This window comes from Saccharopolyspora tripterygii, from assembly GCF_054778355.1.
This window is the reverse complement of record NZ_BAAGZP010000027.1, coordinates 170,762-227,111: the sequence shown is the minus strand read 5'-3', so window position 1 is coordinate 227,111 and position 56,350 is coordinate 170,762. Positions and strand designations below refer to the sequence as shown.

Sequence of the window (56,350 nt, the reverse complement as noted above, 5' to 3'; positions counted from 1 at the left end):
GCGGAGGAATACGTGACGGAAGACTGGGCTGCGGTCGCGCGCGCGATCAATCAGCGCACGAGCGAGCTGGGCATGCGTCAGCGGGAGCTGTCGCGGCGCTCGCACGTGTCGCAGGCGACGGTGCGCGAGTTGCAGCGCAACACGGTGCACCGACGCCGCAGCGCGCGAACTTTGGAAGCGCTGTCGCTCGCGCTCGGCTGGCACCCGGAACATCTGTTGGCAGTGCTGGAAGGGCGTGAGCCGCCCCTGGCCGGCGAGCCGGTGTTCAAAGAGGACGACGTGCCCTCCAGGCTCTCGGCCATCGAGCGTCAGCTCGGCCAGATCACCCGCCAACTCGACGAGATGAACGCCCGACTGCGCGCTGGAACCGGCAGTGACGGCGAGCGGGCGGGGTAGCCGGCTCTGGTCCTCGACGGCCCGCTGCAGTGGCGGGCTGGTGGTTGCGTTCGTGCTGCGCATGCCACCAAGAAACGGCATCCGCAGAAGTTTTTGCAGATGGCGCGGGTTAACCGCGAATCCATTAACTGCAATTAACTTCGCAGGTCAGAACCGTTATTCAAGGTGGGGGCGGTGATGGAGGAGAAGCGACTTCAGGCGGTCCGCAAACAGCTCGGCTACTCGGCTGAGGCTGTCGTTCGCATGCTTCTCAATCGCGCCGATGCCCTCGGCGTACCGGTGATGACGGCGGCGAGCCTGAAGACGAAGCTCTCCCGCTGGGAGAACGGGCACGAAGCCGTCAGCGAGACCTATCAGCGACTGTTCCGCGACATCTACGGCCGCACCAACGAAGAACTCGGCTTTCCGCCAGAGATCGAGGACTGCGACGCTGCGGAGCTGCGGTCGAGGCTGGCGATGGCGAAAACCGTGGATGCTGACACGGTCGAGGTCTTCCTGCGGCAGATCAACGATGCGAGGCACGTCGACCGCCGCTTCGGCGGAATCACACTGCTCGACCAGCTCCGCAGCACCATCAAGCAGGTCGAAGGCCTGCTCAGCTACAACACCATTGGCAGGCAACGGGAAAGGCTCGCCGGTGCGCTCACCGAGGCGTCCACATTGGCGGGCTGGGAAGCACTGGACCGGAACGCCCTCGGCCAGGCGTGGGAGCACTACGAACGCGCAAAATCAGCGGCCCGCGAGGCGATGGCTCCGGCTCTCCTGGCACACGCCGCGGCGGAGCAGGCGTTCGTCCTGATCGACGTCGGCGAGACCGCCTCGGCGGTCGAGCAGCTCGCGTACGCCCGTGAGATCGCGGAGGCGTCGGCACCACCGCTGCTGCGAGCGTGGCTGTCCGCGGCTCACGGAGAGGGACTGGCCGCAGTTGGCGACCGCGACGGTGCATTACGGGCGTTCGACGTGGCAGATGCGTTGTTGCCATCCGAGTCGGTCGATGCCGCGCTGCCGTTCCTTTTCCTGGGTGGCTCGCACCTCGACCGCTGGCGCGGCAACGCTCTGAGTAAGCTCGGTGAACCCGAGGCGATCGACCAGCTCGTTGAAGCGCTTCCTCGAGTGCCAGCGCAGTTCGTGCGGGCGCGAACAGGCCTGCTTGTCGACCTGGCGCTAGCGTTTGCAGCGGCTGGAGACCGCGACGCCGCGCTTGACCACTCCAGGCAAGCGCGGCGTCTTGCTTCTCAGATCAAGTCAGATCGACACCTACGCCGTCTCAGCGGGCTGATCTTGCCCGGTTCCACCGAGGGTGTTGCGTGAAGCGAGGAAGTACAGCAGCGCCACCAGGGTTCCCGACCCGAGCAGCTCCTGCCGCTGCGCCAGCTCGGTAACCCGAGATAGCGGAACCCACTCGACCTGGCCGACTTCCTCCGTGTCGGTCGGATCGCCGATGTGCTTCGCCCCACGCCACAAGTAGACGTCCACCGGGGCGGTGACCTGTCCAGGCAGAGGCTCGAAGGTCACCAGGTGCTGAGCCTCGCCGACTGGCTCCCAACCGCTCTCCTCAGCGGCTTCGCGAGCGGCGGTTCCAGCTGAGTCGTCACCGTCGTCGACCAAGCCACCAAGCAGCTCGTAACCCCACTGGTGGGTTGGGAACCGGTAGCGCCACAGCATCAGCGCTCGGTCCTGCTCGTCCACGATCAGAGCAATCGCGATCCGAGCCAGGTGAACGACGTGGTACTCCCACCGCTCACCGTTCGGCGCCTCCACGTCAGCCAGCCCCAACCGCACCCACCGGTTGTCATAGACCAGCCGCTCCCCGTACGTCTTCCAAGCTCCGCGCTCATCACTCACGTCAGCAGCGTACGGGGGAGGCGGTTGAGAAGCATTAGGCGCTGATCTGCGACTTTGCATAGGCGCAAGGCAGCCTTGGCGCCCCAGCAAGTTGGGTTAGAGCTGTTTTGCGTCGCACGTCGTTTCTGCGGCAGGTGGGGTAATGGCGTTGCCCTAAGTGTCGGTATGACATTCTGCTGGAAACTGCCAGCTTGCGCGGGCTGGTTATGAGGTAGTTTTGGCTACGCCAAACGCGTGATCTTCGGGTCGAACATCCACTTGTACTGCTTAAATGCATCTACCTTATATGGTATGTCCGGCGAGAGACTGCATGAAATCGGTCGAGAAGGGGCCGCGCGCGCCAAAGAGTGGCTCGAGGCGACCACAAGAGTCGACGCCCACTGGGTGAATCCTGACCGTTGGGCAATTCCAAAGCTTACTTTTAGCTGGAGTAATGGCCACGGCAGTTTTTCTTATGATCTGGGTGGAGTCCTTCGTGGAGGTGAGTTTCACCAGCAAGAGTTTCTTGCCGAGGTAAAGTACTACTCCACTGCAGGGGATCAGTCTGAATTGTATTCGGAGTACCTCGCAAAGTGCTATCGGGCGTACATGACGCGCCCAGATCGATGCGACAACTTTATGTGGATTACGTGGCATCCATTCCTAACTTCTCGCTGGAAGAACCTGTGTTCAGAAAGCGAGGTAGTTGATGCCGTTATAAGGCATCGCCACAGAGCCTTAGGGGTTGATAGCGAGGACGATGCCAAAGAGGTCATTCGTTGGGGGGACTGCAAAGAAGTCTCGTCCCGACTTTGGCTGATTGTTCTTTGTGATCGTCAGGAGAGCCTGGTTATTTCGCGCGAGCATCGCGCCCTCGTCCGTTCGCACGATATCAAGGGGGAGAAGTGAGCACTCCTCTTCGTGGAAGTTTCTATGCGGCCATTACTTCCGCTCTCGAGTTGGACTCCCCGCGTGAAGCTGTGACGCGCGTAAAGCAAGTTGTTATTCAAGAACTTGAAAAACTTGATCGCGGTGCGCAGATCCGAAACACGGAATACTTCAATCACACCTACGTACCAGATCTGGTCTTGCAGTGGCCTCGCGATAACAACCGTGAGCGCCATGTGTATCTGCGTTTTGCTGAGAGTGCTGAATATCTAGCTGACGGACTGAAGAACATCGACGTGGAAAATCCGCTGATCTTTGGTCTTGATCCCGCACGCGGTAGCGAAGGTTCTCTTAGGAGGCTGGAAAATGCGGCCTTCGAGAGGCAAGCATTGGTTACAGACTCCCAAGCTCTTGAATCGTTTATCAGCGGGCGCGAAGAGGACCCTGTTGTCGGTCTTGCTTCAAATGCGGTTACCCAAGGTGGGCGAGGCCTTTTAGATCTTGACCGATCAACTGCTGTTAGTGATGCCATTTCGCACGGGTTCAAAGGAGCGAAGCTGCTTTCTCAGCAGGAGACGCGGACTGCGACGGATATCATTCCACAATTTCTGGATAGCCGACAGTCGTCGCGTCTTATCCGATTCTTGCATGCCGTTTGGCTGGGGAGTGGAGGTACGACAAAGGAGTTTCCTGGCGCGTCCGACCTCTCGGGTGAACTCAGCGATGAGGCGCTTGAATTTCTTCTAAAGTTTGAGAGTATAGAAGATTTGGAATTCTGGCGCCGCGTCGGCAGGAAAGTCACTGTCGGGCAGTTGGCCAGACTTCGCATTGACGAAGGCGAAGACAATTTGGGCCGAATAATTCAGGCAAATATGGATGTTCTCTGGGCAAGGGCATGCATGGTTATAGCTGACGAGCAGCCAGCATTGGATGAGCCTGACGTGCCCTTCGCATGGCGAACCGAAAACAATCTGCTTGCGCTTAGGGGGAGGGACTTCACTGCTTATATCGCCGAACAGGCTGAAAGTATCAAGAAGCATAGATCGGAAAGGAGTGAAGGGGTTCCCGTCGCCACGCTTATCCAACGTGCGCAAGAAGTAGTGCTGAGTTCGCTCCGTCTAGTTGATCGGAAAGACAGTCTATCTTTTGACTCGAAGAACGTGATCCGCGACAGGCGATTGCCGGAACTTGCTAATAGGTTTTCCCCGCGTGCTCGAGTGGAGCACGCGCAAGCGCCATTGTCGTCGCGTGCGAGTCTGAATATCGACTTTTTAGAGAGCACTGCCATTGGCGCGACTAAGAGCAAGCCCTCTCTTGGAGAGATACTGACGGCCGCAGTCCAAACATTGCAAGATCTTACATCTGAAGATAGAGGCACTTTGAAATCAATGCTCACGCCCCCGGAGGAATTTGGTGGTGAGCAATTGAAGTTCTTTGATTAAAGGGCGCCTAAGGTGAACAATGGGCATTCCGTTGTAAGTGCGTGTCGGTGCGGAATGTCGCGACTGCGTGTAGGAGTCCGAGGAATTTATCCTTGCAATGTGAAATTGTGGCACCGGCAGTGCCCTATGGCCGGTTCCTCCTCGGCATGCGGCTCCCCAAGATCTCGGCTGCTTTGCGGTCAGATGCTGCGACCCATGCCGCATAGACGCGGAGTGTGGTGGCGCCGCCTCCGCCGTGGCCGAGGCGGCCCGAGACCGTGGGGAGGTCGATGCCTGCGGTGAGGAGTTCGGTGGCGGAGTAGTGGCGTAGAGCGTGGAGGTGGGTTTTGATGTCCAGCCGGTCGGCCATGTCTTTGTAGCGCTGGGTTATGGCGTTGGGGGAATAGGGCTGGGTGTGGTCGGGGTGTTGGGTGCCGGCGAACACGTAGAGGTCGTCGGTGAACTTGGCGCCTAGGTCCCGGACTCGGTCGGCGACGCGGTCGCGGTGTTCGCGGAGCAAGGTGACGGTTTCCGAGTCGAGGGCGATGCGGCGGTTCTGATGGGTCTTGGTGTCCTTCTCCTTGCCGCGGACCCAGTTGCGGCGGAGGTCGATGACTTCCTCGTCGAGGTCGACTCGGGAGAAGCGCAGGCCGACCAGTTCTCCGCGGCGCATGCCGGTGGTCATGACGAGCCAGATGAGCGTGCCCCAGTCTTCGTCCATCCGGAACGCTTCCTCGGACAGTCGCGCTGCCTCGGCGGGAGTGGGCGGGTCAGGCTCCGGGCGTTTCTGGCGCGGTTTCCGTGCGACGCGGGCTGGGTTGGAGCTGATCCAGTCCCAGCGTTCGGCGGCGTCGAGGGTGCCGCTGATGATCGCGTGGATCTGGCGGACCGTTGACGCGGCCATCGGTTTGCACGCGTGTGGGCGGCATTCCTCGGCGACGCAGTCGTGCTCGCCGGGCTTCTTGTGCTTCTCGATGTAGGGCTTGCCGTCGCAGCGAGCGCGGCAGCGTCGGAGTTCGGTGTAGAAGCCCTCGAGCATCCTCGCGGAAAGCTTGTTCACCGCAGTCTCGCCGAGGGCCGGCTTGATCGAGCGGTCGATGTAGCCGCTGTAGGTGTGCCGTGTGCTGTCCTCGATCTCGCCGGTGCGCATCCACTCGTCCAGCGCGAAGGACAGGCTCACCGTTGACGGGGTGGAGCGCTGGCTGTCGACCTGTGCCAGCAGCTTGGTGAGTGCCTTCTCGGCGCGCTTGTAAGCGGCCTTGTCCGTGCCGTTGATCGTCTCGCGGAGGTAAGTGCGGCGCCCGGTCACGGGATCGTTGCCGGCGAAGACGACTACCCGGAGCGTCTTGCCGCGCTCCTCGATGCGGCCGCGCTGACGTTCATCGGGGTGCGAACGACTCATGACCTTGAGTGTACTCGCACCCAAGGCCGCACCCAGGATCATTTCCATGATCCACATATTCGCTTGTTTTGCCTGGTGAAGGCTGGTGCCCCCGGTGCGATTCGAACGCACACTGGACGGATTTTGAGTCCGCTGCCTCTGCCGTTGGGCTACGGGGGCTGGTCTTGTCGTCAGCATACGGGACGGCCGATCAGGGGCTTCCGGGGAGGGTCTTCGGCGGGTCGTGGCTGGTCAGGGGGTTGCCTTTGGTTGATCGGGATCTGTTGGCTCTGGGGTCTGGTGATCGCGATCACGGGGGTTTAGGTTCGCGGGGTCGTGCAGTGTGTGGCTGGTCGAACGCGCGGAGGCCGTGTTGGTCGATGAGAGAACTCAGGTGGAGCCGACGCCGTCGGGGCTGCGGCAGAGCCTGAAGAACCGGCATCTGCAGATGATCGCGCTCGGCGGGATCATCGGGGCGAGCCTGTTCATCGGCAGCGGTGCGGTGATCTCGACCGTCGGGCCGGCAGCCGTGGTGTCCTACGCGATCGGCGGCCTGATCGTCGTCCTGGTCATGCGGATGCTCGGCGAGATGGCCACCGCGGCACCCACTTTGGGCTCCTTCATGGAGTACGCGCGGACGTCGCTGGGGGAGTGGGCGGGATTCACCCTCGGCTGGCTGTACTGGTACTACTGGGTCGGCGTGGTGGCCTTCGAGGCCGTCGCCGGGGCGGAGCTGATCAACCCGCTGCTCCCGATGGTGCCGCAGTGGGTGATCTCGCTGGTGCTCATGATGGTGCTGACGGGCACCAACCTCGTGTCGGTGCGCTCGTTCGGCGAGACCGAGTTCTGGCTGGCCTCCATCAAGGTCATCACGATCGTGATCTTCCTGGTGTGCGGGGCCTTGTTCGTGTTCGGGCTGTGGCCCGGGGCCGAGATGTCGGTGAGCAACATCGGCAAGGACGGCTTCTTCGCGCACGGCGGCTTCTCCGTCCTGCACGGCGTGGTGATCGTGATCTTCTCCTACTTCGGAACCGAGATCGTCACCATCGTCTCCGCGGAGTCCGACGAGCCGGAGCGCTCGGTGGCCAAGGCGACCAAGGCCGTGGTGTGGCGGGTGCTGATGTTCTACGTGGGATCCGTGGCGCTGCTGGTGATGATCACGCCGTGGGACCAGATCCCGACCGAGGGGAGTCCGTACGCGGCGGCGTTCACCCGGTTCGGGCTCCCGGCCGCCGAGGTGGTCGTGGACGTCGTGGTGTTCACCGCGGTGATCTCCGTGCTCAACTCCGGCCTCTACACGGCTTCCCGGATGCTGTTCGCCCTGCAGCGGCGTTCGTTCGCCCCCTCGTGGGTGCGCGACCTCAACGGTCGCGGCGTGCCGTGGAAGGCGATCCTGCTGTCCACACTGGTCGGTTACGTCGCCGTCGCGGCGAGCTACGTCGCTCCGGACACGATCTTCTACTTCATCATCAACAGCGCCGGGGCGGTGGCGCTGTTCATCTACGGCATGATCGCGCTCTCGCAACTGCGGATGCGCCGCCGCCTGGAGCTCGAAGCGCCGGAGTCGCTGAAGCTGAAGATGTGGCTGTTCCCGTACCTCACGTGGATCACGCTCGCGCTGATCGCCACCGTGATCATCACCATGGCCTTCGTCCCGGACATCCGGTCGCAGCTCGTGCTGAGCCTCATCAGCGTCGCCGCGATCCTGCTGATCTACCTCGTGTTCGTGCGCCGCAAGGCCTCGAAGGCGTGAGTGCGGGGATGTCGCAATGGTCACGCCGCCTCGTAACCTCGGCGTCAAGTCACTACCGGTAAGCTGCGGTTTCCGATGCAAACCGCATCGGCGGACCCGAGTTCTACTGGAGGATCCCGGTGACGACGCCGGCTGCCGAGGACACACGCGAGGCCAAGCCCGTCGAACGTCGCGTACTCGTGGCCGAGGACGAGGCGTTGATCAGGCTTGACCTGGTGGAGATGCTCCGAGAAGAGGGCTACCAGGTCGTCGGCGAGGCTGGTGACGGACAGGAAGCCGTTCGGCTCGCCGAGGAACTCCGACCCGATCTGGTGATCCTGGACATCAAGATGCCGAAGATGGACGGCATCGAGGCCGCTTCCAACATCGCTGGGGACCGGATCGCGCCGGTGGTCATCCTGACCGCCTTCAGCCAGCGCGATCTGGTGGAGCGGGCGCGCGACGCCGGGGCCATGGCCTACCTGGTCAAGCCCTTCGCCAAGCGCGACCTGGTGCCGGCCATCGAGCTGGCGGTGTCCCGGTTCACCGAGGTGCAGGCGCTGGAGTCCGAGGTCAACGATCTCAACGAGCGGCTTGAGGCGCGCAAGACCATCGAGAAGGCCAAGGGCCTGCTCATGAGCAAGCACAACCTCTCCGAACCCGAGTCCTTCCGCTGGCTGCAGCGAACCGCGATGGATCGCCGCACCACGATGAAGGCGGTCGCCCAGGCGGTTCTGGAGAACCTGTCCTGACCGACGTGGACGAAGGCGGGGTGCTCACGGGCACCCCGCTTTTTCACGCCTTGTCGCGGATCGAACAGGTGAGGCGGGCCGAGCAGGTGCGGCGCCCCTGCTCGTCGGTGATCTCCACGTCGTAGGTCGCGGTCGTGCGCCCCTGGTGCAGCCGCGAGCTCACCGCGGTGACCAGGCCCTCGGTGGCCGGGCGGTGGTGGGTGCAGATCAGCTCCAGGCCCAGCGCGATGCGGTCGGGGCCTGCACCCAGCGCGGCCGCGATCGAGCCGACCTGCTCGGCGAGCACCGCATTGGCGCCCCCGTGCAGCAGGCCGTAGGGCTGGCGGTTGCCCGCCACCGGCATGGTCGCGACCACTCGATCGGGCGTGTATTCGACGATCTCGATGCCCATCCGGGAGCTGAGCTGTTGCTCGCCGGAGTTCACCGTCTTGATCAACTCCGCGAACTCGCTGGTCACGGCCTCGTCATGGGTGGAATCGGGCACCGTCGGTCCTCCCCGTCGCCTGCGGTACTGGCTGTCAGAGCTTCAGCCTAAACTCGCGGCCGTGACGCATTCCGAGGACCGACGCCTGCTGTTGATCGATGGCCACTCGATGGCCTACCGCGCTTTCTACGCCCTGCCGAAGGAGAACTTCCAGACGGCGACGGGGCAGCACACCAACGCGGTGTACGGGTTCACCTCGATGCTGATCAACCTGCTGCGCGATGAGCAGCCCACCCACCTCGCGGTCGCCTTCGACGTGTCCCGCAAGACCTTCCGCAGCGAGACCTTCACCGAGTACAAGGCCAACCGCAGCGCCAGCCCCGACGAGTTCAAGGGCCAGGTCAGCCTCATCCAGGACATCCTGGGTGCGCTGAACATCCCGGTGCTGAGCAAGGACAACTACGAGGCCGACGACGTCATCGCCACGCTGACCACCCAGGCCACCGGCGGCGGCTTCAAGGTCGCCATCTGCACCGGCGACCGCGACGCGCTGCAGCTGGTCACCGACGCCGTCACCGTGCTGTACCCGACCAAGGGCGTCTCCGAGCTGACCCGGTTCACGCCCGAGGCCGTGGAGGCCAAGTACGGGCTCACGCCCGAGCAGTACCCCGACTTCGCGGCGTTGCGCGGCGACCCGTCGGACAACCTGCCCAAGATCCCGGGGGTGGGGGAGAAGACCGTCACCAAGTGGATCCAGCAGTACGGCTCGCTCGCCGGTCTCGTGGACCGGGTCGACGAGGTCAAGGGCAAGGCGGGCGACAACCTGCGCGAGCACCTGTCCTCGGTGCTGCTCAACCGGCAGCTCACCGAGCTGGTCCGCGACGTCGAGCTGGAGGCCGGGCCGGACGAGCTGGAGGTCCGCGCCTGGGACCGCGACGCGGTGCACCGGCTGTTCGACGACCTGGAGTTCCGGGTGCTGCGCGACCGCCTGTTCGCCACGCTCTCCAGCGCCGAACCCGAGGTCGAAGAGGGCTTCGAGATCACCGGCGGCGTCGTCCAGCCCGGCGAGCTGGCGTCCTGGCTCGGCGAGCACGCGCGCGGCGGCAACCGCGTCGGTCTGTCGTTCACCGGCACCTGGGCGCGCGGTCACGGCGACCTGACCGGTCTCGCGCTGGCCACCGCCGACGGGGCGGGCGCGTTCGTCGATGTCACCTCCCTGACCGGTGAGGACGAGCAGGCGCTGGCCTCCTGGCTGGCCGACGCGGCGCTGCCCAAGGCCGCCCACGACGTGAAGGGCCCGCTGCACGCCGTCCGCGACCGCGGCTGGACCCTCGCCGGGCTCACCAGCGACACCGCGCTGGCCGCCTACCTGGTGCGCCCCGGTCAGCGCTCGTTCGAGCTGCCCGACCTGGTCGTGCGCTACCTGCAGCGCGAGCTGCGCGCCGACAGCGGTGCCGACGACGGCCAGCTGTCGCTGCTGGAGGACGAGGCGGAGAGCAAGGAGAAGGCCGCCGCGGGCGAGCTGCTGCGGGCTCGTGCCGTCGCCGAGCTCGCGGACGCGCTGGACACCGAGCTGGCCGGCATCGACAGCACGACGCTGCTCACCGACCTCGAACTGCCGCTGCTGCTGGTGCTCGCCGAGCTCGAAGGCGCGGGCATCGCGGTGGACGCCGAGCAGCTCGCCGAGCTGGGCGAGCGCTTCGCGGCGCGGGTCAAGCAGGCCGCGCAGGAGGCCTACGCCGTCATCGGCAAGGAAATCAACCTCGGTTCGCCGAAGCAGCTGCAGGTGGTGCTGTTCGACGAGCTGAACATGCCGAAGACCAAGCGCACCAAGACCGGTTACACCACCGACGCCGAGGCGCTGCAGACGCTGTTCGAGAAGACCGAGCACCCGTTCCTGCAGCACATGCTGGAACACCGCGACGCCACCCGGCTCAAGACCACAGTGGAGGGTCTGGCGAAGTCCATCGCGGACGACGGCCGGATCCACACCACCTTCAACCAGACGATCGCCGCCACCGGCCGGTTGTCGTCGACCGAACCGAACCTGCAGAACATCCCGATCCGCACCGAAGAGGGCCGCCGCATCCGCGAGGTGTTCGTCGTCGGCGGTGAGTACACCGAGCTGATGACCGCCGACTACAGCCAGATCGAGATGCGCATCATGGCGCACCTGTCCGGCGACGAGGGGCTCATCGAGGCGTTCAACACCGGTGAGGACCTGCACAACTACGTGGCCTCGCAGGCCTTCGACGTGCCGATCGGCGAGGTCGACCAGGAGCTGCGCCGGCGGGTCAAGGCGATGTCCTACGGCTTGGCCTACGGGCTGTCGGCCTACGGGCTGGCGCAGCAGCTGCGCATCTCCGCCGAGGACGCCAAGGCGCAGATGGACGCCTACTTCGCCCGCTTCGGCCGGGTGCGCGACTACCTGCGCGAGGTCGTCGACCAGGCCCGCAAGGACGGCTACACCTCGACGATCATGGGTCGCCGCCGCTACCTGCCGGACCTGCTCAGCGACAACCGCCAGCGCCGCGAGATGGCCGAGCGCATGGCGCTCAACGCCCCGATCCAGGGCAGCGCGGCCGACATCATCAAGGTCGCCATGCTCGGCGTGCACTCCGCGATCTCCTCAGAAGGGCTGCGCTCGCGGACCCTGCTGCAGGTGCACGACGAACTGATCATCGAGGTCGCCGACGGCGAGCGGGACGTGGTGGAGAAGCTGGTCCGCGAGCAGATGGGCTCGGCGTACCCGCTGGACGTGCCGCTGGAGGTCTCGGTGGGCTTCGGCCGGTCGTGGGATTCCGCCGCGCACTGATCGAAGGTGATTTCGACTCGATCACGGAACGTTCATTTCGGGGTTGCCCGGCGGTCGGGGTGTTGTGCAATGGCGGACATCACCGCCGGTGGGCCCCGAGAGCGGGTGCCGAACACCGGTGCGGATAACCTGCGCTACACGCTCCGGCCGGGATCGGCTGCTGCGGCGTTGTGGCCGGCGGGGCGTCACCAGGGCGCGGTGCACCCCGAACGCGAACCGCGCCGACCCCGAGGAGGAGCATGATCAGCATCGACCGAGTCGACCACCTGGTCCTCACCGTCGCCGATGTGGACACGGCGGTCGAGTTCTACCGGAACGTCCTCGGCATGGAGCCGGTGGAGTTCCCCGGTGGGCGGCGAGCCGTGCGCTTCGGTCAGCAGACCATCAAGCTGCACGCGGCGTCCGAGCTGGTCGAACCGACCGCCACGCACCCGGTCCCGGGCTCGGCGAACCTGTGCTTCATCACCAGCCAGGCTCTGGCCGACGTGCAGGAGCACCTGCGAGGTAACGAGATCCGCATCGAGGAGGGCCCGGTCGGCCGCACCGGCTCCCAGGGCCCGATCACCTCGATGTACCTGCGCGATCCCGACGGCAACCTCATCGAGATCGCCCGCTACGACGACGAGTGACCGTCTCTACGCCGAACGCGAGAACGCCCCGGAGCTTCGCGGCTCCGGGGCGTTCGTCGTTCTGCTACAGGGACAGTTCCGGCTTGAGCCGGCTCGGCGTCCAGACCCGCTGGCGCCAGGCCGCGATCGTGGTGAGCAGCAGAGCCGCGACGAGGTAGCAGACCAGGACGGCCACCGCCTGCACGACCGAGCCTTCCGCGCCGCCGTAGATGAGGTGGCGCAAGCCGGTCACCACGTAGCCCAGCGGGAGCACCTGGTGCAGCGGGTGCAGCGGTTCGGGGATGGTCTGCCACGGGAACGTGCCGCCCGCCGTGACCAGCTGCAGGACCAGGATCACCAGCGCGATGAACTTGCCCTTCGGGCCGAAGGCCGCGTTCAGCGAGTGCACCACCGCGGTGAAGGCGAACGAGGTCAGGATCAGGAATCCGAGCGTCGACCAGGGGTGCGCCGGGTGCACGCCGATGGCGAACACGACCACGACGTGCAGCAGGACCGCCTGCACCAGCCCCACCAGCGCGGCGGGCAGCCAGCCGCCCAGCGCGACCCGCCACGGGGCGACACCGGCGGCGAGCGCGCGGTTGGACATCGGCCGCATCAGCAGGAACAGCACGAACCCGCCGACCCACAGGGCCAGCCCCATGAAGTAGGGCGCCAGCCCGGCGCCGTAGGTGTCGGCCTTGACCTGCGCCTGGGTGTCGACGGCGACCGGGTCGCCGATGGTGTCGGCGGTGGCCTGCCGGGTCTTGTCGTCCGGGTTGGGGATGTCGCCCGCGCCCTTGCCGAGCTCGCCGGCCAGCGTGTTCGAGCCGTCGGCGAGCTGGCCGGAGCCGTCGTGCAGCTGCTTGGCGCCGCCGACGAGCTGGTCGGCGCCGTCGGCGAGCCTGCTGGTGCCCGACAGCGCCTGCTGCTGGCCGTCGCGCAGCTGCACCGCGCCGTCGTCGACCTGCCCGGCGCCGCTGGTGAGCTGCTGGATTCCGCTGCTCAGCTGCGGGGTGGCGTTGGCCAGCGCGCGGTTGCCGTCGGCGACCTGGCGGGCGCCGTCGGAGAGCATGTTGATCTGCCCGACCTGCGTCTGCAGCTTGTCGTTGGCGTCGGTGGCCGGGCTGCCCAGCTGGTCCAGCCCGTCGACGATCCGCTGCACGGTGGCCTCGTCGACGCCGGCTTGGCGCAGCTGCGCGGCGGTTTTCGCCTTGGTCTGCTCAAGGTTGTCGACGACGCTCTGGGCGGCGTTGCCGACGACGTCGGCCTTCTGCGCGAGCTGCTCGTTGCCCTGGGCGACCTTCTCGGCGCCGTCGGCCAGTTTCGCGGTCTGCTCGGGCAGCTGGGCGGTGGAGGACTGCAGTGCCTGCAGGCCGGTGTGCAGCTGCCCGGTTCCGTCGGCGAGCCGGTCGGCTCCGGAGGCCAGCTGCTGCTGCCCGGACAGCAGCTGGTGCGCGCCGTCGGACAGCTGAGCGCCGCCCTGCTCGGCCTGGCCGAGCCCGTCGCGCAGCCGTCCGGCACCGTCGGCGAGCCGGCCCGCGCCGTTGGCGGCTTCGACGGTCTTGTCGTGGACCGTGGAGAAGCCCAGCAGGAACTGCTCGGCGGCGGTCGACCCGGCGTTGGCCGCCACGCCCTTGCGGACCTCGCCTGCCAGCTTGTCGGCGATGGTGCCCACGAGGTAGTTGTTCGCGTCGTTGGTGACCAGCTGCAGCTTGGCCTGCCGCGGTTCGAAGTCGGCGGGGGAGACCAGAGCACCGGAGAAGTCACGGGGGACCACGAGGGCGAAGGTGTAGTCGCCGTTGGCCACGCCCTCCTGGGCGTGCTTGAGGTCGGTGCGCGTCCAGGAGAAGGTGCCGGAGTCCAGCAGCTCGTCGTAGACGTCCTCGCCGGCTCGGAGCGGCTGGCCGTCGTCCTTCTGGGCGCCGGTGTCGTCGATGACGACCGCCGCGGGAACCGAGTCCAGCTTCCCGTAGGGGTCCCAGTTGGCGTAGATGTACATCGCGCCGTAGAGCAGCGGTACCAGGGTGACCGCGAGCAGCGCGAGCTTGGGCAGCTTGCCCGAGGTGAGTCGTCGCAATTCCGTTGCGGCGAGCCGGAAAGTAGTCATCACGGACCTTCAGGTATCAACCGGCCGAAGTGGACGTCTGGTTCTCGTCCGCGCCGATGCGGACGGCGGGCGCGCCGAGCTCGTCGGCGGAATGAGTGGAGCAGAGGACGACGACGGCCATGCCGGCCTCGGCGCGGGCGGTGGCCGCGGCGTACCAGTGCCGCGGGTCGTGGCCGTGCCGGTCGGGGCAGTCCAGCACCAGCGCGCGGGTGGTGCGGGACTCGCAGGCGAGGTCGATCAGCAGCGCGGTGCGCTGGTGCGCGGTGAGGTGCTCGAAGCGCACGTCGCCGGGCAGTTCGCGTTCGGCCAGCCAGTCGCGGACCCTGCGGCGGGTCGATCGGCGCTGGGCGAGCGAAAGCCCTTCGGCGACGACGCTTTTGACCTGAAGCGCGTCGTCGGGTTCGGTGATCTGCGGCGCGTCGACGACCGCGACGGCGCGCCGCAGCGCGTCGGTGCTCGCCGAGCCGTCCAGCCGGACGCTCCCGCTGCTGGGCTTGAGCCGTCCGGACAGGGCGAGCGCGAGCGCGGTCTTGCCCGTTCCGGCTTCGCCGGTGACCAGCAGTGTTTGCCCGTCGGTGACGCGCAGCGAAGTCGGGGCCAGCAGCGGCCCGTGCGCGCCGATGACTTCGACGCCGGTGGCGACGATTTCCACGCCTTCTCCTCGATCTTCGGAACCTGCCGCGCGAACCCTGGTCGGGGTCAGCGCAGCGCGGTGGCGGGGCGCATCTCCCACATCGTCCACAGTGGCCGGTACCCCTGCCGGGGCCAGAACACCGAGGAGAGCGGGTTGGGAGGGTTGTAGTACAGGAAGCTGCCTGCGGCTCCCCGGCGCACGAACTCGTTGTGCGCCACCGCCATCAGCTGTTGGCCGACGCCGGTCCCGCGCGCCTTCTCGTGCACGGACACGCAGTTGACGTACGCCCACGATCCGGGGCGCAGCCGGTAAGCCCGCGGGGGCTTGCCGGTGTCGATCCAGCCGCATTCCGCGACCGCGACGGGAGTGCCGTCCTGCTCCGCGAGCCACACCGGATCGTCGGAGTGCAGGCGCACTCGAGCGGCGGTCCGCTTCAGCTGCGCGGCATCGGAGCGGTACGTGGCGGTTCCGACGAGGGCGGCGTATTCGAGCTCGGCGAGCGTGAGCTCGACGACGGCGTCCAGGTCGGCCGGTCCGGCGCGACGCACTATTACGGTACCAGATAGTTCCGTATCTGCGACCGGGGTGGGTGATCGCACCGCGAGCACCGACAGCGGCAGGAACCCGTGATCCAGCAACGCCCTCGTGGCCTGCACGTCCCGGCTCGGCCAGACCACCATCGCCGACGAGTTCGGCCCGGGGTCCTCCCGCGCGCCCAGCCACGCGCGCCACGCGTCCAGCAGCGAGTCCATCCCGGTGCGCGGGTGCTCGCCGACGATCGGGAACAGCTCGAACGCCTCGCTCGCCTGCCACAGCCCGCGCGCCGAACCCTCCGCGTTCGTCGTGCGGGTCACCAGCCCGGCCACTGCGTGCCCGTCGGGGGTGCGCGCCGCGACCGGTTCCGCGTCCGAAGGCACGAACTGGTCCTGCGGCAGCTGCGGGTCGAGGGCGGCGAACCGCGCGAATTGGGCCATCATCAAATCCTGCGCGGTCCCCACCCCGGGCTCCTCACCTCTGCGGCCCGCGCATCGGCAGCGCAGGCGTGAACCTTGGTCGAACGACGTCCGTCACCCGATCACCCGGCTCCGCGGCCGCGCCGCTGGAGGGGTCCAGCCGTGCAGCCATCAATCGAGCGTGCAGACGAAGATCGCCGTACCGGGGAACAGCCTGCCGCGGAGCGGGCTCCACTGCCCCCAGATCTGAGTGTGCCCGCTCGGCCACTCCGGTTCGATCAGATCGGTCAACCGCATCCCGGCGCCCGCGAGCTCCCGCACGAAGTCGCCCAGCGTGCGGTGGTGCTCGACGTAGGTCGCGCGATCGTCGCCGTCGATCTCCAGGTAGGGGGTGCGGTCGAAGTAGGAGTTCGTGGCGGTCAGTCCGGTCGGTCCGGGATCGTCCGGGAACACCCACCGCATCGGATGCGTGACGGCGAACACCCAACTCCCGCCGGGTCGCACGACCCGGGCCACCTCGCGGAACGCCGCGCCCACGTCGGCCACGAACGGGATGCCGCCGAACGCGGAGCAGGCCAGGTCGAAGCTGCCGGTGGCGAAGGGCAGCTGATCGGCGCTCGCCTGGACCAGCGGAACCGGCGTGCCGCTGCGCCGGGAGGCGTCCCTCGCGTGCTGCAGCATCCCGCCCGAGATGTCCAGGCCGACCGCCTCGGCACCCTGCCGGACCAGCCAGCGCGCGCACGACGCCGCACCGCAGCCGACCTCCAGGACCTTCTTCCCGCGCACGTCGCCGAGCAGGCCGGCGTTCTCCTCGCGCAGGCCCTCAGGGCACCACACGAAGTCGTCATCGCCCAGGAAACCGCCGTGCTCGGCCTGGTAGTCGTCGGCGTCGGCGTCCCACCACAGCCGGTTCGCCGAACGCGACTCGGAGGCGTCCACGCCGCGCTTGCGCACACCGACCGTCCCCAGCAGCTGCTCCGCCGAGCTATGGTGGGAGCTGGCGTTTTCCGGCTCGTCGGGACTTGTCATGGATTCCCCCGGGACTGGTCGTCGTGGTTCGGACGTTAAGGGATTGTGTCTCGCGTCCGAAGCCCGTCTGCCGTCCAGGGGTACCGCGGTTTGCCCGGCGATCGAGAAAGCGCGTACGATACCGCCCGCGCCGTGGGTCTTTTTCTCATCGGCTTCCGCGCCCCGGTTCGCACCGGGTGGCGAAGGTCGATCGGCAAAGCGGAATCCGCAGGTCCGGCTACTGGTCGGGCTTGACGGAACCGGCCACGACGCGGAACAAACGTAGAACCAACGACCAGCCTATCCGTACCGGAGCAACCCACCTGATGTCCACCGACACCACCACCGTCCCGACTGCAGCCGCCACCAAGCCGCAGGTCGCAGTGAACGACGTCGGGACGGAGGAGGACTTCCTCGCCGCCGTCGACCAGACCATCAAGTACTTCAACGATGGGGACATTGTTGAGGGCACCATCGTCAAGGTCGACCGTGACGAGGTGCTGCTTGACATCGGCTACAAGACCGAGGGCGTCATCCCGTCCCGGGAACTGTCGATCAAGCACGACGTCGACCCCGCCGAGGTCGTCACCGTTGGTGACTTCGTCGAGGCCCTCGTTCTCCAGAAGGAGGACAAGGAAGGCCGACTGATCCTCTCCAAGAAGCGCGCCCAGTACGAGCGTGCCTGGGGCACCATCGAGGAGCTCAAGGAGAAGGACGAGCCCGTCAAGGGCACGGTCATCGAGGTCGTCAAGGGCGGCCTCATCCTCGACATCGGCCTGCGCGGCTTCCTGCCGGCCTCCCTCGTCGAGATGCGCCGCGTCCGCGACCTCCAGCCCTACGTCGGCCGCGAGCTCGAAGCCAAGATCATCGAGCTGGACAAGAACCGCAACAACGTGGTCCTGTCCCGTCGCGCCTGGCTGGAGCAGACCCAGTCCGAGGTCCGCAGCGAGTTCCTCAACCAGCTGCAGAAGGGCCAGGTCCGCAAGGGCGTCGTGTCCTCCATCGTCAACTTCGGTGCGTTCGTCGACCTCGGTGGAGTCGACGGTCTGGTGCACGTCTCCGAGCTGTCCTGGAAGCACATCGACCACCCGTCCGAGGTCGTCGAGGTCGGCCAGGAGGTCACGGTCGAGGTCCTGGACGTCGACATGGACCGCGAGCGCGTCTCCCTGTCGCTGAAGGCGACCCAGGAAGACCCGTGGCGTCAGTTCGCCCGCACCCACGCGATCGGCCAGATCGTGCCGGGCAAGGTCACCAAGCTGGTGCCGTTCGGTGCGTTCGTCCGCGTCGACGAGGGCATCGAGGGCCTGGTCCACATCTCCGAGCTGGCCGAGCGCCACGTGGAGATCCCGGAGCAGGTCGTCCAGGTCGGCGACGAGGTGATGATCAAGGTCATCGACATCGACCTCGAGCGTCGCCGGATCTCCCTGTCGCTGAAGCAGGCGAACGAGGGCTTCAGCCCCGACTCGGAGTTCGACCCGACCCAGTACGGCATGGCTGCCGAGTACGACAACGAAGGCAACTACATCTACCCCGAGGGCTTCGACCCGGAGACCGCGGAGTGGCAGGAAGGCTTCGACACGCAGCGCGAGGAGTGGGAGCGCCAGTACGCCGAGGCGCACACCCGCTTCGAGAAGCACATCGCGCAGATCACCAAGGCTCGCCAGGCCGACGCCGAGGCCGCGGCTGCCGCGGCCGTCGGTGGCGGCGAGGAGCAGCCGGCTCCGACCGGTGGCGGCAACTACTCCTCGGCCTCGTCGTCGAACGACGAGCAGCAGGACAGCGGCTCGCTCGCGAGCGACGCCCAGCTGGCCGCCCTGCGCGAGAAGCTCTCCGGTGGTGCGTGAGCACTCACGCCTGAAGGCTGAGGTCTGAAACGGCCCCGCATCCCTCGTGGATGCGGGGCCGCTTCGCGTCCGGGGCGGTCCTGGTCCGAGCCGTCCATGATCGATGTCCGTTCCGCCCGGTCGATTCGGACCGGAACTGCCCCCTCACAGACCGATGATCACCTGGCAGGATGTAGCGCATGTTGCGCGTGGGTTTGACCGGAGGCATCGGATCGGGCAAGTCGACGGTGGCTCGGCGGCTGGCCGAGCTCGGCGCGGTGGTGATCGACGCCGACCAGCTCTCGCGGGAAGCGGTCGAGCCCGGCAGCGCGGGGCTCGCCGAGCTGATCGAGCGGTTCGGCGAGGACGTCCTGGACTCCTCGGGCGCCCTGGACCGGCCCGCGCTGGCGGCCAAGGCGTTCGCCGACGAGCAGTCCCGGCTCGACCTGAACGCGATCGTCCACCCCAGGGTCGCCGAGCTCACCGCGAGCCGGATGGCCGAGGCTCCCGCTGATTCCGTGCTGGTGCACGACATCCCGCTGCTGGTGGAAGCCGGATACGCCCCCAACTACCACCTGGTGCTCATCGTCGACGCGGCCGAGGACGTCCGGGTGCAGCGGCTGATCGGCCGCGGGCTCGCCGAGCAGGACGCACGCGCGCGCATCGCCGCGCAGGCCACCGAACAGCAGCGCCGCGAGGTCGCCGACGTGTGGCTGGACAACGGCGGCGAGGTCGAGGACCTGCTCGCGCGCGTCGACGAGCTGTGGAAGGAACGCCTGGTGCCGTTCGAGCGGAACCTGAGGCTGCACCAGCGCGCCGAGTCCACCTCGCCGAAGCTCGTCGACCCGGATCCGGAATGGGCGGCTCAGGCCCGGCGGCTGATCGCCCGCGTGGAGCGAGCGGCAGGGCAGCGCGCGGTGCGCGTCGACCACGTCGGTTCCACGTCGGTGCCGATCCCGGCCAAGGACGTCATCGACCTCCAGCTCACCGTCCGCACCCTCGCCGACGCCGACGCCCTGGCGGAGCCGCTGGGCGAGGCCGGCTTCCCGGTCGTGCCCGCCAGCGACCACGACCACGCCCACGACTTCGCCCCGGAGCCCGAGCAGTGGGCAAAGCGCTTCCACGCCGCGGCGGATCCCGGACGGCAGGTGAACCTGCACGTCCGGGTCGAGGGCACCGCGGGCTGGCAGGTGGCGCTGCTGTTCCCGGACTGGCTCCGGGCGGACCCGCAGGCCCGCGAGGACTACCTCGCGACGAAGCGGCAGGTCGCCGAGGCCCACGCCGGCGACCACGACCACGAGGGCTACGCGGAGGCCAAGGAGCCCTGGTTCGCCGCGAACCTGCCGAGGGCCTTCACCTGGGCGGAGACGACCGGCTGGACCCCCTGAGCCACCCGCCTCCGAGCGGGGTGGCGGGGGATCGGGACGTCACCAGGGGTCGAAGATGCCCCGGTAGGCGAGCCACTGGTTGATCGACCGGTGCAGGCTGACCTCGTCGAGCGTGCGGTGGACCGTCTGGAAGGCGTAGTCGGCCTCGCTCTGCCGGATCGTGCCGGTGGCCACGGCCGAGGCGAACTCGGCCGCCCTGGTGATGCGCGGGCGGCCCTGGTCCGGGATCTCCAGCCCGAGCAGCAGGTTCGTGGTGGCCCAGGACCGGGTGTCGTGGCTGATGGTGACCGCGGTGAGCGTGCTCGGGCTCGGCCGGGAGTGCCGGTTGCGCGGCCGGAACTTCGTCAGCCGCAGACCCAGGTCGGCCAGCAACCAGGTGATCTCGACGTCGTGCTCCGGGGCTTGCGGAGTCGGGCACTCCACGGCCAGCCCCCACCGCTCGACGTGGCAGACCTCCAGCCGGTGCACGTGGCCGGACGGATATCTGCGCTGCGAGCTGAAGAGGTCAATGACTTCCATCAGTTCGGGGGAAATCGCAGCGCTCACAGAATCAGAGAGTAGCGGCGAAAACCGGCAACGTGATCATCAGTACGCGCTTTTAACATAACTTTTCGGCAATGGTCGCTCGACGCGGGCGCGGGGTGCGGAAGCCCTGCCGATGATCACTCCGATGGCGGTAGCGAACGCGGCTCGGGCACGGGACCTTGGGTGGGTTGTCCGTCCCACGACAGCTCGATGTCGTTGTCGTGCAACCACTTCGGCAGGTCGTAGCCGCAGCGGCTGATGCCCTCCATGGCCGCGCCCGCTCGCCGCATCGCGCGTTCGGCGGTCTCCGGGTCGAGCAGTCCGGACTGCACCGCGAGCACGAATTCATCCACGTCGAGCAGTTCCAGTCCGCGGCCCTGGCGCACTTCCAGATCCAGGTAGTGGTCGACGGTCCGCCATTCGGCGTCACCCGATTCGACGTCCACGAGATCGAGGTAGAAATCGATGTCGCGTTCGTGGCCGGGCCGCCAGTACCAGCGCGTCACGCGCAGGCCGAGCGCGGGCAGCAGCCACGATTCGAGGGCGGCGAGGCTGGGGTGGCCGGGCAGCGGCCTGGCCAGGTACAGCCCGAAGGGCTCGCGGTGGAAGCGGCTCACGGTGCGCGCGTGGCCCTTGGGGTCGGTGTTGGTGCCCGCCGCGAGGTCGAACACCTCGGTCTTCGGCGGATGCACGGGCAGTCCCAGACGCTCGGCGATCTCCCGCTGAGTAGTCACACGCACACTCTAAGCGCTCGCACGAGACGGGCGCGACGTTCGAAGCCCGCCGCGCCCGCTATCTCTCTGCCACTGTTCGCAGGTCACCTCCCATCGGTCGGGGCCGGTGACGTAAACCATTGTCCGCCCTAATCCGCTCAGAAGCACCCCGTGACGCAACATGATGTCGGTGGGTGCTCGTACGCTGGTCCCGTGGCTTTTGCGACTGAGCGAACCCCGGAAGAGGACGACGCCGACTCCGTGCGGGCGCACTCCGAGTTCCGGCCGGTCGGCGACATCCCCCGGTCCGACGGCCGGTTCCGCATGGTCAGCGATTACGAGCCCGCCGGTGACCAGCCCCAGGCGATCGAGGACCTGGAGCGGCGGATCAACTCCGGCGAGAAGGACGTGGTCCTGCTCGGCGCCACCGGTACCGGCAAGTCGGCCACCACCGCGTGGCTGGTCGAGCGGATCCAGCGGCCGACGCTGGTGCTGGAGCCGAACAAGACCCTGGCCGCCCAGATGGCCAACGAGCTGCGCGGGTTCTTCCCGGACAACGCCGTGGAGTACTTCGTCAGCTACTACGACTACTACCAGCCCGAGGCCTACGTCCCGCAGACCGACACCTACATCGAGAAGGACTCCTCGATCAACGAGGACGTCGAGCGGCTGCGCCACTCCGCCACCTCGAACCTGCTCTCCCGCCGCGACTGCGTGGTGGTCTCGTCGGTCTCCTGCATCTACGGCCTGGGCACGCCGCAGTCGTACCTGGACCGCGCGATCCCGCTGGAGGTCGGCGGCGAGATCGATCGCGACGTGTTCCTGCGCGCGCTGGTCGACGTGCAGTACAGCCGCAACGACATCGCCTTCGCCCGCGGCACCTTCCGGGTGCGCGGCGACACCGTCGAGATCATCCCCGCGTACGAGGAGCTGGCCGTGCGGGTCGAGTTCTTCGGCGACGAGATCGACCGGCTGCACTACCTGCACCCGCTCACCGGCGAGATCGTCCGCGAGGTGAAGGACCTGCGGATCTTCCCGGCGACCCACTACGTCGCGGGCCCGGAGCGGATGGACAAGGCGATCCGCGCCATCGAGGGCGAGCTGGAAGAGCAGCTGGAGCGCATGGAGAAGCAGAACAAGCTGCTGGAGGCCCAGCGGCTGCGGATGCGCACCCAGTACGACATCGAGATGATGCGCCAGGTCGGGTTCTGCTCGGGCATCGAGAACTACTCGCGGCACATCGACGGCCGCGAGGCGGGTTCGGCACCGGCGACCTTGATCGACTACTTCCCGGACGACTTCCTGCTGGTCATCGACGAGTCGCACCAGACCGTCCCGCAGATCGGCGGGATGTACGAGGGCGACGCGTCCCGGAAGCGGACGCTGGTCGAGCACGGCTTCCGCCTGCCCAGCGCACTGGACAACCGGCCGCTGACCTTCGAGGAGTTCTCCGACCGCATCGGCCAGAGCGTCTACCTCTCGGCCACCCCCGGCCCGTACGAGATGGCGCAGGCGGGCGGCGAGTTCGTCGAGCAGGTCATCCGCCCGACGGGCCTGATCGACCCGGAGGTCGTGGTCAAGCCCACCGAGGGCCAGATCGACGACCTGGTGCACGAGATCCGCGAGCGCGCCGACCGCGACGAGCGCGTACTGGTGACCACGCTGACCAAGAAGATGGCCGAGGACCTCACCGACTACCTGCTGGAGCTGGGCATCCGGGTGCGCTACCTGCACTCCGAGGTGGACACCCTGCGGCGGGTGGAGCTGCTGCGGCAGCTGCGGCTCGGCGAGTACGACGTGCTGGTCGGCATCAACCTGCTGCGCGAGGGTCTGGACCTCCCGGAGGTCTCGCTGGTGTCCATCCTGGATGCCGACAAGGAGGGATTCCTGCGCTCCGGGACGTCTTTGGTGCAGACCATCGGTCGTGCGGCGCGCAACGTGTCCGGTCAGGTGCACATGTACGCCGACCGCGTCACCGACTCCATGCAGCACGCGATCGATGAGACCAACCGGCGTCGGGCAAAGCAGACCGCCTACAACGAGGAGCGCGGCCTCGATCCGCAGCCGCTGCGCAAGAAGATCGCCGACATCCTCGACCGCGTCTACAGCGAGGCGGAGGACACCGAGGAATCGGTGGCCGTGGGCGGTTCCGGCCGCAACACCTCGCGCGGCAAGAAGCCCTCCGGCGAGGCCGTGGCCAGCGCCGGCCTGCTGGAGGACCGCGACATCTCGGCGATGCCGCGCGCCGAGATGGCCGACCTGGTGCAGCAGCTCAACGACCAGATGATGAACGCCGCGCGGGAGTTGCAGTTCGAGCTGGCGGCCCGGTTGCGCGACGAGATCGCCGACCTGAAGAAGGAGATCCGGGGGATGGACGCCGCGGGCATCGAGTGAGCCGTGCGCGGTAGGTGATCAAGCTCTCGCCCACCGCGCACGGTTCTCCGCCGGGTCGTCGAGAAGCGGAAGCGCATCCTCGATTACTGGCGAGTTGTGGTCATGACCTCGCACTATTCCCGTTCTGGTCCACAGTGGATTCTCCTTTGCGGAAACCGCTCGCGAGTGGGGTCGATTTACTCACAGAATTCTCAGACTCCGTCCACCAGCAGCGATTACTTTCCGTTGTTCAGCTCACTGAGAAGGGGGTACCCCGCATTGGTGAGGTGAGGTAATTTCGCTCTCCTGCTGTGTTCACGTGGATGCTGCTGGTAGTGCGAGGAAACGGAGTTTTCGAGATGGATCCCGGTCGGTCGCCCAGGCCTCGCTCCCTCCGAGGGCCTTCGCCGATCCGGCCCGAGATCCGGTCTGCACGGCGTGAACTCAGCAGAACTCGGCAACCTCGCCTCCCCACAGCTGACGGCGTGCCACCCCCCACTCGCCGGTAGAGCAACGTTGTCGTTGCCCTCCGGGCACCCCCACTGCCCGGGCCGGTTCCTGCGCACGTCTGAAGCCGGGGTCGCCTTTCACATCAGCGGAACGCACATGAGATGACGAACGCGGAAATCAACGCGTGCCGAATTGCCGGCGCGGCCGGGTTCGTCGGATCGAACGCGCCCGCAGAACCACCCCCTCTTCGCGAACTGTCCCCCTCGCGAGTGCCTTTCCAGGAAGGACCTGTCGGAAATGGAGTCGACCGAAAGCGGTTCCCCGAACCCCGGCGCGGCGTCGGAGATGCTCGATTTCCTGCGCAGATACAGCAGGGAGCAACTCGACTCCCGGCGCATGGACGAACGTCGGGGCTTCCACCTGTCCCTGATCCCCGACCTCGCCCAGGCGGGCCTGTTGGGCCTGCAAATCCCCCAGCGCTACCAAGGCCAGGAGCTCTCGCACTCCGACACCGTCAGAGTCTGGCGGCAGTCCGGTGCGATCGACTGCAACCTGCTGATCCTGCTCGCCGTGCACAACACCCTCGGAGTCCCGCCGATCCTGGAGTTCGCCTCGGAGGACGTGCGCTCGGCGGTGCTGCCGGAACTCGCGCACGGCCGCAGGCTGGTGACCAGCGCGATCAGCGAGCAGGGCATGGGCTCGCACGTGCGGGCGGTCTCCGCCGATGCGACCAAGCGGCCGGACGGCTCCTACGTGCTCAACGGTGGCAAGCAGTGGATCTCGATGGGCGCCGACGCCCACTACGTCAACGTCTTCGCGCGTCTGACCGATGAGAACGGGCAGGACGCCGGGATCACCGGATTCCTGGTCGACGCCTCCTCACCCGGGTTCGTGCGCGGACCGGAGGTCATCACGCTCGGACTCAAGGCCGTGCCGCAGAACAGCCTCAGCCTGGAGAACCTGCACGTCCCTGCCGAGCGCCTGCTCGGCGAGGAGGGCGAGGGCCTGGTCGCCGCCAAGACCGCGTTCACGCAGGGCAGGCTCATGCTGGCCGCAGGCTCGCTCGGCGCCGCGATGCGGGCGCTGGAGCTGACGCAGCGCTTCGCCCGGCGCCGCGAGGTGGCCACCGGCAACCTCGCCGAGAACGGCCGGATCCAGCAGATCATCGCCGAATCGGTGGCCGCGATCCAGGCCGTGGAGCTGCTGGTCGAGCACATCGCCGAGCGGCTGGACACCGGCCGCGAGGTGCCCGAGCCGTTCTACTTCGCCGCGAAGATCCTGGGCTGCGAGCTGATGTGGCAGGTCGTCGACCGCTGCGTGCAGCTGCTGGGCGCTCGCGGGTTCGTCGACACCAACGTCGTCGGGCAGTTCTACCGGGACTACCGGCTGTTCCGGATCTTCGAGGGCACCACCGAGGCGATCACCGTCTACTTGGGTTCGATGATCCTCAAGCACCCGCAGCAGTTCTTCTCGGTCTTCGACGACTTCGAGGTGGGCCACAAGCTCGGCGACTACCTCTCCCGAATCGACAAGCTCACGACCACCACGACCACCAGCCGTCAGCAGCGCCACATCCTGGCCAACCAGATCGGCGAGCTGGCCTGCTGGGCGATCGTGGCGGTGCTCGCCGCGGACGGGCGCAACCGCTCCTCGATGTTCGCCCACACGGCGTCCTGGAGCGAGCAGCAGCTGCTCGGCAAGCTGCAGGTCGCGGAGGACAGCAGGCCGTTCGTGGATCTGCCCACCGTGGACGAGCTCGCGCGCTACATCGGCGATTTCGAGGAGTCCATCGGCAACGTCGAGCAGCGCAGGCCCGGCATCCAGCACGACCTGGACCTGCTCCTGCGACGCGGCTGACCGGAGGCGGACAGCAGAAGGGCGGGACCGCCGTGCCGGTCCCGCCCTCGTGCTCTCCGGTGGTCTTCAGCCGGCCTGCAGGTCGCGTTCCCGCCGGTGCACCAGCTCGACGCCCTCGCCGGCCAGCGCCTTGATGGCGTTGAGGCCGTCGCGGCCCCACGGGCGCACCTCGCTGTCGATGACGCAGACCGTGCCCAGCGCCATACCGGTGCGGTCGATCAGCGGGGCTCCCAGGTAGGAGCGGACGTTCATCTTGTCCACGACGTCGTTCCCCGCGAAGCGCGGGTAGTCGCAGACGTCTTCGAGGACCAGCGCCATCCGACGGGCGATGACGTGCGGGCAGTAGCCCGTCTCCATCGGTGCGGAGCGCGGGTCGACGTCGGACTTGGGCTCCTCCATCCCCGTGGCCTTGGTGAACAGGCCACCCAGGTACTGGTGGGTGTCGGTGATGAAGTTGACCATCGCGTTGGGCACGCCGAGGGTTTGGGCGACCCGCTGCGCGAAGGCGTCGAACTCCGGATCGGCGGCGTCGCCCAGACCGAGCTGGCGCAGCCGCGCGGCGCGCTCGTGCGCGTGCGAGTCGACGGGACTGAGGTGCCGGTGTCCGGCAGCATCGAAAGTCGTCACGAGAGGCTCCGATTTCGGTGGGGGATTCGAGCGGGGTTACAGGGCGCGGGTCACCATCACGTGCTCGATGAGCTGAACCAGCACCGAGGCAGCGGAACGGCGATCGCGCGCGTCGCAGAGCACGACCGGGATGTGGGGTTTGATGTCCAGTGCTTGCCGTACCTCCTCGGGTTGGTAGCGGAAGCTGTTCTCGAACTGGTTGACCGCCACGAGGAAGTCGATGCCGCGACGTTCGAAGAACTCCACGGCCGCGAAGCAGTCCTCCAACCGGCGCGTGTCGGCCAGGACGACCGCGCCCAGGGCGCCGTCGACCAGGTCGTCCCACATGAACCAGAAGCGGTCCTGCCCTGGAGTGCCGAATAGGAACAGGACGATGTTCTGCGGGTTGAACGTGATTCGACCGAAGTCCATCGCCACGGTGGTCGTGGTCTTGTCTCCCACACCGGTCAGGTCATCGTGCCCGACGCTGGCGACGGTGAGCGTCTCCTCCGTGGTCAGCGGCTCGATCTCGCTGACCGAATGGATGAACGTGGTCTTCCCGACTCCGAACCCACCCGCTATGAGGAACTTGAACGAGGTCGGGAATGGCTCAGAGCTGTTGGAGCCCATTCAGCAAAGCCTCCAGTTGATCGCGCTTCGGCACGTCGGCGGGTGCGTGGGTGGTGAGCGCTCCCCAGTCGATGAGGTCGGAGAGCAGCACTTTGGTGACTACGGCAGGTTGCCGCAGGTGAGCGGCCACCTCGGCGACCGAGGTGGCGTGCCGGCACAGGTTCAGCATCTTGGCGTGGACGGGTTCGATCCGGTCCGGCGAGAACCGCCCGGTCGAGCGCACCAGTGACTGCAGGGACAGCGGCTCGCTGGGCTCCGTCCGTCCGTTGGTCAGCGAGTACGGGCGCAGCAGCGGGCCGGCTTCGTTGTCCAGCCAAGGTTTGTCCGCGGGTCCGGGCATGCTCACCTGCCCATCTCACCGGCGCTCCGCGCGGCGGTGGGCTGCCGCATGGGGGTAGTCAGGTGGTTCGGGACTCGCTTGACGAGCTGGGCGATCTCGTAGCCGAGCACGGCCGCGTCGGCTTCCGGGGTGGCCAGCACGACGAGCACGGCTCCGCTACCGGCGGCGGAGACGAACACGACGAGGTCGTTGAACTCGACCACGACCTGTCGGACGCCGCCGCCGTTCATGCCGAACCGGCGACCGCCGTTGCGGGCCAGCGAGCACTGCGCGGCGGCCCACGCGGCGAGGGCGTCGGCCTCGTCGTTGTCCAGGCCTCTGTAGTACCGCTTGATTCCGTCCGTGGAGGCGAGCAGGGCACAGCGGGTGTGCGGGACTCGTCGGAGCAGGTCGGCGAGTAGCCAACTCAGGTCGGACGACGAGCCCGCTGCGTCATTGGCCATTGTGGAAAACGTCTCCTGACTCTTCTCACTGCGCAGGGCAGATCTTGTGCGGGGGAGGGGGTGTGGCGGTGCGGGTCAGCCCTGGCCCGGTCTGTCGTCCGACGCGCCGCCTTCGACACCCGAGCGGAAGGACGCGTACAGGCTCGGGCTGGGCCCGCCCTGCGGCTTCTCCTCGGGTTCGGGTGCGGAGGACCCTTCCGCGAGCTGCGGAACCAGGTAGCTGCGGGTGCGGTCGCGCCTGGGGAGCGCGGGCCGTTGCGCGTTGTCGGCGTTGTGGGGGCCGGACGTGGTGATGGGCGGAGCTTCCGGCACAGCGCCGGAGTGGCGGCCGTAGGGGTTCTGCGGCTGCCGGGTGGGGAGCTCCTCGCGGACCGCGGGCTGCGGCCCGGTCGCGTAGGCCGGCTGCTGGCCGGTGTGGCGACCGTTGTTGAACGTCTGCGGGGCGGGAATCATCGACGTGGCCGAACCGTGGCCGTTGGTCTGCGGTTCGAAGGTCGACAGCACGCTGCTGGAGCTCTGCGCGGCGGAGTCGTCGGGTTCGACGTCGGTCTCGCCCAGCAGGTTGTTGGGGATGACCACGTGCGCGTCGGTGCCGCCGTACATGTTGTTCTCCAGCTCGACGCCGATGTGGTGGCGGTGAGCCAGCTGCGCCACCACGTAGAGGCCGATGCGGCCGTCGCGCAGCTGGGCGTCGCGGTCGACCTCGTCGGGGTTGTTGAGCAGCCCGTTGAGCGTGATCCGGTTGCGCTGGTCGATGCCCAGTCCGCGGTCGCGGATGTCGATGGCCAGGCCCGCGGTGACGATCTGGCTGTTGATGCTGACCTGCGTGTCGGGCTCGGAGAAGGCGGTGGCGTTCTCCACCAGCTCGGCGATGAGGTGGATGACGTCGGCGACGGCGTGCCCGTGCAGCGTGCCCTCGACCGGCGGGATCACCTTGACGCGGGCGTAGTGCTCGACCTCGGCGACCGCGGAGCGCAGCACGGTGTACATCGCGACCGGCTTGCTCCACTGCCGCCGCGGCATCGAACCACCGAGCACCGCGAGCGATTCGGCCTGCCTGCGCACACCGGTGACCAGGTGGTCCACCGCGAACAGGCCCTTGAGCAGGTCCGGGTCCTCGACCTGCTGCTCCAGCTCGTCGAGCCGCTGGATGGCTCGGTGGGCCAGCGACTGCACGCGCCGCGCGAGGTTGGCGAAGACCGCGACGCCCGGGTCGACGCTGCTCTGCGCGGGTTGCTCGCTCTGCATGCGCACCAGCGCGAACTCCACGGCCATCTGGGCCTGCCGGAGTTCGTGGGCGAGCTGCTCGTAGGGGCTGCCGGTGACGGGCTCGCCGGTGGGCCACTTGGGCGCGGGCTGCTGACCGGCCTGGATCTGCTCGACCAGGTGGGGGAGTTCGCGGGTGCCCTGGGCGACGGTGCCGCGCAGCGACTCGATCCACTGGTGGGAGTTGCGCAGCGACTCCTGCAACCGGGCCTGGGGCTCGTTGCCGGATTCGTGGATCCGTGCGTCGACCTCGTCGGCCAGCGCGTTCGTGCGCAGGTATCCGCCGACGACGACGGCGATGCTGGCGAGGATGCCGACGGCCAGCACGGTGTAGCGCAGTTCAGGTGGCGGGACGAAGACCAGGGCGACCGCCGTGGCGATCCCGATCAGCGCCGTCACTGCCAGGGACACCACGACCAGCCGCTGGAGCTTCGCCCGAAGATCGTTGTGGGGAGGTGCTTCGGGGGCTCGGTCGGTTCGGATCGCGGGTAAGGGGCTTTCAGACATCAGCGTCCTTGGTACGGGGGTTTCGGTGACGGGCACCGCAGTGCCGAGAAGTCGGGGGCGTCACCGGGGACAACTGGTGCTCCACTAATGATCAAAAGTATCACTCGGCGTGATGATAGTGCGCTCGGCCGCTGAATTGGACCTTTCCGCCCAACGATGCCTCCATTGAGCGGATGGACGAGCCATCCGGCGGTCTGCGAGAAGGCCGCCCACCTCGGAAATCGAGGCGGACGGCCGGTTCTCGTCCGTTGCGTCAAATTTTCGTTGAAACTGGGAGGATTGGAGTGCAAGTACCCGATCGGGTCACATTTCGGTAGAGGTTCTAGGCGAACGCGCTCAGGCCGGTGATCGACTTGCCGACGATGAGGGTGTTCATCTCGCGGGAGCCCTCGAAGGAGTAGACCGCTTCGGCGTCGGCGAAGAACTTCGCGACCTCGTGATCTAGAACGATTCCGTTGCCGCCGAACAACTCCCGGGCCCAGGACACGACCTCGCGCATCTTGGTGGTGGTGAAGGCCTTGGCCAGCGCCGCCTGCTCGGCGCTTCCGGAACCCTGCGCCACCAGCTGGTTGAGCCGCACCACGACGCCGAACATGGCGGTGATGTTGCCCAGCATCTTGACCAGCAGGTCCTGGATCATCTGGAAGCCGCCGATCGGCTTGCCGAACTGCTCGCGGTTGACCGCGTACTCGCGGGCCAGCTCGTAGGCGCGCACCGCCACGCCCAGCGCCTGCCAAGCGACGCCGCCGCGGGTCATGGCCAGCACCTTCGCGGTGTCGCGGAAGCTGTTGACCTGCTGCAACCGGTTCGCTTCCGGAACGCGGACGTCGGTGAGCGCGATGTCGGCGTTCTGCACGGCCCGCAGCGCGATCTTGCCCTCGATCTTGCTGGTGGCGAAGCCCGGCCTGCCCTTCTCCACCACGAATCCCTTGACGTTGCCGTCGGCCTCGTCCTTGGCCCACACCACGACGAGGTCGGCGAACGTGCCGTTGCCGATCCAGCGCTTGGCTCCGTTGAGCACCCACTCGTCGCCCTCCTTGCGGGCGGTGGTGCGCATGCCGCCGGCGACGTCGGACCCGCCCTCGGGCTCGGTCAGCGCGAACGCGCCGATCCGCTCCATCTCCACCATGTCCGGGATCCAGCGGTCGCGCTGCCGCTGGTCGCCGCCGTGGTAGATGCTGCCCATCGCCAATCCGGTGTGGACGCCGGAGAACACGGCCATGGAGGGGTCGATCCGGTTGAGCTCCAGGCTCAGGAACCCGGTGAACAGCGGGCTCCGCTGCTTTCCGTCGCCGTGCTCGGTGAACTGGTAGCCCGCCAGCCGCAGCTCGGCGAACTTCTCGACGACCTCGAACGGGAACTCCGAGGTGTCCCACGCGTGGTTGGTCAGCGGTTTGACCTCTCGTTCCAGGTACTCGCGGATTTCGGCCAGCTCGGCGCGCTCGGACTCGCCGAGCAGGTCGTAGAAGCCGAAGAAATCGGGGTTGGTGATCGCGGGCTTGGGCATCTTCTTCTTCCTCGTCAGACTGTTCCGTCCGCGCCTGTTTCGATTCCGAACAGGGCGGCGTTGATCGCGTTGTGCTTGCGGTCGCGGGTGCGGGCGCGGTCGCGGTAGGCATCGGGCCCGGAGCCGTAGGCGGCCTCGGTCTGCTCGACGAGCGAGGTGGTGGTGGCCTCGTCGAGCTCCGGGCGGCCCAGATCGGCCCAGCGCTCGGCCATGCCGACGCCGAGGTGCGCCATCATGTGGCGGATCCCGCCCGGTCCGCCTCCCAGGTGGAAGCTCTCGAACGGGCCGATGGTCGCGTAGCGGCCGCCCAGCGACGCCTTCATCACCGCGTCGAGCTCGGCCGCGGACACGACGCCCTGCCGCACCAGCGACACCGACTCGCGCATGACCGCGCTCTGCAGCCGGTTGGCGACGAAGCCGGGAACCTCCTTGTGCACCCGCACCGGTGTCTTGCCCAGGTCTCGGTAGAACCCGATCGCCCGCTGCACGACGTCCTCGTCGGTCGCGCCGGGAACGATCTCCACCAGCGGCACCACCTGCGGCGGGTTGAACGGGTGGGCGATCAGCAGCCGCGCGGCCACCTCCTCGGGCAGCTCGGCGGCGATCGCGGAGGCCACGATCCCGGAGCTGGAGGAGGCCAGCACCGCGCCGGACGGGGCGTGCCGGGCGACCTCGGCGAACAGCTGCTGCTTGAACTCCAGCCGTTCCGGGCCGTTCTCCTGCACCAGCTGCGCGTTCTCCACCGCCTCGGCCAGGTCGCCGGTGGCGCTGATGCGTTCGCGCAGCGACGCGACCTGCGCGCCGGGCATGCTCTCGGCGAGCATCGGCAGCGCGTCGTCGATGGCCTCGTCGAGGTCCTCGCGTGGATCGGTGACCCGCACCTCCAGCCCGGCGTGCGCGAACAGCGCGGTCCACGCCAGCCCGATGGTCCCGGCGCCGACCACCGCGACGTTCGTCCACTCGGTTCTCATGCCTGAACCCCTTCCTCCGCCAGGTAGTCGTGGACCGGGGCGACTCCGGACAACGTGAGATCGGTGATGACGTGGCTGGCCGAGACGACCTCGCGGACGGGGAGGTCGGCCAGCGGTGCCAGCGCGTGCTCGAACAGCTGCAACCGCGCGGGACCGGTGAAGGCCTGCTTGACGGTGATGTCGGTGATGCGGGTGCGCACCAGCTCGGCGATCCGCGGCCGGTGGTCGTAGCCGGGGACGAGCTTGAGCATGTAGGTCGGCACCGTGATCTCGGCCTCGGCGGCGGCAAGATCCATCGGGAACCACTGGTAGCCCATCGTGGCCGTGGCGACCCGTTCCGAGCCGTAGTCCAACGTCCCCACCAGCGCGGACTCGTCGACCTTCAGCGCGGGGTGGCCCATCACCTTCGGGTAGGCGCTGGCCTCGCGGCCCGCGACGGTGGCGGGGAAGTTGTTCAGGTACATCGCGTGCAGGTACTCGCCGCGCTCCTCGCCGAATCGGACCGGAATCGCTTGCCCCGCCTCGACGTACGGGCCGAACGAGGTGACCTGGCCCATGTTCATGATCTCGAAGCGCACCAGCGGTTCGTCGAACTCCAGCGGTTCGGGGACCACTGCGCGCAACGCCTCCGGATCGGTCCGGTAGACGACGTTGAGGTACTCGCGGTCGGTGAAGCGCGCGACGGCCGGTGCGTAGGCCGGTGCGTTCAGCGGTGTCGCCAGGTGCTGCAGGATTCGTTCGCGATTCATCGTCCCGTCCACTTCGGTGCGCGCTTCTCGGTGAAGGCCCGGACGCCCTCGGCGAAGTCGGCGGACTCGTGGAGCCCGCGGATCTCGCCGCGCTGCGCGGAGAAGGCCTCCGGTTCGGGCAGCCGGTCGGCGTGCCGCACGACCTGCTTGACCGCGGCCAGCGCCAGCGGCGCGTTGGCGCTGAGCTCGGCCGCCAGCTCCAGCGCGGCGTCGAGCGCGCCGCCCTCGGAGGTGACCTGGTTGACCAGGCCCAGCTCCGCCGCGCGGCCGGCGTCGATGGTGCGGCCGGTCAGCAGCAGTTCCATCGCGAGGTGGTGCGGGATGCGCTGGGGCAGGCGGATCGCGCCGCCGCCACCGGCGATCAGCCCGCGCTTGACCTCCGGCAGCGCGAACCGCGCACCGGCCGAGGCGACGATCAGGTCGCAGGCCAGCGCCAGCTCGAACCCGCCGCCCATCGCGAAGCCCTCGACCGCGGCGACCAGGGGCTTGGCGTTGTCGAACTCGGTGAGGCCGGCGAAGCCCCGGCCGTCGACGCTGGGCGATTCCCCGCGCGCGGCGGCCTTGAGGTCCATCCCCGCGCTGAAGGTGCCCGCGGAGCCGGTCAGCACTCCCACCCGCAGCTGCGGGTCGGCGTCGAGCTCGTCGACGGCCGCGGCGATGCCGTGGGCGACGTCTGCGTCGACCGCGTTGCGGGCCTGCGGCCGGTTGAGGGTGATCACCAGGACGTCACCGCGGTTCTCGGTCAGCACGGTGGTGTTCGGAGTGCTCATGCCGCCTTCCCCTCGGTGTCGTCGTCGAGCTCGGCCATGACCGCGTCGGTGTCCTGGCCCGGGATCGGCGGGTGCAGGCGGATCGTGGCCGGGGTGGCGGAGAACTGCATCGGGACGCCCACCTGGCGGTAGCTGCCCTCGGTGGGGTGCTCGGCCAGGTCGAGGAGATGGCCTTGCTGGACGTAGGGATCGTCGGCGGCCTCGTCGAGCCGCAGCACCGGGCCGACCGGGATGCTGCACTCGGTGCACACCTGGATCCAGTCGGCGGTGGTCAGGTTCGGCGTTACCGATTCCATGAGCTCGACCAGCGCCGTGCCGTGCTCCCTGGCGTCGACGTAGTCACCCGACAGGCGCGGATCGTCGGCCAGATCGGGACGTCCAGCGGCGGTGAACAGGTCGCGGAAGTTCTTCGGCGAGTACGGCATGATCATCGCGTAGCCGTCCGCCGTAGGGCGGGCGCGGTGGCCGGTGTTCATCGACAGCGGGAAGCCGGTGTCGGTCTTCGGCGGCTCGTAGATCCGGCCTTGCAGGTGCTCGACCAGGTTGAACGCCAGCATCGTGTCGGTCATCGGCACCTCGACCAGCTGTCCCCGCCCGGTCGCGCGCTGGTGGACCAGGGCCGCCAGCGCCGAGTAGGCGATGGTCAGCGCGGCGACCTTGTCCCCGAAGATGCTCGGGAGCACGACGGGTTCGCCGATGTCACCCGCGCGCTGGGCGAGGTCGAGCAGCCCGGACGCGGCCTGCACGGTCTCGTCGTAGGCGGCGAGCTCGGCGCGGTCGGAATCGGGGCGAAACCCCTGGGCGTGGGCGTAGATCAGGTGCGGGTTGTCGTCGGCGAGGCTCTCGTAGTCCATGCCCAGGCGGCGCAGCGCGTTGATCCGCATGTTGGTGATCACGATGTCGGCGCTGCCGATGAGGTCCCTCGCGCGCTGGGCGTCGCCGGAGTCCTTGAGGTCGAGCGCGACGCTGCGCTTGTTGCGGTTGACGTTCATCGCCAGCGGTGTCATGCCGGGCGTGCGGTGCACGTTGCCGAGGCGGACGGTGTCCTTCGGCGATTCGATCTTGATCACGTCTGCACCGAGATCGCCGAGGATCTGGGCCGCGTACGGGCCCATGACCACGGTCGCCATGTCGATGACGCGCACACCGGCCAGCGGGCCGGAGGCGTTGTCAGCGGGGGTTGCCATCACCACTCCTAGTGCGTCGGGAAATAACCCCGAAACGACTTATTTGCTTCGCTAACTACGTTAGGTCCGCAATGGAGAGGTGTTCAATTGATCAGTGGAACCGTATCGCGAACAATGGCGTGACCGCAGTGGTCACGCCGCGCGAACGGACAATGATTCTTGCGCGTGCTCGATGAGTGAGCGCAGCTCAGGCTGCTCCCGAGTGCGATCCTGGCGCCAGATCAGGCCGGTCGCGAGACTGGGGGAGAAGTCGTCGACGGGAAGCACAATGATGTTCTCGTCACGCAATTTCTGCATTCCGCTCTGCGGGTCCAGCATGGAAATCGCGAATGCCCCACCGTTAACGATGATCTCCGCAGTGCTGCCGTAATCACCCGTGTCCAACGTCATGCGGTGGTGGATCCCGGCCGCGGAGAGCCGTGCCTCGATCTCGTCCCAGTAGTCCGGCAGCATCCGCGACGCGGGACGCACGTAGGTCAACCCGGCCAGCTCGTGCAGCGACACCGACTCGCGGGCCCCGAAGTCCGCGGCGGGCAGCACTGCGCCCAGTGGCTCGCTCATCAGCTCGAACACCTCGATGCCCTCGGCGTGCACCGGCAGGTGCACGATGGCCATCGCCAGCTCGCCGCGCTGGACCCCGAGCAGCAGCTCACGGCTCCCGCCGGGCCACCGCTTCAGCTCGCACTCCTCGGCGCAGCGGCGGGTGAAGCCGGTCAAGCGCTCCCGCAAGGACGAGTGCAGACCCGGTGGCACGCCGAGGTGCACCACCGGGCGGGCCCGCCCGGTGGCCTCGCGCAGCCGCCACGGCACGTCGTCGAACCGGCTCAGCGCGTCGTGGGCGATCGGCAGCAGGGCGGTGCCCGACCCGGTCAGCCGCACGTGGTGCGAGTCGCGCTCGAACAGGACCGTCCCCAGCTCGCGCTCCAGGTCCCGGATCCGCTGGCTCAGCGGGGAGGTGGCCATGTGCAGCGACCGCGCGGCGCCCGAGAAGCTCAGCTTCTCCGCCACGGCCACGAAGTACCGCAGATGAAAGATCTCCATCGCCCACCAACAGTACGCCCACACCACCGAACCACCAGGTCAGGCGCCAGGGCATCACCGGCGGGTGGTCAGCTGGTGATGTCCTTGCGGTTGAAGCGCCAGATGGCGAGCGTGATGAACACCGCCGCGTAGGAGAGGGCGGAGAAGGAACCCGTGATCATCGAGGAGAGGTCGATGTCCTCGCTGAGCAGGTCCGAGTAGGCCGTGGAGAAGTGCGTGGGCAGGTAGTTGCGGAGATCGCCCAGCGCGGAGATCTGATCGATGATCTCCGACAGGATCGAGATGAGGACCGCTCCGCCCACCGCGCCCAGCGGTGCGTCGGTGTTGACGCTGAGGAACAGCGCGAGACCCGCGATCCAGCTGAGGTGGATCACCACGTAGGCGGTCGCGGCGGCGAGGCTGAGGATCCCGCGCGGGAACGTCAGGGCCTCGCCGGTGGGGCTGACCAGATCACCGGTGCCGAACCAGAAGACGCCCACCGCCAGCGCGACGCCGACCAGCAGGACCACGCCGAGCACCGACAGCACGGCCGCGACCTTCGCCTTCTGCCGCAGCAGCCGCGTCCGCGGGACCGGTGCGGCGAGCAGGTACTTCAGGCTCGACCAGGACGCTTCGCTGGCCACGGTGTCGCCGAAGAACAGCGCCACCACCACGACCAGCAGGAACCCGGTGGAGGCGAACAGGGTGAACACCGCGAAGTTCAGCCCGCTGGCGGTGGCCATGTCGGCGAAGCTGCGCCCGCCGCGCGCGTCGTCCTCGCCGAGCTCGAAGGCGGCGAGCAGCAGCAGCGGCAGCAGGACCAGGAACGCCAAGGTCAGCCGGGTGCGCACCCGGCGCAGCTGCCGCGCGAGCTCCACCCGCATCGGCAGCGTGCGCTTGGCCGAATAGCCCTCGGCGGCGCCGTCGGCCTGCGGCACGCCGAGCCGCGGGGCGCGCACCAGCGCCGTCTCCGGCTCCGGCACGGCCACCTCGGTGGACGTGGTCGTTTCGTCGTCGCTCACCGCTGATCCTCTCCGACGAGCTGCAGGAAGGCGTCCTCCAGGCGGCGCCGCGGACCGACCTGGTGCACCGAAACACCGGACGCGACCAGCACGTTCACCGCCACCGCCGCCTTGTGCCCCGCGAGGTCGGCGTGCACCAGGTCGTCCTCGATCTCGACCAGGCCCAGCCCCTCGATGGTCCGCAGCGATTCGGCCGCCAGCTCAGGGTCGTCGACGCGGAAGGTCGCCTCCCCGTTGACGGCCATGATCTCGGCGACGCTGCCTTCGGCGACGAGCTTGCCCGACTGCATGACCACGACGTGCGTGCAGGTCTGCTCGACCTCGGCGAGCAGGTGGCTGGAGACCAGCACGGCCCGGCCGGTGGCGGCGTAGCGGCGCAGGATCTCGCGCATCTGGTGGATCTGCGGCGGGTCGAGACCGTTGGTCGGCTCGTCGAGCAGCAGCAGTTCCGGCAGTCCGAGCATGGCCTGCGCGATCGCCAGCCGCTGCTTCATGCCCTGGCTGTAGGTGCGGACCTTGCGCTTGGCCGAGTTCTCCAGGCCGGCGATCTGCAGCACCTCGTCCAGGTGCGCCCGCAGCATCGGACGGCCGGTCGCCGCCCAGTAGTGCCGCAGGTTGTCCACTCCGGACAGGTGGGGCAGGAAGCCCGGTGCCTCCACCAGCGCGCCCACCCGGGACAGGACCGGAGCACCGGCGTGCAGCCGGTGCCCGAAGATCCGGACCTCGCCGCGGGTCGGTCGTAGCAGGCCCAGGAGCATCCGCAGCGTCGTGGTCTTGCCCGCGCCGTTGGGGCCCAGCAGGCCGACGATCTGGCCGCGCTCGACCTGGATGGTGAGGTCGTCGACCGCCGCCTTCTTGCCCGGGTACGACTTGGTCAGTCCGGAGATCACCAGCGGCGTCTCGGCCTGGCGCGCGTCCGGGGTGTCGTGGAACTTGCGCCGGACCGCCGAGAGGGCCCACAGCAGCAGCGCCACCGCGAAGACCAGTCCGATGCCCACCAGAGGACCGACCGGGACCGATCCGGCGCTGGAGGAGGTCGCGCGCACCGACGGGATCGACACGGCACCGTCGCCCGCCAGGGCCACCAGGTGCACTGATGGTTCCCTCGGCAACGCGTAGGCCTGATCGGTGGTGGCCACCGCTAGCTCGATGCGGTGGCCGGTCTCCACCGGGTGCACGACACCGGGCAGCGCCACGTCGAACTCGACGGGCCTGCCGTCCGGGGGCACGCCCGCGATGTGCATCGGTGACACGGCGTTGCCCAGCAGCTGGCGCTGCCCGTCCGGGCCGACGTCGTAGAGCTTGGCGAACAGCACGGCATCGGCGGGCTGCGGCTGTCCGGGGACGGCGGCGATCGCCAGGCGGGTGCGCGGCGTGCCGGAGATCAGCGTCTGCTCCTGCAACGGCTGCGTGCGGAACACCGCGACCTGCCCGGGCAGGTCCCGCGCCAGCGACTGGCCGAGGCTGCCCGCCGCGTCGAGGACCTGGCCGGCGCCGGGGAGCGAAGTGGTGGCGGCCGGTGACCCGCCCGGTGGGTTGACCACTGGCGTGACCGGGCCCTCCAGCGGGAGCGAGTAGCGCGGCGTCCGCGAATCGCGCAGACCCGGGTACGCCGGGGCGGTCATCGTGCGCACCGGGATGTCGCCGTCGCGCTGCGGACGTCCTGCGATGTCGAACTGGAAGCCCGTGCCGGGATCGGGAACCGGTGCCACGCCGCCGAGGTGGAAGGCGAAGAAGTCGGCGATGCGCCCGCGCACCTCCGGGCCGGGAGGGCTGCCGTCGTGCCCGCCGGCGAACCAGATCGTCTTGACCGAGCCGCCCGCCGCGGTGATCTGCCGCGCGTTGGCGTCCGCCTGGTCCAGGCCGAACAGGGTGTCGCGCTCGCCCTGCACCAGCAGAGTCGGCTGGGTGACCCGCGAGTTGGTGGACTTGGGCGAGGATTTCGCCAGCAGGTCCAGGGTCGGCTGGCTCGCACGGCCGCGCTGCGCGACCTCGGAGTAGGCCGCGCACACCGCGGGCACGAAGTTCCCGCAGGTCAGCGACGCCCCCGGGGTGGGTCGCGGCGCGCCGCCCGCGGAGAACAGGAGCCCGGTCCACGCCTGCTTGAACACGCCGTCGGGGTTGAACGAGCCGCCCGCGGGGGTGGACCCGTCGATGCGCGTCTGGCTGGCGTTGTTGGGCAGCAGCGCCTGCCCGAGATCGTTGTAGGTCATCACCGGGGACACGGCGTCGACCCGCGGATCGGTGCCGGCGAGCATCAGCGCCAGCGCGCCGCCGTAGGAGCCGCCGGTGACGCCGACGCGCGGATCGCCGTCGCGGTCGCGCAGCACCTCGGGCTGGCGGGCCATCCAGTCCAGCAGCTGCCGGGCGTCGGTGACCTCGTAATCAGGGGAGTTCAGCGCGATCTGCCCGGTGCTGCGGCCGAATCCGCGCGCCGAGTAGGTCAGCACGGTGAAACCGCGTCCGACCAGCTCCCGGGCCTGTTCGGCGGTGTCGTCCTTGCTGCCGCCGAAGCCGTGCGCGAGCAGGATCGCGGGAGCGGGGGTGTCGACGGGGGAGTAGAGCGTGGCGTCGATCTGCACGCGTTCGGTTCTCCCGGGGCCGTCGAGCACGTCGACCATGGCCTCTCGGGGCTGCGGGGGCTGGGCCGCCGGTTGCAGCGGTTGCACCTGGCCGGACCACAGGAAGGCACCCAGCACCACTAGGAGAACGCATGGCACGGCGAGCAGGGCCAAGCCGGTGCGGCGACGAGGGGAGGCGGACACGCCATCGACAGTAGGTGAACTGAGCGGCACCGGTTTCATCCAGACGCGGGGGGAATGCAAGACGCTATGAACCAGAGACCAAAGCGCAATCGGACACCTCATCGTGCCCGTTGTTCGTGTGGTCTCCGTCGCATCCCCGCGTGCGGTGCCCGAGTGATCGGGACGAGAAGATCGTATCGATCAACGGTGTGAACGCAACGCCTCCAGATCGCCCAGCGCGAGCGAGCCGCATTGCCCCGTTCGGCGGTGCCGCATAGGTTCGACCGGTGACTTGCAGTGCGAGTGGTCACCCCGCCTGGTGCGGAGACCCCGGCATACGTGACAATCTTGGCAAGTGGTGGAGGGGAGTATTCCTTCGCGACGGTGTCGTCATCACGGAACTTGCCTGGTCAAGCCCGGTGCCGTCGGCCGATACAACAGATCGGTGGAAGAGACCTCCGGTCCCGGACGTGTTCGCCCTGAACCGGAGGTGATTGATGGGTGCCGACCTGATGTTGCGCGCTGCACCTGCGCAGCAAGCCGCAGTCGACACGATGCACGTGCACTGGTGGGTGTGGGCAGCCACGCTCGGCGGACTCGCCCTGCTGTTGCTGCTGGACCTGGTGATCGTCGATCGCAAGCCGCACGAGGTGACCACCGCTGAAGCGGCGAAGTGGGTCATCTTCTACATCGGCTGCGCGATCGTGTTCGGCATTGGTGTGTGGATCTTCGGTGATCAGCACTTCGCCATCGAGTACTTCACCGGTTACATCACCGAGTACTCCCTGAGCGTGGACAACCTGTTCATCTTCATGGTGATCATGTCCAGCTTCGCCGTTCCGTCGATCCACCAGCACCGGGTGCTGCTGATCGGCATCCTGCTCGCGCTGGTGATGCGCGGCATCTTCATCGCCGTCGGCGCGGCTCTGATCGCCGAGTTCGTGTGGGTGTTCTTCATCTTCGGCGCCTTCCTCATCTGGACCGCGTTCAGCATGGTCCGCAAGAAGGACGAGGACGAGGAGTACAAGGAGAACGCGGTCGTCCGCTGGGTTCGCAAGGTGTTCCCGGTGACCGACGACTACCACGACGCCAAGCAGACCGTGAAGATCGACGGCAAGCGGTACCTGACGCCGATGTTCGTGGTCATCGTGGCCATCGGCAGTGCCGACCTGCTCTTCGCGGTCGACTCGATCCCGGCGATCTTCGGCATCACGCAGGACCCGTTCCTGGTGTTCACCGCCAACGCGTTCGCGCTGATGGGCCTGCGGCAGCTGTACTTCCTGCTCGGTGGCCTGGTGGACAAGCTGGTCTACCTGTCGATCGGGCTCGCGGTCATCCTCGGCTTCATCGGCCTGAAGCTGATCCTGCACGCCTTCCACGAGTACCACCTGGTGCCGGAGTGGGCGGAGATCAACAACTGGATGTCGCTGGGCTTCATCGTGCTGACGCTGGCCATCACGACCTGGGCCAGCCTCGCGAAGTCCAAGCGGGACTCCTCGGCGGCCGAGGCCAGCCAGGGCTGAGACCCCGCAGCACAGGAAAAATCCCCTCCGGACCAGGTCCGGAGGGGATTTTTCCTGTCCGCTCTCAGTCCAGGAGGGTGTAGCTGAGTTCCTGGCACACGCGCCCGAGCGGGACGTCCAGGCCGGGGTGGCTCAGCGGCAGCAGGACGTCGGGGTCGTCGGGCAGCGCTGTGTCCGCAGGCGGGTCCCAGAGGCACACCGACGGTTTTCCCGAGTCCATGGCCGACCGGTACCAGAGCCCGTCGAGCTCCGGGTAGGACGCGCGGATCGCCCGGGCCCACGCCTGGGTGCGGGATTTCGGCCCGCTGCTGATCGCCTGAGAAGCGCCCGCCCTGGTGGGCCAGAGGCCGGTGAGGTCCAGCAGCCGCAGCGTCCGGCGCGGGTGGAACAGCACCAGGTGCGGACTGCGCGTGCGACGGTCCACTGTGGAGGTCGCCTGGTACACCTCGGCGATGCAGGTCTGCACCGACAGCGAGAAGTACAGGACGCCGTGCTCGCGGGTGATCGTCGGGCCGCCCTGCGAGTTGGGCAGGTGCGGGTCGAACCGCGCGTGCGGCAGGGGACCCGCGTAGCGGAAGCTGTTCCACTGCTGCGGATGGTTGCCGCCGGAGGTGAACACGCGCGCGAGCCTGGTGCTCGACGGCACCGCGATCACGTCCTCCGTACGGCGGAGGATCGCCTGCAGCGCTGCAGGAGCGGGCGGCTGAGGAAGCCGTGCCAATGGTGGTCCCGGTGGTGGTCGCGATGGGGCTGGTCAGGCGGGGGTGCCGATGGCTGCGGCGAGCTCGGCGACTCGTTGTGGTTCACCGCCGGCCAGCAGCCACTCTCGCGGACTCACGGGTCTGTCGTGGATCTCCAGTTCTTCCTGGGGCGTGGTCATGAAGTTGGCCAGCACGAGCGCGGGCTGGTCGGCGGGCATCCACATGAGCACGACGTCCAGTCCGGGCAGCGCGTCGGCATCGCTGAACTGCCACGCGGGCAGCCGCCAGCCGCCGCGGTCCTTCCAGCCGATCAAGCGGCGTTCGCCGATGCGGTGGCGGATCCGGCTCGTGTCGACCCCGATGCGCGCGGCGGCCTGGCCGACCGACAGCGCGGTGTCGCGCAGCACGGTCTGCTCGGCGACGGTGCGGGCGCGCGGGTCGACCTCGGACTCGCCCAGCGGCGAGAGGTCCAGCCCGGTGGCGGCCAGCGCGGCGCGCTCCGCCTCGGTGAAGTGCGCGGCTGGGTCGACCTGCGGCGAGGTGAGCTTCTTGGCAGCGTCCTCGACGAGGTTGAGGAACTCGTTGGCCGTGACCTTCAAACCGGCCCGGGCCAACACGGTCTCCAGCGCGGCTGACATATGCCGAGGATACCGCAGAGCGCACGAAATGCGTGCGCGATCGTGCGCGGACCCACCCGAAGTCACGTGCGGTGCTGACGATGTTGCGGATGGTGACGATGTGGTTGGTCCGACCGGCTTCTTGCCGTTGCGGCGTCCGAGTGCGTGATCACCCGGCGGGAGGGCTCGGGCGACTGCGGATCGTCGGCGAATCGCCTCTTGACGGGAGCGCCGATCGATCGTTGACTTAGACGTACCGACTGGTCGGTCTCACAGTGGAGGTGGCGCGTTGGGCAGCGTGTACGACGAACGGCCGTGGCTGAAGCTCTACGACGGCGATCTGCCCGCCGAGATCGAGCCCGAGCACGCCACGATGCTCGACCTGCTCGCCGACACCGTCCGGGACCACCCCGACGACGTCGCGCTCACCTACTTCGACGGGCGGCTGACCTTCACCGAGCTCGACGACCTCAGCGACGGGCTGGCCTGCCACCTGATCGATCGCGGCGTCGCCGGTGGTGACCGGATCGCGGTCTACCTGCAGAACGTGCCGCAGTTCGCCATCGCCGTGCTCGCCGGGTGGAAGGTGGGCGCCATCGTCGTCCCGCTCAATCCCATGTACCGGACGCACGAGCTCACCAAGATCCTCGGCGACGCCGCGCCGACCGCCGTGATCTCCTCCGAGCGGGGCTGGCACGACGTGGTCAGCGGCGTCGCGACCGCGCTGGGCATCGACATCGCCGTCACCACCAGCGAACTCGACCTCCAGACCCGCGACGACCAGCGGCTGTTCGCCAGGACTGAGCGCAGGCCCGCGGCCGGGTGCGCCGACCTGCTGGCCGCGGCCCGCGCCCACGCCGGGCAGCGCCCGCCCGCGGTCTCCCCGTCCGCATCGGACATCGCGCTGCTGGTCTACACCTCGGGCACCAGCGGCGTCCCCAAGGGCGCCACCAACACCCACGGCAACGTCGTGTTCAACGCCGAGGGCACGGCCCTGCGGCTCGACGAGGAGACCCCCGGCGGGATCTTCGCGCTCGCGCCGCTGTTCCACATCACCGGCCTGGTCGTGCAGTTCGCCGCCGCGCTGGCCGCCGCCAGGCAGCTGGACCTGGCCTACCGCTTCGAGCCCGGAGTCGTGCTCGACGCCCTCGCCGAGCACGGGGCCGCGTTCATGGTCGGTCCGTCCACGGCGTACATGGCGCTGATGAACCACCCCGAGGTCTCCGCCGAGCACTTCGCGTCGCTGAAGATGGTCCACTCGGGAGGAGCGCCGCTGCCCTCGGCGGTGGTCGAGGCGTTCCGGAAGCGCTTCGGCCTCTACATCCGCAACGGGTACGGGCTCACCGAGACCACCGCGACCGCGACCTCCGTGCCGCTGGGTCTGGAAGCCCCGGTCGACGCCGCCTCGGGCACGCTCGCGGTCGGGATCCCCACCTACAACGCGGTGCTGCGGGTGATCGACGAGGACGGGTCGGACCTGCCGGTCGGCGACGTCGGTGAGATCGTCATCGAGGGGCCGATGGTGGTCCCGGCCTACTGGAACAAGCCGGAGGAGACCGCGGCCGGCATCCAGGACGGCAGGCTGCGCACCGGCGACGTCGGGTTCATGGACGAGCACGGCTGGTTCTACGTGGTGGACCGGAAGAAGGACATGATCAACGCCTCCGGCTTCAAGGTGTGGCCGCGCGAGATCGAGGACGTCCTCTACGGACACCCCGCGGTGCGCGAAGCCGCCGTCGTCGGCGTTCCCGACGACTACCGCGGCGAGACCGTCAAGGCGTTCATCAGCCTCGCCCACGGCAGCACCGTCACCGGCGAGGAGCTCGTCGAGCACTGCAAGCGGCAGCTGGCCGCCTACAAGTACCCGCGGAGCGTCGAGATCATCGACGAACTCCCGAAGACCGCAACCGGGAAGATCCTGCGCCGACAACTGCGCGACACGACGCCAGCGGGCGAGTGACACGGAAGGAAGAACCATTGAGCAAGCGTTTCGACGGGCGAGTGGCGATCGTGACCGGTGCAAGCCGGGGAATCGGGCTGGCCATCGCCGAGCGGCTGGTCGCCGAGGGCGCCAAGGTCACCATCACGGCGCGCAAGCCGGAGCCGCTGGCCGAGGCCGTCGCGGGCCTCGGCGAGGGCAACGCGCTGGGCATCGCGGGCAAGGCCGACGACCTGGAGCACCAGGCCGAGGCCGTCGCCAAGACCGTTGAGGCATTCGGCCGGGTCGACCTGCTGGTCAACAACACCGGGATCAACCCCGCCTACGGCCCGATGATCGACCTCGACCACGCCGTCGCGGAGAAGACCTTCCAGGTCAACGTGCTCGCCGCGCTGTCGTGGACCCAGCAGGTGTTCCGAGCCGGGATGGCCGAGCACGGCGGCTCGGTGCTCAACGTGTCCTCGGTGGCCGGTCTCAACCCCGCGCCCGGCATCGGCTTCTACGGCGCGACCAAGGCGATGCTGGCGCACATGACCCAGGAGCTGGCCGTGGAGCTCGCCCCGAAGGTGCGGGTCAACGCGATCGCCCCGGCCGTGGTCAAGACGAAGTTCGCCACCGCCCTCTACGCCGACAACGAGGCCGAGGTCGCCAGCGGATACCCGTTGGGGCGCCTGGGAATTCCCTCGGACATCTCCGGTGCGGCCGCGTTCCTGCTCTCCGAGGAGGCGTCCTGGGTCACCGGGCAGATCCTGGTGCTCGACGGCGGAGCGACGCTGAAGGGCGGGATGTGAGGTGGACCTGTCCGATTCGGTCGTGGTGATCACCGGTGCCGGGAACGGCATCGGCGCCGCCATGGCGCACAAGTTCGCCGCGCTCGGCGCGAAACCGGTTCTCGGGGACCTCGATTCGGACGCGGTCGCCGCGGTCGCGGCCGAGGTCGGCGGTATCGCCGTGCCCGGCGACGCGGCGAGCGAGCAGGGCGTGGCGGATCTGGTCTCCGCGGCGATGGCCGAGCACGGCCGGATCGACGTGTTCTGCGCCAACGCCGGAATCGGGCGCAACGGCGGACCGGAGGCCGACGAGGACGCCTGGGCGGCCTCCTGGGAGGTCAACGTGATGTCCCACGTGCGGGCGGCGCGGGCGGTGCTGCCGCACTGGCTGGAGCGCGGGAAGGGCCACTTCCTGGGTACCGCGTCGGCCGCCGGGCTGCTCACCATGCTCGGGTCCGCGCCGTACTCGGTGACCAAGCACGCCGCCGTCGCCTTCGCCGAGTACCTCAGCATCACCTACGCCGACAAGGGCATCACCGCGCAGGCGCTGTGCCCGCAGGGCGTGCGCACCCAGCTGCTGGAGGCGACCGGCGAGACCGGGCGGATCCTGATGGGCGCCACCGCCATCGAGGCCGTCGACGTCGCCGAGCTCGTGGCGGAGAAACTGGGCGGTGAGGAGTTCCTGATCCTGCCGCACCCGGAGGTCGCCGACTACTACGCGTTGCGCGCGGCCCAGCCGGAGCGGTGGCAGGCGGGCATGCGCAAGCTGCAGCGCAAGGTCGGGTAGCGGCCCGTCTACGCTTGCAGGAGGGCATCGACAAGGGGAGGAACGATGGCGCGCTCGGCCAACGCACGCACGTCCCACGCTGCGGAGGCGGGAACCGAACCGGTACCGCAGCGATTGCTGGCCGTGGCCACCCGGTTGTTCGCGGAGCAGGGCTTCGAAGCGACCTCGGTGCAGCAGATCGTCGATGCCGCGGGCGTCACCAAGGGCGCGATGTACCACTACTTCGGCTCCAAGGACGACCTGCTCTACGAGATCTACGCCCGGGTGCTGCGCGACCAGCAGGCGCGGTTGGACATCGCGGCCGACAGCGACTCCCCGGTCCGGGCGCGGCTGCACTCGGCGGCCTCGGACGTCGTGGCGACCACGGCGGCCAACCTGGAGGACACCATCATCTTCTTCAGGTCGATGCACCTGCTGCACGCCGACAAGCAGGCCGAGGTGCGCGCCGAGCGCCGCCGCTACCACGAGCGGGTGCGCGGTCTGATCGAGGAAGGCCAGGCCACCGGGGTGTTCCGCACCGACAAGTCGGCGGACCTGGTGGTGGACTACTTCTTCGGTGCCGTGCACCACCTCGGCACCTGGTTCCGCGAAGACGGCAAGCTCACCGGCAAGGAGGTGGGCGAGCAGTTCGCCGACCTCCTCCTCGACTCCCTCCGCCCCTAACCCCCGCATTTCCCGCCCCACCTCGCGTCCTGCCCTCCCGCGCTGGAGGTCCTGGGTTCGGGTCTCCCGAAGCGCGGCATTTCCCAGTTTTAGTCCTAACTGAGCGGACATTTCGGGCACGAAAGCCCCTCGGTTATGACTAAAACTGGGGTGCTGCTGCGACCGTCTCGGCGGGGGCTTGAGTTGAGGTGGGGTTTCATTCGGTTTTCGGGTCTTGTGCTGTGAGCCCCCGGGCGTGTTGGCTGCCGCAGTGGTCCTGCGAGGCTGCTGGAGGCGACGATGACCGAGACCGAAGCGGCGCGCTCACCGCGCCTCGACCGCGCGCTCAACCTGATCGAGCGGATCGGCAACAAGCTCCCCGAACCGTTCATCCTGTTCGGACTGCTGTTCCTGCTGGTCGCCGTCGTGTCGACGGCGATATCGGCGTTCGGCGTCACGGTCACCATCCCCGGTTCCGAGAAGGCGACGCCGATCCGCGGCGCCTTCACCGGCGAGGGCTTGGAGTTCCTGTTCACGAAGATGGCGGAGAACTTCATCGGGTTCCCGCCGCTGGAGACCGTCGTCACGATCATGCTCGCGGTCGGCCTGGCCGAGCGCACCGGTATGCTCACCGCGCTGATCAGGGCGTCCTTCGGCAACGCGCGACGTTCGGTGCTGCCCTACGCGGTCGGTCTGGTCGGCGTGAGCGCGAGCGTCATGGCCGACTCCTCGATGATCATCGTCCCGCCGCTGGCGGCGCTCGTGTTCAAGGCGGCGGGCCGTCACCCGGTCGCCGGCCTGCTGGGCGGGTTCGCCGCGACCGGCGCCGGGTATTCGACGTCCGTGGTGGTGACCAGCCTGGACGCGCTGTTCTCCGGGGTCAGCAACAAGGTCGCCGAGACCCTGCCGAACCCGGGCACCCTGGTCACCCCGGTGTCGAACTACTACTTCAACGCCGTTTCGGCGATCCTGCTGGGACTGCTCGCGGGTCTGCTCATCGACCGGCTCATCGAGCCTCGCCTGGTCCGCACCGGCGTTCCGCGGGAGGCCGCCGACGGCGAGCAGGACGAAGACCTGCGGGTCGAGCTGGGAACCCCCGAGCGGCGGGGCCTGCTGTGGGCCGGGGCGGCATTCCTGGTCGCCACCGCGCTGGTGCTGCTGCTGGTGCTCTGGCCGAACTCGCCGCTCGCCAATTCCGACGGCGGGTTCCTGCCGGATTCGCCGCTGCTGGACTCGGTGACGACGCTGATCTTCTTCGGGTTCGCCGTCCCGGCCATCGCCTACGGCGCGAAGGCCGGTTCCGTCACGCGCGCCGCCGACGTGCCGAGGCTGATGGCGCTGGCGCTGCGCGACCTGTCCGGGTTCCTGGTCCTGGCGTTCATGCTCGGCCAGTTCATCGCCCTGTTCAACTGGACGAACCTCGGTTCGCTGGTGGCGGTTTCGGGAGCGGAGGCGCTGCAGGGCCTGCACCTGGACGGTTATCCGGCCTTCCTCGGGTTCATGCTGCTGGCCTCGGTGCTGAACCTGTTCATCATCTCCGGATCGAGCCTGTGGACGCTGATGGCCTCGGTGTTCGTGCCGATGTTCGCGCTGCTGGGATTCGAGCCGGGCTTCGCCCAGGCGGCGTTCCGGGTCGGCGATTCGGCCACGCAGATCATGACGCCGCTGAACCCGTACATGATCATCATCCTGAGCTACCTGCGCCGCTACGAGCCGAGCGCGGGGATCGGCACCCTGGTCGCCCGCATGGTGCCCTTCGTGGTCCCGTTCTGGCTGCTGTGGGCGCTGGTCATGACCGTCTTCTACTTCGCCGACCTCCCGCTGGGGCCGGGCATGGGCATCCACATCGGACCCTGACGAACCCGGGGTGGGGGAAGTTTTCATGAAAACTTCCCCCCACCCCGGGGTGAACGTGGTGATCTGCGGTGGGATGGGGTGGGGAGGTTTTCATGAAAACTTCCCCCACCCGACCACCTCGACGAGTGGTGCTAGAGCAGGACGCGGGAGAGGAACTCCGCCACGCAGGCCGGCTTGTCGGCTCCCTCGATCTCGACCGTGGCCTTGACCGCGAGCTGGAGACCGCCCTCGATCTCGGTGACGTCGATCAGCTCCGTCGTGGAGCGCACCCGCGCGCCGACCGGGACGGGGGAGGGGAAGCGGACCTTGTTGAGCCCGTAGTTGATGCCCATCCTGACGTTGTCGACGCGGAAGGTCTCCGAGTTCAGCTTCGGCAGCAGGCTCAGCGTGAGGAAGCCGTGCGCGATCGGCGTGCCGAACGGTCCCTGCTGGGCCTTCTCGACGTCGACGTGGATCCACTGGTGGTCGTGGGTCGCGTCGGCGAACGTGTTGACCTGCTCCTGGGTGATGGTCAGCCACTCGCTGGTGCCCAGCTTCTCGCCCTTGGCGGCGAGGATCTCGTCCTTGCTGGCGAAAACCTTCATGCGCTTCCTCCTGGAAGGTCGACGAGTTCGGCGATCCGGGCGCGGTGCGCTTCGGCGATGCCGAAGGTGAGCTGGGAACTCTTGGCACGGCCCAGGTACAGGTGCGCGGGGTGCTCCCAGGTCATGCCGATGCCACCGTGCAGCTGCAGGTGCTCCTCGGCCGCGCGGACCACCAGGTCCGAGACGTAGGCCTGTGCCATCGCCACCGCCAGTTCGGTCTCGGTGCCGGCGGCCAGGGCGTCGGAGGCGTTGCGGGACACCGCGCGCGCCATGCTGATCTTGGTCCACAGGTCGGCCAGCCGGTGCTTGACGGCCTGGAACGACCCGATCTGCCTGCCGAACTGGTAGCGGGTCTTGCCGTACTCGACGGTGGTGTCCAGGCAGTGCTGCGCGAGGCCGACCTGTTCGGCCGCCAGCGTTCCCGCCGCCGTGACCAGCGCCTGCCTCAGGACGCGCTCCGCATCGGCGCCGGAGGCGATGCGCACGCCTGCGGTGCCGTCCAGGACGAGCGTGCCGAAGCGGCGGGTCAGGTCCAGCGGCGTGGCCGGCGTGATCGTCGCGGCGGAGGCGTCCACCAGGTACAGCGCCGAACCGTCGGAGTCGACCGCCGGAACCACGACGTGGTCGGCCACTTCGAGGTCGACCACGGCCGACACGGTGCCGGTCAGCGTCGAGTCGGCGGCCTTCACCGACCGCGGGAACTGTGCGTGCGGCACGGTGGTCAGACCGACCGCGACCGTGCCCACCTTCGAACCGTCCACCAGCTGCGGCAGCACATCCCGCTCCGCGCAGCCCACCAGCGTCGTGGTGGCCAGCACCGCGCCGAGGAAGGGGACGGGTGCGACCGCGCGGCCGATCTCCTCGGCCACCACCGCCAGCTCCCGGGCCGTGGCACCGGCGCCGCCGAGCTCCTCGGGCACCAGCAGTCCCGCCAGGCCCATCTCACCGGCCAGCGACCGCCACAGGTCCAGGTCGTAGGGCTCGTCGCTCTCGACGCGGGCCAGGACAGCCGTCCAGTCGCAGCGGTCTCGCAGGATCCGGCGCACTCCTGAGCGCAGGTCCTCCTCGACCTCGGTGTAGAGCAGGTCCGTCATCGCGGCAGCTCCTTCCACGGCTTGTCCTTGTCGGTGCGGATCTCCGGAGGCAGTCCCAGGACCCGCTCCGCGATGACGTTGCGCAGGATCTCGGAGGTGCCGCCCTCGATCGTGTTGCCCTTCGCGCGCAGGTAGCGGAAACCGGGCCCGCGCTTGGTGAAGTCGGTGAACTCGGGCTGGCGGAACGTCCAGTCGTCGTAGGCCAGACCTTCCTCGCCCAGCAGCTCCAGCTGGTAGCCGGTGAGCCGCTGGTTGAGCTCGGCGAAGGCCGACTTGATCGCCGAACCCTCCGGACCCGGCTCCCCGACGGCCATCTGCTGGCGGAGCCGGATGCTGGCCAGCCGCACGGCCTCGGCCTCCACCCAGAGCTCCAGCAGCCGGTCGTGCAACCCCGGCGTGCGCTTCTCGGGGTGTTCCCGCCACTGCTCGGCGGCAGCGCCGATCAGACCGCTCTCGCGAGGTGGCGTGCGACCGCCGATGGCGACGCGCTCGTTCATCAGCGTGCCCAGCGCCACCGACCAGCCCTGGCCGACGTCGCCGAGCCGCTGCGAGTCGGGGATGCGCACGCCGGAGAGGAAGACCTCGTTGAACTCGGCCTCGCCGGTGATCTGCCGCAGCGGGCGGACTTCCACGCCCGGCGCGGTCATGTCGCAGATGAAGTAGGTCAGGCCCTTGTGCTTGGGCTGGTCGGGATCCGACCGGGTCACCAGGATCGCCCAGCGCGCCTCGTGCGCCAGCGACGTCCACACCTTCTGGCCGTCGACGGCCCAGTCATCGCCGTCGCGAACGGCCTTGGTCGACAGCGCTGCGAGGTCCGAGCCGGCGCCCGGCTCGCTGAACAGCTGGCACCAGATCTCCTCGCCGGTCCACAGCGGGCGCAGGTAGCGCGCGTGCTGCTCGGCGTTGCCGAACCGCAGGATCGTCGGGGCGGCCATGCCCAGCCCGATGACGTTCATGTGCGGGGAGTTGTCCGGCGCGCCCGCCTCGGCGAACGCGGCGTCGACGTTGGCCTGCAACTCGCGGGCCGCGCCCAGACCGCCCAGGCCCTCCGGGAAGTGCACCCAGGCCAGCCCGGCGTCGAACCGGGCGCGCAGGAACTCCAGCCGGTCCGTGGTCTCCGGCGAGTGCGCTGCCAGGAACTCCTGCACCCGGCCGCGCAGCTCGGTGGCGTCCACTCCGGTCACGCCTTCGGTCCGCCGGCCACGTAGATGACCTGGCCGGAGACGAAGCCGGAGCGCTCGTCGGCGAAGAAGGACACCGTGTTGGCGATGTCCTCGGGCGCACCGGCGCGCCCGACCGGGATCTGCGAGATCGCGGCGGTGGTGAAGTCCTCGAAGGAGACCCCGACGCGCTCGGCGGTCGCCTTGGTCATGTCGGTGGCGATGAAGCCCGGCGCGATCGCGTTCGCGGTGATGCCGAACTTGCCCAGCTCGATGGACAGCGTCTTGGTCAGGCCCTGCAGCCCGGCCTTGGCCGTGGAGTAGTTGGCCTGACCGCGGTTGCCCAGCGCCGAGGTCGACGAGAGGTTCACGATCCGGCCCCACTTGGCCTCGACCATGTGCTTCTGCACGGCTCGGGCCATCAGGAACGAGCCTCGCAGGTGCACGCTCATCACGATGTCCCAGTCGTCCTCGGACATCTTGAACAGCATGTTGTCGCGCAGCACGCCGGCGTTGTTCACCAGCACCGTCGGCGAGCCCAGCTCGGAGGCGATCCGGTCGACGGCGGTCTGCACCTTCTCGGCGTCGGCGACGTCGCAGCCCACGGCCAGCGCCTTGCCCCCGCCGGACTCGATCGCCGCAACGGTGTCGGCGCACTGCTTCTCGTCGAGGTCGATGACGCCGACGGCGAACCCGTCCTCGGCAAGCCTCTTCGCGGTGGCGGCACCGATCCCGCGAGCGGCACCGGTGACGATCGCGACACGACTCTCAACCATGGACAACTCCTCGTTGCTCTGTGCGGTTCACATTGCCCCGGCCCGCGCGGAGCTCTCCGGGTGTCCGCGGGTTCGGGGTTCGTTGGGGTAACGGGGGAGAGGGGTGGTGGGTTACTTCTTGTACTTGCGGAGCTCGCGGCGGGCCAGGGAGCGGCGGTGCACCTCATCGGGGCCGTCGACCAGGTGCAGCGTGCGGGCGTGAGCGTAGAGCGCCGCCAGCGGGAACGCCTGCGAGACGCCGCCACCGCCGTGGGCCTGGATGGCGCGGTCGATGACCCAGGTGGTCATCTCCGGGACCGCGACCTTGATCGACTGGATCTCGGTGTGCGCGCCCTGGTTGCCGACCGTGTCCATCAGCCACGCGGTCTTGAGCACCAGCAGCCGGGCCAGCTCGATCTTCACCCGGGACTCGGCGATCCAGTGCTGCACCACGCCCTGGTCGGCCAGCGGCTTGCCGAACGCGACCCGCTCGGAGGTGCGCCGGCACATCAGCTCCAGCGCCCGCTCGGCCATGCCGATGGCGCGCATGCAGTGGTGGATGCGGCCGGGGCCGAGCCGCGCCTGGGCGATCGCGAATCCCTCGCCCTCGCCGGAGATGACGTTGTCCACCGGCACCCGCACGTCGTTGAACACGATCTCGGCGTGACCGCCGTGGTCGGCGTCGTCGTAGCCGAAGACGTTCATGCTGCGCTGGATCTCGACGCCCGGGGTGTCCTTGGGCACGAGCACCTGGCTCTGCTGGCGGTGCCGCTCGGCCTCCGGGTCGGTCTTGCCCATCACGATCAGGATCTTGCACCGCGGGCTCATCGCTCCGGAGGAGAACCACTTCCGGCCGTTGATGACGTAGTGGTCGCCGTCGCGGGTGATGCGGGTGCCGATGTTGGTCGCGTCGGAGGAGGCGACGTCGGGCTCGGTCATGCAGAACGCCGACCGGATCTCACCGTCCAGGAGCGGCTGCAGCCACTGCTTCTGCTGCGCTTCGGTGCCGAACTGCGCGAGCACCTCCATGTTCCCGGTGTCCGGCGCCGCGCAGTTGGTGGCTTCCGGCGCCAGGTGGCCGGAGCGGCCCATGATCTCGGCGAGCGGTGCGTACTGCAGGTTGGTCAGCCCCGCGCCGTGGTCTCCGGGAAGGAAGAGGTTCCACAGACCGCGCTTTCGCGCTTCGGCCTTGAGCTCCTCCATGACCGGGGGGTGCGCGGCCCAGCGGTCGGAGGCTTCGCCCAGCTGCTCGGCGAAGACCGGCTCGGCGGGGTAGATGTGCGAGTCCATGAACTCCAGCAGCTGACCGCGCAGCTCCTCGGTCCGTGCGTCGAACGCGAAATCCATCTCTCATGCCTCCTTGAGGGTCGCCAGGCCCTGCGCGACGAGCGGAGCGACCAGGCCGCCGACGTGCTCGAAGCCCTCGCCGACGGTCTGGTCGTGGATGTAGCGGTAGTGGATCCCTTCCAGGATCACCGCGATCTTGAAGTAGCCGAACGCCAGGTACCAGTTCACATCGGACAGATCGAGCTCGCTGCGCTCGGCGTAGCGGGTGAACAGCTGCTCGGCGCTGGGGAACCCGTACTCCGGGCCGATTCCCTTGGCGATCGGGTTGTTCTCCAGGCCGCTGAAGCCCTCCCAGTAGACAGCCAGCAGGCCGAGGTCGGTGAGCGGGTCGCCGATGGTGGCCATCTCCCAGTCGAGCACGGCCTTGATCTGCTGGTCGTCGCCGACGATGACGTTGTCGAGCCGGTAGTCGCCGTGCACGATGCCCACCCGGCCGGTGGTCGGGACCTGGTCGGCGAGCCGCTGGGAGAGCTCGTCGATGCCGTCGACCTCGCGGCTGTGGGAGGCCTTGAGCTGCTTGGTCCACCGGCGGACCTGGCGTTCCAGGAAGCCCTCCGGGCGGCCGAACTCGGCCAGCCCCACCGAGGCCGGGTCGATCGAGTGCAGGTCGGCGAGCACGTCCATGAGCTGGTACGACAGGTCCTCGCGCTGCTGCGTGCTCAGCCGGTTGGTCTGCTCGGGCGCGCGGAAGACGGTGCCCGGCACGTACTCCATCACGTAGAAGGGGGCGCCGAGCACGGAGTCGTCCTGGCACAGCACGTCGGTGCGCGGCACCGGGACCCGCGTTCCGGCGAGGGCGGTGAGCATCCGGTGCTCGCGGCTCATGTCGTGCGCGGTCGCCAGCACGTGGCCCAGCGGTGGGCGTCGCACGACCCACTGCCCGGTGCCGTCGCTGACGAGGTAGGTCAGGTTCGAGCGACCGCCCTGCACCAGCTCGCCGGTGAGCTCGCCGGTCACCAGACCGGGTGTCTCGACGTCGAGGTACGCCCGCAGCCGGTGCAGGTCGAGGCCGGGCAGCTCGTCGGGCTCTGGTGCGTTCACCTGATCTCCTCGTCCAGTGGTGCGGATCCGGCGGGCAGCAGCGCGGCCAGCCGGGTTCGGGTCTCCGCCGGGCCGGTGTGCAGCACGGCGTGCATGCCCAGGTGGCGGGCGGCGTCGACGTTGGGAGCGCCGTCGTCGACGAAGGCGGTCTGCTCGGCGGGCAGGCCGAGCTCGTCCAGGCTCATCCGGTAGATGCGCGGGTCGGGCTTGCGCAGCCCGACCCGGCCGGACAGGACGGTGGACTCGAAGAGTCCCGTCAGCTGCTCCCACGGGTAGGCGTCGATGTTCCCCCAGCTGTTGGACAGCAGTGCGGTGCGGATCCCGCGTTCCCGCAGGTCGCGCACGAGGGTCAGCATGGCCGGTTCGGGACGCATCCGCGCGAAGAGCCGTCCGAGCAGGTCGTCGGGGGAGACGGGCTGATCGTCGAGGGTGTGCAGCCGGTCGGCCATCGCCTTGTTGAAGCCATCGGCGTCGAGCTCACCGGTTTCCAGCAGGTGCACGGGCGTGCCTGCGGGCGCGTCGCGGGAGAGCCACTCCTTGAGCGCGGCGGAGAACAGCTCCGGCCGGATCCGCTCTTCGGTCAGCCAGGCGTTGATCGAGTCGCGCGTGGGTGTGGTCAGCACGCCTCCGTAGTCGAAGACGACCGCGCGCACGGTCGGGGTGGCAGCACTGGAACCCATGAACAGGACCGTACCGACTAGACGGTATGTCGCGCTAGCCCCAGTTCGCGGACCCCGTCGCGCCTGCGCTGCGGGGTGATGTGCGCGAGCGCGGATGGAGGCGGGCGATCACCCCGCGTCCACGATCCGACGGTTCTCCTCCGCGTCGCGGGTCCACCTGGGTGGCCGGTGTTCATCGGGATGGCGGTTGCGCAGGCCCCTCCCGCGCGATCCGCTCACGCTGCGTCAAAGGTGGTAACTTCGGCAAAATCATCCTCGTTGACCAGCGTTTTACTCGTCGGTAGGTTACGAATTCACCGCGCGGACAGCACTTTTCGACTTCCATCGAGTGTGCAGGAGAGGCCAATGAAGTCCGTCCTCAGTGGAAAGCGCGCCGCCATCGCGGCCGCCTTCGCCGCCACCGCAGCCCTCACCATGACTCCCCAGGCCATGGCTGCTCCCTTCGAGGTCAACTTCGACTGCCAGGGTGATGCGCCGACGGGCGCCCAGCAGTTCACCCTCGCGCAGAGCACCGATGTCTCGGCGCCCGAGACCGTCGCTCCCGGAGCGGCTTTCGACGTCGTCGTCGACCCGGCCGTGAACACCATCCCGGGCGAGGTCAACGGCAACACCGTCAAGGAGGTCGCCGGGTTCGACCTGAGACTCCCGATTCCGGCGAACTCCACCTACGTCTCGGCCGACCTGGCCGGCGGCTCGAACCTCGGCCCGAACCCGCCGACCATCAACGTCGAGAACGGTGTCGCCACCGTGCACCTCGACGGTCCGATCGCCGGTGGCAGCGAGTTCGAGCTCCCCACCATCACCGTGCACCTCACCGCGGGCGAGTCCGGCACGATCGAGACCAAGCTCGCGGGGACCAGCTACGAAGACCCGGGCCTGACCTTCACCGCGGTCGTGTCCTCGATCATCGGTGACGTCGACGTCCCGTCGGCGTGCTTCCCCAACCCGAACCCCACGCTGACCACCACCACGATCGGCTGACGCAGGAGCTTTCCACGGCGGGGGCGCATCGCGTCCCC

Annotated in this window: 50 protein-coding genes and 1 tRNA gene; 19 read left to right on the top strand and 32 right to left on the bottom strand. The window is 68.3% G+C overall.

The features are described from left to right. The first annotated feature begins 12 nt into the window (after positions 1 to 12). Both ACYVF3_RS20720 and ACYVF3_RS20715 read left to right on the top strand, forming a co-directional pair. Complete coding sequence (locus ACYVF3_RS20720) at positions 13 to 396, top strand: helix-turn-helix domain-containing protein (RefSeq protein WP_461155877.1); 384 nt, start codon at positions 13 to 15, stop codon at positions 394 to 396. Between the two features lie 177 nt (positions 397 to 573). Then, positions 574 to 1,707: a tetratricopeptide repeat protein gene (locus ACYVF3_RS20715; RefSeq protein ID WP_461156023.1), complete on the top strand. Its 1,134-nt coding sequence runs from the start codon at positions 574 to 576 to the stop codon at positions 1,705 to 1,707. On the opposite strand, the gene ACYVF3_RS20710 is transcribed toward ACYVF3_RS20715, so the two are convergent. After that, positions 1,654 to 2,241, bottom strand: coding sequence for an NUDIX hydrolase (locus ACYVF3_RS20710; protein ID WP_461155876.1), 588 nt, complete (start codon positions 2,239 to 2,241; stop codon positions 1,654 to 1,656). The two genes, ACYVF3_RS20715 and ACYVF3_RS20710, sit on opposite strands and share 54 nt — an antisense overlap. A gap of 291 nt (positions 2,242 to 2,532) precedes the next feature. Between ACYVF3_RS20710 and ACYVF3_RS20705 the strand changes: the two genes are divergently transcribed. Then, positions 2,533 to 3,129 carry a hypothetical protein gene (locus ACYVF3_RS20705; RefSeq protein WP_461155875.1) on the top strand — a complete coding sequence of 199 codons (597 nt, stop codon included), beginning with the start codon at positions 2,533 to 2,535 and terminating at the stop codon, positions 3,127 to 3,129. Next, positions 3,126 to 4,550, top strand: a complete 1,425-nt coding sequence (locus tag ACYVF3_RS20700; RefSeq protein ID WP_461155874.1) for a hypothetical protein — start codon at positions 3,126 to 3,128, stop codon at positions 4,548 to 4,550. Before ACYVF3_RS20705 ends, ACYVF3_RS20700 begins: the two co-directional genes overlap by 4 nt. A 124-nt stretch (positions 4,551 to 4,674) precedes the next feature. Here the strand turns inward: ACYVF3_RS20700 and ACYVF3_RS20695 are convergent, their stop codons facing one another. Next, positions 4,675 to 5,931: a site-specific integrase gene (locus tag ACYVF3_RS20695; RefSeq protein WP_461155873.1), complete on the bottom strand. Its 1,257-nt coding sequence runs from the start codon at positions 5,929 to 5,931 to the stop codon at positions 4,675 to 4,677. A gap of 83 nt (positions 5,932 to 6,014) precedes the next feature. Continuing rightward, positions 6,015 to 6,090: transfer RNA gene (locus tag ACYVF3_RS20690), tRNA-Leu, on the bottom strand. A gap of 268 nt (positions 6,091 to 6,358) precedes the next feature. Between ACYVF3_RS20690 and ACYVF3_RS20685 the strand changes: the two genes are divergently transcribed. Together ACYVF3_RS20685 and ACYVF3_RS20680 are read left to right on the top strand one after the other, a co-directional pair. Further along, a complete protein-coding gene (locus ACYVF3_RS20685) occupies positions 6,359 to 7,663 on the top strand; it encodes an amino acid permease (protein WP_461156022.1) in 1,305 nt (434 codons plus the stop codon). 119 nt (positions 7,664 to 7,782) lie between these two features. Continuing rightward, entirely contained in the window at positions 7,783 to 8,394 is a 612-nt protein-coding gene (locus ACYVF3_RS20680; RefSeq protein WP_145741733.1) for an ANTAR domain-containing response regulator, read from the top strand. 43 nt (positions 8,395 to 8,437) lie between these two features. Here the strand turns inward: ACYVF3_RS20680 and ACYVF3_RS20675 are convergent, their stop codons facing one another. Beyond that, positions 8,438 to 8,851: a PaaI family thioesterase gene (locus ACYVF3_RS20675; protein WP_461156021.1), complete on the bottom strand. Its 414-nt coding sequence runs from the start codon at positions 8,849 to 8,851 to the stop codon at positions 8,438 to 8,440. A gap of 136 nt (positions 8,852 to 8,987) precedes the next feature. Here ACYVF3_RS20675 and polA point away from each other — a divergent pair, with 136 nt between their 5' ends. After that, positions 8,988 to 11,633 (top strand): DNA polymerase I, encoded by a 2,646-nt coding sequence (polA, locus tag ACYVF3_RS20670; RefSeq protein WP_461156020.1) that lies wholly within the window; start codon positions 8,988 to 8,990, stop codon positions 11,631 to 11,633. A gap of 239 nt (positions 11,634 to 11,872) precedes the next feature. Next, positions 11,873 to 12,262 (top strand): VOC family protein, encoded by a 390-nt coding sequence (locus ACYVF3_RS20665; RefSeq protein ID WP_461155872.1) that lies wholly within the window; start codon positions 11,873 to 11,875, stop codon positions 12,260 to 12,262. A gap of 64 nt (positions 12,263 to 12,326) precedes the next feature. Here ACYVF3_RS20665 and ACYVF3_RS20660 read toward each other — a convergent pair whose 3' ends face one another. The 4 genes from ACYVF3_RS20660 to ACYVF3_RS20645 all read right to left on the bottom strand — a co-directional run bounded on the left by ACYVF3_RS20660 (position 12,327) and on the right by ACYVF3_RS20645 (position 16,964). Further along, positions 12,327 to 14,348 carry a YhgE/Pip family protein gene (locus ACYVF3_RS20660; protein WP_461155871.1) on the bottom strand — a complete coding sequence of 674 codons (2,022 nt, stop codon included), beginning with the start codon at positions 14,346 to 14,348 and terminating at the stop codon, positions 12,327 to 12,329. Positions 14,349 to 14,364: 16 nt separating this feature from the next. Next, positions 14,365 to 15,000, bottom strand: coding sequence for an ATP-binding cassette domain-containing protein (locus tag ACYVF3_RS20655; protein WP_461155870.1), 636 nt, complete (start codon positions 14,998 to 15,000; stop codon positions 14,365 to 14,367). 47 nt (positions 15,001 to 15,047) lie between these two features. Then, entirely contained in the window at positions 15,048 to 15,980 is a 933-nt protein-coding gene (locus ACYVF3_RS20650; RefSeq protein ID WP_461155869.1) for a GNAT family N-acetyltransferase, read from the bottom strand. Between the two features lie 126 nt (positions 15,981 to 16,106). Beyond that, positions 16,107 to 16,964 (bottom strand): class I SAM-dependent methyltransferase, encoded by an 858-nt coding sequence (locus ACYVF3_RS20645; RefSeq protein ID WP_461155868.1) that lies wholly within the window; start codon positions 16,962 to 16,964, stop codon positions 16,107 to 16,109. A 305-nt stretch (positions 16,965 to 17,269) separates the two neighbouring features. Here ACYVF3_RS20645 and rpsA point away from each other — a divergent pair, with 305 nt between their 5' ends. Together rpsA and coaE are read left to right on the top strand one after the other, a co-directional pair. After that, entirely contained in the window at positions 17,270 to 18,787 is a 1,518-nt protein-coding gene (rpsA, locus tag ACYVF3_RS20640) for a 30S ribosomal protein S1 (RefSeq protein WP_461155867.1), read from the top strand. Between the two features lie 179 nt (positions 18,788 to 18,966). Then, positions 18,967 to 20,154, top strand: a complete 1,188-nt coding sequence (coaE, locus tag ACYVF3_RS20635) for a dephospho-CoA kinase (RefSeq protein WP_461155866.1) — start codon at positions 18,967 to 18,969, stop codon at positions 20,152 to 20,154. A 39-nt stretch (positions 20,155 to 20,193) separates the two neighbouring features. On the opposite strand, the gene ACYVF3_RS20630 is transcribed toward coaE, so the two are convergent. Next, on the bottom strand, positions 20,194 to 20,700 hold the full coding sequence (locus ACYVF3_RS20630) for a hypothetical protein (RefSeq protein WP_461155865.1): 507 nt from the start codon (positions 20,698 to 20,700) through the stop codon (positions 20,194 to 20,196). A 116-nt stretch (positions 20,701 to 20,816) separates the two neighbouring features. Then, the gene (locus tag ACYVF3_RS20625) at positions 20,817 to 21,413 is read right to left on the bottom strand and encodes a ribonuclease FAU-1 family protein (RefSeq protein WP_461155864.1); all 597 of its coding nucleotides are present in this window, start codon (positions 21,411 to 21,413) and stop codon (positions 20,817 to 20,819) included. Between the two features lie 192 nt (positions 21,414 to 21,605). On the opposite strand from ACYVF3_RS20625, the gene uvrB reads away from it, so the two are divergent. Together uvrB and ACYVF3_RS20615 are read left to right on the top strand one after the other, a co-directional pair. Beyond that, positions 21,606 to 23,786 (top strand): excinuclease ABC subunit UvrB, encoded by a 2,181-nt coding sequence (uvrB, locus tag ACYVF3_RS20620; protein ID WP_461155863.1) that lies wholly within the window; start codon positions 21,606 to 21,608, stop codon positions 23,784 to 23,786. A gap of 726 nt (positions 23,787 to 24,512) precedes the next feature. Continuing rightward, on the top strand, positions 24,513 to 26,072 hold the full coding sequence (locus ACYVF3_RS20615; RefSeq protein WP_461155862.1) for an acyl-CoA dehydrogenase family protein: 1,560 nt from the start codon (positions 24,513 to 24,515) through the stop codon (positions 26,070 to 26,072). A gap of 66 nt (positions 26,073 to 26,138) precedes the next feature. Here ACYVF3_RS20615 and ACYVF3_RS20610 read toward each other — a convergent pair whose 3' ends face one another. The 13 genes from ACYVF3_RS20610 to ACYVF3_RS20550 form a co-directional block, all read right to left on the bottom strand. Beyond that, positions 26,139 to 26,699 carry a GAF domain-containing protein gene (locus ACYVF3_RS20610; protein ID WP_461155861.1) on the bottom strand — a complete coding sequence of 187 codons (561 nt, stop codon included), beginning with the start codon at positions 26,697 to 26,699 and terminating at the stop codon, positions 26,139 to 26,141. Between the two features lie 36 nt (positions 26,700 to 26,735). Continuing rightward, on the bottom strand, positions 26,736 to 27,308 hold the full coding sequence (locus tag ACYVF3_RS20605; protein WP_461155860.1) for a GTP-binding protein: 573 nt from the start codon (positions 27,306 to 27,308) through the stop codon (positions 26,736 to 26,738). Next, entirely contained in the window at positions 27,289 to 27,648 is a 360-nt protein-coding gene (locus tag ACYVF3_RS20600; protein WP_461155859.1) for a DUF742 domain-containing protein, read from the bottom strand. The genes ACYVF3_RS20605 and ACYVF3_RS20600 overlap by 20 nt, the downstream gene beginning before the upstream one ends. A gap of 2 nt (positions 27,649 to 27,650) precedes the next feature. Beyond that, on the bottom strand, positions 27,651 to 28,091 hold the full coding sequence (locus tag ACYVF3_RS20595) for a roadblock/LC7 domain-containing protein (protein ID WP_461155858.1): 441 nt from the start codon (positions 28,089 to 28,091) through the stop codon (positions 27,651 to 27,653). 75 nt (positions 28,092 to 28,166) lie between these two features. Continuing rightward, the gene (locus ACYVF3_RS20590; RefSeq protein ID WP_461155857.1) at positions 28,167 to 29,864 is read right to left on the bottom strand and encodes a sensor histidine kinase; all 1,698 of its coding nucleotides are present in this window, start codon (positions 29,862 to 29,864) and stop codon (positions 28,167 to 28,169) included. Positions 29,865 to 30,186: 322 nt separating this feature from the next. Further along, positions 30,187 to 31,371, bottom strand: coding sequence for an acyl-CoA dehydrogenase family protein (locus ACYVF3_RS20585; protein WP_461155856.1), 1,185 nt, complete (start codon positions 31,369 to 31,371; stop codon positions 30,187 to 30,189). 14 nt (positions 31,372 to 31,385) lie between these two features. Then, positions 31,386 to 32,342: a 3-hydroxyacyl-CoA dehydrogenase NAD-binding domain-containing protein gene (locus tag ACYVF3_RS20580; RefSeq protein WP_461155855.1), complete on the bottom strand. Its 957-nt coding sequence runs from the start codon at positions 32,340 to 32,342 to the stop codon at positions 31,386 to 31,388. Further along, entirely contained in the window at positions 32,339 to 33,091 is a 753-nt protein-coding gene (locus ACYVF3_RS20575; RefSeq protein ID WP_461155854.1) for an acetoacetate decarboxylase, read from the bottom strand. Before ACYVF3_RS20575 ends, ACYVF3_RS20580 begins: the two co-directional genes overlap by 4 nt. Beyond that, entirely contained in the window at positions 33,088 to 33,861 is a 774-nt protein-coding gene (locus ACYVF3_RS20570; protein WP_461155853.1) for a crotonase/enoyl-CoA hydratase family protein, read from the bottom strand. The genes ACYVF3_RS20575 and ACYVF3_RS20570 overlap by 4 nt, the downstream gene beginning before the upstream one ends. Next, on the bottom strand, positions 33,858 to 35,048 hold the full coding sequence (locus tag ACYVF3_RS20565; RefSeq protein ID WP_461155852.1) for a CaiB/BaiF CoA transferase family protein: 1,191 nt from the start codon (positions 35,046 to 35,048) through the stop codon (positions 33,858 to 33,860). Before ACYVF3_RS20565 ends, ACYVF3_RS20570 begins: the two co-directional genes overlap by 4 nt. Before the next feature lie 132 nt (positions 35,049 to 35,180). After that, positions 35,181 to 36,089: a LysR family transcriptional regulator gene (locus tag ACYVF3_RS20560; RefSeq protein ID WP_461155851.1), complete on the bottom strand. Its 909-nt coding sequence runs from the start codon at positions 36,087 to 36,089 to the stop codon at positions 35,181 to 35,183. A 68-nt stretch (positions 36,090 to 36,157) separates the two neighbouring features. Beyond that, complete coding sequence (locus ACYVF3_RS20555; protein WP_461155850.1) at positions 36,158 to 37,090, bottom strand: ABC transporter permease subunit; 933 nt, start codon at positions 37,088 to 37,090, stop codon at positions 36,158 to 36,160. Beyond that, on the bottom strand, positions 37,087 to 39,711 hold the full coding sequence (locus ACYVF3_RS20550) for an alpha/beta fold hydrolase (RefSeq protein WP_461156019.1): 2,625 nt from the start codon (positions 39,709 to 39,711) through the stop codon (positions 37,087 to 37,089). Before ACYVF3_RS20550 ends, ACYVF3_RS20555 begins: the two co-directional genes overlap by 4 nt. Positions 39,712 to 40,388: 677 nt before the next feature. On the opposite strand from ACYVF3_RS20550, the gene ACYVF3_RS20545 reads away from it, so the two are divergent. Further along, a complete protein-coding gene (locus tag ACYVF3_RS20545; RefSeq protein ID WP_461156018.1) occupies positions 40,389 to 41,357 on the top strand; it encodes a TerC family protein in 969 nt (322 codons plus the stop codon). A gap of 64 nt (positions 41,358 to 41,421) precedes the next feature. On the opposite strand, the gene ACYVF3_RS20540 is transcribed toward ACYVF3_RS20545, so the two are convergent. Both ACYVF3_RS20540 and ACYVF3_RS20535 read right to left on the bottom strand, forming a co-directional pair. After that, the gene (locus ACYVF3_RS20540) at positions 41,422 to 42,078 is read right to left on the bottom strand and encodes an RES family NAD+ phosphorylase (protein ID WP_461155849.1); all 657 of its coding nucleotides are present in this window, start codon (positions 42,076 to 42,078) and stop codon (positions 41,422 to 41,424) included. A gap of 33 nt (positions 42,079 to 42,111) precedes the next feature. Beyond that, positions 42,112 to 42,696, bottom strand: a complete 585-nt coding sequence (locus ACYVF3_RS20535; RefSeq protein WP_461155848.1) for a DNA-binding protein — start codon at positions 42,694 to 42,696, stop codon at positions 42,112 to 42,114. Positions 42,697 to 42,964: 268 nt separating this feature from the next. Between ACYVF3_RS20535 and ACYVF3_RS20530 the strand changes: the two genes are divergently transcribed. The 5 genes from ACYVF3_RS20530 (at position 42,965) to ACYVF3_RS20510 (ending at position 48,670) form a co-directional block, all read left to right on the top strand. Then, positions 42,965 to 44,635 carry an AMP-binding protein gene (locus tag ACYVF3_RS20530; protein WP_461155847.1) on the top strand — a complete coding sequence of 557 codons (1,671 nt, stop codon included), beginning with the start codon at positions 42,965 to 42,967 and terminating at the stop codon, positions 44,633 to 44,635. Positions 44,636 to 44,652: 17 nt separating this feature from the next. Continuing rightward, positions 44,653 to 45,405 carry an SDR family oxidoreductase gene (locus tag ACYVF3_RS20525; RefSeq protein ID WP_461155846.1) on the top strand — a complete coding sequence of 251 codons (753 nt, stop codon included), beginning with the start codon at positions 44,653 to 44,655 and terminating at the stop codon, positions 45,403 to 45,405. Between the two features lie 61 nt (positions 45,406 to 45,466). Continuing rightward, entirely contained in the window at positions 45,467 to 46,171 is a 705-nt protein-coding gene (locus tag ACYVF3_RS20520) for an SDR family oxidoreductase (protein ID WP_461156017.1), read from the top strand. Positions 46,172 to 46,216: 45 nt separating this feature from the next. Continuing rightward, entirely contained in the window at positions 46,217 to 46,834 is a 618-nt protein-coding gene (locus tag ACYVF3_RS20515) for a TetR/AcrR family transcriptional regulator (protein WP_461155845.1), read from the top strand. Between the two features lie 279 nt (positions 46,835 to 47,113). Next, positions 47,114 to 48,670, top strand: a complete 1,557-nt coding sequence (locus ACYVF3_RS20510; RefSeq protein WP_461155844.1) for an AbgT family transporter — start codon at positions 47,114 to 47,116, stop codon at positions 48,668 to 48,670. Between the two features lie 131 nt (positions 48,671 to 48,801). On the opposite strand, the gene ACYVF3_RS20505 is transcribed toward ACYVF3_RS20510, so the two are convergent. The 7 genes from ACYVF3_RS20505 to ACYVF3_RS20475 form a co-directional block, all read right to left on the bottom strand. Continuing rightward, positions 48,802 to 49,254 carry a MaoC family dehydratase gene (locus tag ACYVF3_RS20505; protein WP_461155843.1) on the bottom strand — a complete coding sequence of 151 codons (453 nt, stop codon included), beginning with the start codon at positions 49,252 to 49,254 and terminating at the stop codon, positions 48,802 to 48,804. Beyond that, positions 49,251 to 50,348, bottom strand: a complete 1,098-nt coding sequence (locus ACYVF3_RS20500; protein ID WP_461155842.1) for an acyl-CoA dehydrogenase family protein — start codon at positions 50,346 to 50,348, stop codon at positions 49,251 to 49,253. Before ACYVF3_RS20500 ends, ACYVF3_RS20505 begins: the two co-directional genes overlap by 4 nt. Continuing rightward, positions 50,345 to 51,523 (bottom strand): acyl-CoA dehydrogenase family protein, encoded by a 1,179-nt coding sequence (locus tag ACYVF3_RS20495; RefSeq protein WP_461156016.1) that lies wholly within the window; start codon positions 51,521 to 51,523, stop codon positions 50,345 to 50,347. Before ACYVF3_RS20495 ends, ACYVF3_RS20500 begins: the two co-directional genes overlap by 4 nt. A gap of 5 nt (positions 51,524 to 51,528) precedes the next feature. Next, positions 51,529 to 52,284, bottom strand: coding sequence for a 3-oxoacyl-ACP reductase FabG (gene fabG, locus ACYVF3_RS20490; RefSeq protein WP_461155841.1), 756 nt, complete (start codon positions 52,282 to 52,284; stop codon positions 51,529 to 51,531). Between the two features lie 111 nt (positions 52,285 to 52,395). Further along, positions 52,396 to 53,610 carry an acyl-CoA dehydrogenase family protein gene (locus tag ACYVF3_RS20485; RefSeq protein WP_461155840.1) on the bottom strand — a complete coding sequence of 405 codons (1,215 nt, stop codon included), beginning with the start codon at positions 53,608 to 53,610 and terminating at the stop codon, positions 52,396 to 52,398. A 3-nt stretch (positions 53,611 to 53,613) separates the two neighbouring features. After that, complete coding sequence (locus tag ACYVF3_RS20480; protein ID WP_461155839.1) at positions 53,614 to 54,651, bottom strand: phosphotransferase family protein; 1,038 nt, start codon at positions 54,649 to 54,651, stop codon at positions 53,614 to 53,616. Beyond that, positions 54,648 to 55,331, bottom strand: a complete 684-nt coding sequence (locus tag ACYVF3_RS20475; protein WP_461155838.1) for an HAD family hydrolase — start codon at positions 55,329 to 55,331, stop codon at positions 54,648 to 54,650. The genes ACYVF3_RS20480 and ACYVF3_RS20475 overlap by 4 nt, the downstream gene beginning before the upstream one ends. A gap of 345 nt (positions 55,332 to 55,676) precedes the next feature. On the opposite strand from ACYVF3_RS20475, the gene ACYVF3_RS20470 reads away from it, so the two are divergent. Then, the gene (locus ACYVF3_RS20470; RefSeq protein ID WP_461155837.1) at positions 55,677 to 56,312 is read left to right on the top strand and encodes a cyclase; all 636 of its coding nucleotides are present in this window, start codon (positions 55,677 to 55,679) and stop codon (positions 56,310 to 56,312) included. Positions 56,313 to 56,350 lie beyond the last annotated feature (38 nt).

Excerpts from the sequence above, each read along its gene's own strand:
- ACYVF3_RS20475 (WP_461155838.1), bottom strand. The coding sequence starts at position 55,331 with ATGGGTTCCAGTGCTGCCACCCCGACCGTGCGCGCGGTCGTCTTCGAC.
- ACYVF3_RS20505 (WP_461155843.1), bottom strand. The coding sequence starts at position 49,254 with ATGAAGGTTTTCGCCAGCAAGGACGAGATCCTCGCCGCCAAGGGCGAG.
- ACYVF3_RS20685 (WP_461156022.1), top strand. The coding sequence starts at position 6,359 with ATGATCGCGCTCGGCGGGATCATCGGGGCGAGCCTGTTCATCGGCAGC.
- ACYVF3_RS20715 (WP_461156023.1), top strand. The coding sequence starts at position 574 with ATGGAGGAGAAGCGACTTCAGGCGGTCCGCAAACAGCTCGGCTACTCG.
- ACYVF3_RS20515 (WP_461155845.1), top strand. The coding sequence starts at position 46,217 with ATGGCGCGCTCGGCCAACGCACGCACGTCCCACGCTGCGGAGGCGGGA.
- ACYVF3_RS20545 (WP_461156018.1), top strand. The coding sequence starts at position 40,389 with ATGCACGTGCACTGGTGGGTGTGGGCAGCCACGCTCGGCGGACTCGCC.
- ACYVF3_RS20590 (WP_461155857.1), bottom strand. The coding sequence starts at position 29,864 with ATGTCTGAAAGCCCCTTACCCGCGATCCGAACCGACCGAGCCCCCGAA.
- ACYVF3_RS20585 (WP_461155856.1), bottom strand. The coding sequence starts at position 31,371 with ATGCCCAAGCCCGCGATCACCAACCCCGATTTCTTCGGCTTCTACGAC.
- rpsA (WP_461155867.1), top strand. The coding sequence starts at position 17,270 with ATGTCCACCGACACCACCACCGTCCCGACTGCAGCCGCCACCAAGCCG.
- ACYVF3_RS20615 (WP_461155862.1), top strand. The coding sequence starts at position 24,513 with ATGGAGTCGACCGAAAGCGGTTCCCCGAACCCCGGCGCGGCGTCGGAG.
- ACYVF3_RS20470 (WP_461155837.1), top strand. The coding sequence starts at position 55,677 with ATGAAGTCCGTCCTCAGTGGAAAGCGCGCCGCCATCGCGGCCGCCTTC.
- ACYVF3_RS20500 (WP_461155842.1), bottom strand. The coding sequence starts at position 50,348 with ATGACGGACCTGCTCTACACCGAGGTCGAGGAGGACCTGCGCTCAGGA.
- fabG (WP_461155841.1), bottom strand. The coding sequence starts at position 52,284 with ATGGTTGAGAGTCGTGTCGCGATCGTCACCGGTGCCGCTCGCGGGATC.
- ACYVF3_RS20550 (WP_461156019.1), bottom strand. The coding sequence starts at position 39,711 with ATGGTCGACGTGCTCGACGGCCCCGGGAGAACCGAACGCGTGCAGATC.
- ACYVF3_RS20485 (WP_461155840.1), bottom strand. The coding sequence starts at position 53,610 with ATGGATTTCGCGTTCGACGCACGGACCGAGGAGCTGCGCGGTCAGCTG.
- coaE (WP_461155866.1), top strand. The coding sequence starts at position 18,967 with ATGTTGCGCGTGGGTTTGACCGGAGGCATCGGATCGGGCAAGTCGACG.
- ACYVF3_RS20510 (WP_461155844.1), top strand. The coding sequence starts at position 47,114 with ATGACCGAGACCGAAGCGGCGCGCTCACCGCGCCTCGACCGCGCGCTC.
- ACYVF3_RS20565 (WP_461155852.1), bottom strand. The coding sequence starts at position 35,048 with ATGGCAACCCCCGCTGACAACGCCTCCGGCCCGCTGGCCGGTGTGCGC.
- ACYVF3_RS20645 (WP_461155868.1), bottom strand. The coding sequence starts at position 16,964 with ATGACAAGTCCCGACGAGCCGGAAAACGCCAGCTCCCACCATAGCTCG.
- ACYVF3_RS20560 (WP_461155851.1), bottom strand. The coding sequence starts at position 36,089 with ATGGAGATCTTTCATCTGCGGTACTTCGTGGCCGTGGCGGAGAAGCTG.
- ACYVF3_RS20535 (WP_461155848.1), bottom strand. The coding sequence starts at position 42,696 with ATGTCAGCCGCGCTGGAGACCGTGTTGGCCCGGGCCGGTTTGAAGGTC.
- ACYVF3_RS20600 (WP_461155859.1), bottom strand. The coding sequence starts at position 27,648 with ATGCCCGGACCCGCGGACAAACCTTGGCTGGACAACGAAGCCGGCCCG.
- ACYVF3_RS20595 (WP_461155858.1), bottom strand. The coding sequence starts at position 28,091 with ATGGCCAATGACGCAGCGGGCTCGTCGTCCGACCTGAGTTGGCTACTC.
- ACYVF3_RS20520 (WP_461156017.1), top strand. The coding sequence starts at position 45,467 with ATGGCGCACAAGTTCGCCGCGCTCGGCGCGAAACCGGTTCTCGGGGAC.
- ACYVF3_RS20665 (WP_461155872.1), top strand. The coding sequence starts at position 11,873 with ATGATCAGCATCGACCGAGTCGACCACCTGGTCCTCACCGTCGCCGAT.
- ACYVF3_RS20660 (WP_461155871.1), bottom strand. The coding sequence starts at position 14,348 with ATGACTACTTTCCGGCTCGCCGCAACGGAATTGCGACGACTCACCTCG.
- ACYVF3_RS20580 (WP_461155855.1), bottom strand. The coding sequence starts at position 32,342 with ATGAGAACCGAGTGGACGAACGTCGCGGTGGTCGGCGCCGGGACCATC.
- ACYVF3_RS20695 (WP_461155873.1), bottom strand. The coding sequence starts at position 5,931 with ATGAGTCGTTCGCACCCCGATGAACGTCAGCGCGGCCGCATCGAGGAG.
- ACYVF3_RS20570 (WP_461155853.1), bottom strand. The coding sequence starts at position 33,861 with ATGAGCACTCCGAACACCACCGTGCTGACCGAGAACCGCGGTGACGTC.
- polA (WP_461156020.1), top strand. The coding sequence starts at position 8,988 with ATGGCCTACCGCGCTTTCTACGCCCTGCCGAAGGAGAACTTCCAGACG.
- ACYVF3_RS20605 (WP_461155860.1), bottom strand. The coding sequence starts at position 27,308 with ATGGGCTCCAACAGCTCTGAGCCATTCCCGACCTCGTTCAAGTTCCTC.
- ACYVF3_RS20575 (WP_461155854.1), bottom strand. The coding sequence starts at position 33,091 with ATGAATCGCGAACGAATCCTGCAGCACCTGGCGACACCGCTGAACGCA.
- ACYVF3_RS20705 (WP_461155875.1), top strand. The coding sequence starts at position 2,533 with ATGTCCGGCGAGAGACTGCATGAAATCGGTCGAGAAGGGGCCGCGCGC.